This window comes from Actinomadura roseirufa, assembly GCF_900659635.1.
Lineage (GTDB): Bacteria > Actinomycetota > Actinomycetes > Streptosporangiales > Streptosporangiaceae > Spirillospora > Spirillospora roseirufa.
The window spans coordinates 1-55118 of the sequence record NZ_CAACVB010000022.1 but is presented as its reverse complement, the minus strand read 5'-3'; the positions used below and the strand labels follow the sequence as shown (position 1 = coordinate 55118).

General features: G+C 72.5%; 61 protein-coding genes. 11 read left to right on the top strand and 50 right to left on the bottom strand.

Going from position 1 to position 55118, the window contains the following annotated elements:
• Positions 1–37: 37 nt before the first annotated feature.
• The 5 genes from E1291_RS07605 to fabG all read right to left on the bottom strand — a co-directional run bounded on the left by E1291_RS07605 (position 38) and on the right by fabG (position 5262).
• Complete coding sequence (locus tag E1291_RS07605) at positions 38–1495, bottom strand: right-handed parallel beta-helix repeat-containing protein (protein WP_131737020.1); 1458 nt, start codon at positions 1493–1495, stop codon at positions 38–40.
• A gap of 289 nt (positions 1496–1784) precedes the next feature.
• A complete protein-coding gene (locus E1291_RS07600; protein WP_207400607.1) occupies positions 1785–2462 on the bottom strand; it encodes a TenA family protein in 678 nt (225 codons plus the stop codon).
• A gap of 11 nt (positions 2463–2473) precedes the next feature.
• Complete coding sequence (locus E1291_RS07595) at positions 2474–4102, bottom strand: FAD-dependent monooxygenase (RefSeq protein WP_242614004.1); 1629 nt, start codon at positions 4100–4102, stop codon at positions 2474–2476.
• Between the two features lies 1 nt (position 4103).
• A complete protein-coding gene (locus E1291_RS07590; protein ID WP_131737017.1) occupies positions 4104–4430 on the bottom strand; it encodes a TcmI family type II polyketide cyclase in 327 nt (108 codons plus the stop codon).
• 88 nt (positions 4431–4518) lie between these two features.
• On the bottom strand, positions 4519–5262 hold the full coding sequence (gene fabG / locus E1291_RS07585) for a 3-oxoacyl-ACP reductase FabG (RefSeq protein ID WP_131737016.1): 744 nt from the start codon (positions 5260–5262) through the stop codon (positions 4519–4521).
• Between the two features lie 186 nt (positions 5263–5448).
• Here fabG and E1291_RS07580 point away from each other — a divergent pair, with 186 nt between their 5' ends.
• A complete protein-coding gene (locus E1291_RS07580; protein ID WP_131737015.1) occupies positions 5449–6186 on the top strand; it encodes an SDR family NAD(P)-dependent oxidoreductase in 738 nt (245 codons plus the stop codon).
• Positions 6186–7043 carry an LLM class flavin-dependent oxidoreductase gene (locus E1291_RS07575; RefSeq protein WP_131737014.1) on the top strand — a complete coding sequence of 286 codons (858 nt, stop codon included), beginning with the start codon at positions 6186–6188 and terminating at the stop codon, positions 7041–7043. The genes E1291_RS07580 and E1291_RS07575 overlap by 1 nt, the downstream gene beginning before the upstream one ends.
• Before the next feature lie 88 nt (positions 7044–7131).
• Here E1291_RS07575 and E1291_RS07570 read toward each other — a convergent pair whose 3' ends face one another.
• Both E1291_RS07570 and E1291_RS07565 read right to left on the bottom strand, forming a co-directional pair.
• Positions 7132–7896: an SDR family NAD(P)-dependent oxidoreductase gene (locus tag E1291_RS07570; RefSeq protein WP_131737013.1), complete on the bottom strand. Its 765-nt coding sequence runs from the start codon at positions 7894–7896 to the stop codon at positions 7132–7134.
• A gap of 28 nt (positions 7897–7924) precedes the next feature.
• Complete coding sequence (locus E1291_RS07565; RefSeq protein ID WP_131737012.1) at positions 7925–8626, bottom strand: SDR family NAD(P)-dependent oxidoreductase; 702 nt, start codon at positions 8624–8626, stop codon at positions 7925–7927.
• A 225-nt stretch (positions 8627–8851) separates the two neighbouring features.
• Between E1291_RS07565 and E1291_RS07560 the strand changes: the two genes are divergently transcribed.
• Positions 8852–10174 carry a cation:proton antiporter gene (locus tag E1291_RS07560; protein ID WP_131737011.1) on the top strand — a complete coding sequence of 441 codons (1323 nt, stop codon included), beginning with the start codon at positions 8852–8854 and terminating at the stop codon, positions 10172–10174.
• An 88-nt stretch (positions 10175–10262) separates the two neighbouring features.
• Here the strand turns inward: E1291_RS07560 and E1291_RS07555 are convergent, their stop codons facing one another.
• The 7 genes from E1291_RS07555 to E1291_RS07525 all read right to left on the bottom strand — a co-directional run bounded on the left by E1291_RS07555 (position 10263) and on the right by E1291_RS07525 (position 16405).
• Positions 10263–11045: an ABC transporter permease gene (locus E1291_RS07555; protein ID WP_131737010.1), complete on the bottom strand. Its 783-nt coding sequence runs from the start codon at positions 11043–11045 to the stop codon at positions 10263–10265.
• The gene (locus tag E1291_RS07550) at positions 11042–12016 is read right to left on the bottom strand and encodes an ABC transporter ATP-binding protein (protein WP_131737009.1); all 975 of its coding nucleotides are present in this window, start codon (positions 12014–12016) and stop codon (positions 11042–11044) included. The genes E1291_RS07555 and E1291_RS07550 overlap by 4 nt, the downstream gene beginning before the upstream one ends.
• A 167-nt stretch (positions 12017–12183) precedes the next feature.
• Positions 12184–12822 (bottom strand): PadR family transcriptional regulator, encoded by a 639-nt coding sequence (locus E1291_RS07545; protein ID WP_131737008.1) that lies wholly within the window; start codon positions 12820–12822, stop codon positions 12184–12186.
• Between the two features lie 197 nt (positions 12823–13019).
• On the bottom strand, positions 13020–13478 hold the full coding sequence (locus tag E1291_RS07540) for an anthrone oxygenase family protein (protein ID WP_131737007.1): 459 nt from the start codon (positions 13476–13478) through the stop codon (positions 13020–13022).
• A 25-nt stretch (positions 13479–13503) separates the two neighbouring features.
• A complete protein-coding gene (locus E1291_RS07535) occupies positions 13504–14715 on the bottom strand; it encodes a ketosynthase chain-length factor (RefSeq protein WP_131737006.1) in 1212 nt (403 codons plus the stop codon).
• On the bottom strand, positions 14712–15983 hold the full coding sequence (locus tag E1291_RS07530) for a beta-ketoacyl-[acyl-carrier-protein] synthase family protein (protein WP_131737005.1): 1272 nt from the start codon (positions 15981–15983) through the stop codon (positions 14712–14714). The genes E1291_RS07535 and E1291_RS07530 overlap by 4 nt, the downstream gene beginning before the upstream one ends.
• A 2-nt stretch (positions 15984–15985) precedes the next feature.
• Positions 15986–16405, bottom strand: a complete 420-nt coding sequence (locus E1291_RS07525; protein WP_131737004.1) for a cupin domain-containing protein — start codon at positions 16403–16405, stop codon at positions 15986–15988.
• Between the two features lie 206 nt (positions 16406–16611).
• On the opposite strand from E1291_RS07525, the gene E1291_RS07520 reads away from it, so the two are divergent.
• On the top strand, positions 16612–17154 hold the full coding sequence (locus tag E1291_RS07520; protein WP_165494998.1) for a flavin reductase family protein: 543 nt from the start codon (positions 16612–16614) through the stop codon (positions 17152–17154).
• A 59-nt stretch (positions 17155–17213) separates the two neighbouring features.
• Entirely contained in the window at positions 17214–18281 is a 1068-nt protein-coding gene (locus E1291_RS07515) for a methyltransferase (RefSeq protein ID WP_131737002.1), read from the top strand.
• A gap of 64 nt (positions 18282–18345) precedes the next feature.
• Here E1291_RS07515 and E1291_RS07510 read toward each other — a convergent pair whose 3' ends face one another.
• From E1291_RS07510 to E1291_RS07490, 5 genes are read right to left on the bottom strand one after another with little or no spacing between them, the layout of a single operon-like run.
• Positions 18346–18756: an ester cyclase gene (locus E1291_RS07510; protein ID WP_131737001.1), complete on the bottom strand. Its 411-nt coding sequence runs from the start codon at positions 18754–18756 to the stop codon at positions 18346–18348.
• Complete coding sequence (locus tag E1291_RS07505; RefSeq protein WP_131737000.1) at positions 18753–19247, bottom strand: cupin domain-containing protein; 495 nt, start codon at positions 19245–19247, stop codon at positions 18753–18755. The genes E1291_RS07510 and E1291_RS07505 overlap by 4 nt, the downstream gene beginning before the upstream one ends.
• A gap of 30 nt (positions 19248–19277) precedes the next feature.
• Complete coding sequence (locus tag E1291_RS07500; RefSeq protein ID WP_131736999.1) at positions 19278–20933, bottom strand: NAD(P)/FAD-dependent oxidoreductase; 1656 nt, start codon at positions 20931–20933, stop codon at positions 19278–19280.
• Between the two features lie 59 nt (positions 20934–20992).
• The gene (locus E1291_RS07495; protein WP_131736998.1) at positions 20993–21784 is read right to left on the bottom strand and encodes an SDR family NAD(P)-dependent oxidoreductase; all 792 of its coding nucleotides are present in this window, start codon (positions 21782–21784) and stop codon (positions 20993–20995) included.
• A gap of 2 nt (positions 21785–21786) precedes the next feature.
• The gene (locus E1291_RS07490) at positions 21787–22737 is read right to left on the bottom strand and encodes an oxidoreductase (protein WP_131736997.1); all 951 of its coding nucleotides are present in this window, start codon (positions 22735–22737) and stop codon (positions 21787–21789) included.
• 180 nt (positions 22738–22917) lie between these two features.
• Here E1291_RS07490 and E1291_RS07485 point away from each other — a divergent pair, with 180 nt between their 5' ends.
• Positions 22918–23394, top strand: coding sequence for an ester cyclase (locus tag E1291_RS07485; RefSeq protein WP_131736996.1), 477 nt, complete (start codon positions 22918–22920; stop codon positions 23392–23394).
• Positions 23395–23403: 9 nt separating this feature from the next.
• Here E1291_RS07485 and E1291_RS07480 read toward each other — a convergent pair whose 3' ends face one another.
• The 20 genes from E1291_RS07480 to E1291_RS07385 form a co-directional block, all read right to left on the bottom strand.
• Positions 23404–24045 carry a hemerythrin domain-containing protein gene (locus E1291_RS07480; protein WP_131736995.1) on the bottom strand — a complete coding sequence of 214 codons (642 nt, stop codon included), beginning with the start codon at positions 24043–24045 and terminating at the stop codon, positions 23404–23406.
• A gap of 15 nt (positions 24046–24060) precedes the next feature.
• Positions 24061–25023, bottom strand: a complete 963-nt coding sequence (locus E1291_RS07475; RefSeq protein ID WP_131736994.1) for a questin oxidase family protein — start codon at positions 25021–25023, stop codon at positions 24061–24063.
• A complete protein-coding gene (locus tag E1291_RS07470; protein ID WP_131736993.1) occupies positions 25020–25838 on the bottom strand; it encodes a methyltransferase domain-containing protein in 819 nt (272 codons plus the stop codon). Before E1291_RS07470 ends, E1291_RS07475 begins: the two co-directional genes overlap by 4 nt.
• 7 nt (positions 25839–25845) lie before the next feature.
• Complete coding sequence (locus E1291_RS07465; RefSeq protein WP_131736992.1) at positions 25846–27939, bottom strand: MMPL family transporter; 2094 nt, start codon at positions 27937–27939, stop codon at positions 25846–25848.
• A 139-nt stretch (positions 27940–28078) separates the two neighbouring features.
• Positions 28079–28540: an anthrone oxygenase family protein gene (locus E1291_RS07460; protein ID WP_131736991.1), complete on the bottom strand. Its 462-nt coding sequence runs from the start codon at positions 28538–28540 to the stop codon at positions 28079–28081.
• The gene (locus tag E1291_RS07455) at positions 28540–29724 is read right to left on the bottom strand and encodes an FAD-dependent monooxygenase (protein WP_131736990.1); all 1185 of its coding nucleotides are present in this window, start codon (positions 29722–29724) and stop codon (positions 28540–28542) included. The genes E1291_RS07460 and E1291_RS07455 overlap by 1 nt, the downstream gene beginning before the upstream one ends.
• A 128-nt stretch (positions 29725–29852) precedes the next feature.
• Positions 29853–30152 carry an antibiotic biosynthesis monooxygenase family protein gene (locus E1291_RS07450; protein ID WP_131736989.1) on the bottom strand — a complete coding sequence of 100 codons (300 nt, stop codon included), beginning with the start codon at positions 30150–30152 and terminating at the stop codon, positions 29853–29855.
• 35 nt (positions 30153–30187) lie between these two features.
• Positions 30188–30472 carry an antibiotic biosynthesis monooxygenase gene (locus E1291_RS07445; RefSeq protein ID WP_131736988.1) on the bottom strand — a complete coding sequence of 95 codons (285 nt, stop codon included), beginning with the start codon at positions 30470–30472 and terminating at the stop codon, positions 30188–30190.
• Positions 30473–30490: 18 nt separating this feature from the next.
• Positions 30491–31231, bottom strand: coding sequence for an SDR family NAD(P)-dependent oxidoreductase (locus E1291_RS07440; protein ID WP_131736987.1), 741 nt, complete (start codon positions 31229–31231; stop codon positions 30491–30493).
• Between the two features lie 124 nt (positions 31232–31355).
• The gene (locus tag E1291_RS07435; RefSeq protein ID WP_207400606.1) at positions 31356–32234 is read right to left on the bottom strand and encodes an AfsR/SARP family transcriptional regulator; all 879 of its coding nucleotides are present in this window, start codon (positions 32232–32234) and stop codon (positions 31356–31358) included.
• Positions 32235–32265: 31 nt separating this feature from the next.
• On the bottom strand, positions 32266–32646 hold the full coding sequence (locus E1291_RS07430) for a SchA/CurD-like domain-containing protein (RefSeq protein WP_131736986.1): 381 nt from the start codon (positions 32644–32646) through the stop codon (positions 32266–32268).
• Positions 32647–32779: 133 nt separating this feature from the next.
• Entirely contained in the window at positions 32780–33712 is a 933-nt protein-coding gene (locus E1291_RS07425) for an NAD(P)-dependent oxidoreductase (protein ID WP_131736985.1), read from the bottom strand.
• Positions 33713–33738: 26 nt separating this feature from the next.
• Complete coding sequence (locus E1291_RS07420; protein ID WP_131736984.1) at positions 33739–34194, bottom strand: anthrone oxygenase family protein; 456 nt, start codon at positions 34192–34194, stop codon at positions 33739–33741.
• 225 nt (positions 34195–34419) lie between these two features.
• On the bottom strand, positions 34420–34923 hold the full coding sequence (locus E1291_RS07415) for a hypothetical protein (RefSeq protein ID WP_131736983.1): 504 nt from the start codon (positions 34921–34923) through the stop codon (positions 34420–34422).
• Positions 34924–35073: 150 nt separating this feature from the next.
• The gene (locus E1291_RS07410) at positions 35074–35427 is read right to left on the bottom strand and encodes an antibiotic biosynthesis monooxygenase family protein (RefSeq protein ID WP_131736982.1); all 354 of its coding nucleotides are present in this window, start codon (positions 35425–35427) and stop codon (positions 35074–35076) included.
• Position 35428: 1 nt separating this feature from the next.
• Positions 35429–36622: an SDR family oxidoreductase gene (locus E1291_RS44900; protein ID WP_306434452.1), complete on the bottom strand. Its 1194-nt coding sequence runs from the start codon at positions 36620–36622 to the stop codon at positions 35429–35431.
• Between the two features lie 152 nt (positions 36623–36774).
• On the bottom strand, positions 36775–38169 hold the full coding sequence (locus E1291_RS07400) for a multicopper oxidase family protein (protein WP_242614002.1): 1395 nt from the start codon (positions 38167–38169) through the stop codon (positions 36775–36777).
• Between the two features lie 239 nt (positions 38170–38408).
• Positions 38409–38699, bottom strand: coding sequence for an antibiotic biosynthesis monooxygenase family protein (locus tag E1291_RS07395; RefSeq protein WP_242614001.1), 291 nt, complete (start codon positions 38697–38699; stop codon positions 38409–38411).
• A gap of 37 nt (positions 38700–38736) precedes the next feature.
• A complete protein-coding gene (locus E1291_RS07390; protein WP_131736979.1) occupies positions 38737–38991 on the bottom strand; it encodes an acyl carrier protein in 255 nt (84 codons plus the stop codon).
• Between the two features lie 129 nt (positions 38992–39120).
• Positions 39121–41151 (bottom strand): AfsR/SARP family transcriptional regulator, encoded by a 2031-nt coding sequence (locus E1291_RS07385; protein WP_278045238.1) that lies wholly within the window; start codon positions 41149–41151, stop codon positions 39121–39123.
• A gap of 862 nt (positions 41152–42013) precedes the next feature.
• On the opposite strand from E1291_RS07385, the gene E1291_RS07380 reads away from it, so the two are divergent.
• Positions 42014–42298 carry a hypothetical protein gene (locus tag E1291_RS07380; RefSeq protein ID WP_131736977.1) on the top strand — a complete coding sequence of 95 codons (285 nt, stop codon included), beginning with the start codon at positions 42014–42016 and terminating at the stop codon, positions 42296–42298.
• A gap of 103 nt (positions 42299–42401) precedes the next feature.
• On the top strand, positions 42402–42854 hold the full coding sequence (locus E1291_RS07375) for a MarR family winged helix-turn-helix transcriptional regulator (RefSeq protein WP_131736976.1): 453 nt from the start codon (positions 42402–42404) through the stop codon (positions 42852–42854).
• A gap of 89 nt (positions 42855–42943) precedes the next feature.
• Here E1291_RS07375 and E1291_RS07370 read toward each other — a convergent pair whose 3' ends face one another.
• The 5 genes from E1291_RS07370 to E1291_RS07350 form a co-directional block, all read right to left on the bottom strand.
• A complete protein-coding gene (locus E1291_RS07370) occupies positions 42944–43576 on the bottom strand; it encodes a DUF1707 SHOCT-like domain-containing protein (RefSeq protein ID WP_131736975.1) in 633 nt (210 codons plus the stop codon).
• Between the two features lie 134 nt (positions 43577–43710).
• Complete coding sequence (gene accB, locus E1291_RS07365; RefSeq protein ID WP_165494996.1) at positions 43711–44199, bottom strand: acetyl-CoA carboxylase biotin carboxyl carrier protein; 489 nt, start codon at positions 44197–44199, stop codon at positions 43711–43713.
• Between the two features lie 98 nt (positions 44200–44297).
• Positions 44298–44792: a MarR family winged helix-turn-helix transcriptional regulator gene (locus E1291_RS07360; protein WP_131736973.1), complete on the bottom strand. Its 495-nt coding sequence runs from the start codon at positions 44790–44792 to the stop codon at positions 44298–44300.
• 205 nt (positions 44793–44997) lie between these two features.
• Entirely contained in the window at positions 44998–45807 is an 810-nt protein-coding gene (locus tag E1291_RS07355; protein WP_131736972.1) for an LOG family protein, read from the bottom strand.
• A 99-nt stretch (positions 45808–45906) separates the two neighbouring features.
• Positions 45907–46596 (bottom strand): 4'-phosphopantetheinyl transferase family protein, encoded by a 690-nt coding sequence (locus E1291_RS07350; protein ID WP_242613999.1) that lies wholly within the window; start codon positions 46594–46596, stop codon positions 45907–45909.
• Between the two features lie 52 nt (positions 46597–46648).
• Here E1291_RS07350 and dapE point away from each other — a divergent pair, with 52 nt between their 5' ends.
• Positions 46649–47707, top strand: a complete 1059-nt coding sequence (dapE, locus tag E1291_RS07345; RefSeq protein ID WP_131736970.1) for a succinyl-diaminopimelate desuccinylase — start codon at positions 46649–46651, stop codon at positions 47705–47707.
• Positions 47708–47749: 42 nt separating this feature from the next.
• On the opposite strand, the gene E1291_RS07340 is transcribed toward dapE, so the two are convergent.
• Positions 47750–48586, bottom strand: a complete 837-nt coding sequence (locus E1291_RS07340; RefSeq protein ID WP_131736969.1) for a 2,3,4,5-tetrahydropyridine-2,6-dicarboxylate N-succinyltransferase — start codon at positions 48584–48586, stop codon at positions 47750–47752.
• 44 nt (positions 48587–48630) lie between these two features.
• Between E1291_RS07340 and E1291_RS07335 the strand changes: the two genes are divergently transcribed.
• Positions 48631–49530 (top strand): hypothetical protein, encoded by a 900-nt coding sequence (locus tag E1291_RS07335; protein WP_242613998.1) that lies wholly within the window; start codon positions 48631–48633, stop codon positions 49528–49530.
• A gap of 24 nt (positions 49531–49554) precedes the next feature.
• Here E1291_RS07335 and E1291_RS07330 read toward each other — a convergent pair whose 3' ends face one another.
• A complete protein-coding gene (locus E1291_RS07330) occupies positions 49555–51030 on the bottom strand; it encodes an MFS transporter (protein WP_131736968.1) in 1476 nt (491 codons plus the stop codon).
• A gap of 36 nt (positions 51031–51066) precedes the next feature.
• Positions 51067–51705, bottom strand: a complete 639-nt coding sequence (locus tag E1291_RS07325) for a hemerythrin domain-containing protein (protein WP_131736967.1) — start codon at positions 51703–51705, stop codon at positions 51067–51069.
• 180 nt (positions 51706–51885) lie between these two features.
• On the opposite strand from E1291_RS07325, the gene sigJ reads away from it, so the two are divergent.
• Positions 51886–52809 carry an RNA polymerase sigma factor SigJ gene (gene sigJ, locus E1291_RS07320; protein WP_242613997.1) on the top strand — a complete coding sequence of 308 codons (924 nt, stop codon included), beginning with the start codon at positions 51886–51888 and terminating at the stop codon, positions 52807–52809.
• A 36-nt stretch (positions 52810–52845) separates the two neighbouring features.
• On the opposite strand, the gene E1291_RS07315 is transcribed toward sigJ, so the two are convergent.
• The 3 genes from E1291_RS07315 to E1291_RS07305 form a co-directional block, all read right to left on the bottom strand.
• Positions 52846–53673 carry an SAM-dependent methyltransferase gene (locus E1291_RS07315; protein ID WP_242613996.1) on the bottom strand — a complete coding sequence of 276 codons (828 nt, stop codon included), beginning with the start codon at positions 53671–53673 and terminating at the stop codon, positions 52846–52848.
• 42 nt (positions 53674–53715) lie between these two features.
• Positions 53716–54729: an ABC transporter permease gene (locus E1291_RS07310; RefSeq protein ID WP_242613995.1), complete on the bottom strand. Its 1014-nt coding sequence runs from the start codon at positions 54727–54729 to the stop codon at positions 53716–53718.
• The coding region (locus E1291_RS07305) for an ATP-binding cassette domain-containing protein (protein WP_131736965.1) at positions 54730–55118 on the bottom strand (389 nt) is incomplete at its 5' end.

Genomic DNA, 55118 nt, shown 5'->3' with positions numbered 1-55118 from the left:
GGTCCGGCGCCGCGCGCGGCGCCGGACCGAGGGGGGGTCAGCGGACGCAGGCGCCCTGGAAGACTCCGATGTTCGGCGGGTTCGGCACGCGGTTGCCGAACAGGTCCCGGCCGGTGAAGCCCGGGATCGCGGCGCCCGTCCCGATGGCAGGGGAGCCGCACTGGAGCCGGTAGCCCAGCGGGCCGGTGCCCGGACGGGTGAACCGCGGGTCGGCGTTGACCGCGCCGTGGTCCCCGGACGGCAGGGTGGAGACGTTCTCGTAGAGGTTGTGGTCGAAGGTGCTGACCGAGTCGACGATCGTGGACCCGGCTCCCGGACGGCCGGAGAAGATGTTGTTGCTGAACGCGATCGGCGTGTGCGGCAGGCTCCGGACGAGGCGCTCGGCGACCGTGCTGCGGATCACGTTGTTGTAGAACTTCACGTTCTTGATCGGGTCGTCGCAGCCGTTGGCCACCACGGGGATGTCGAAGTTCCCGATCAGCAGGTCCTTGTCGTCCTGGCTGACGTTGTAGCGGATCGTCGCGCCGTCGCCGTAGGTGCCCGCGAACGCGCAGAACAGCATGAACGGGCCGGCGTTGTCGTGGCTGTAGTTGTACTGGTAGGTGAGGTCGCGGTTGCCCGCGTCGACGCTGAAGGCGAACGACGGCGGGCTGCTGACGCCGCCCGTCACCTCGTTGTACTCGACGACGGCGCGGTCGGAGTTGAACGCGAGGATGGCGGCGTGCGCCATGTACGCGCGGCGCCCGAACCCGTTGACCAGGTTGTGGTCGATGCGCGGTTCGGTGGCGTTGGAGACCATGATCCCGTCGCCGCCGGTGTCGCCGACCCGGTTCCCGGCGACGCGCACGTTCGTGATCGGCACGTAGGAGTTCGTCCCGGCCGGGTAGAGGTCGTCGCGGCGCGACCAGGTCGACAGCACGCCGACCCCGAGGTTGTCGATGGCGCTGATCTGGTTGCGGGTCACGCGGATCCCGCTGAAGGTGGTCGGCTTGGCCGACCCGGCGGCCTTGAAGATGACGCCGCCCGCGTTCTCCTTCTCGGCCTGGAGGCAGTCGCAGCCCGGGACGTCGTGCACCTTCACCCGGTCGACGACGTAGTGGCTGCCGGTGCCGTAGTCGGTGAGCAGCACGTAGATGCCGGCGCGGGCCGTGCCGTCGGCCTGAGCGCGGTTGGAGACGTCGAGGTCACGGATCTCGTAACCCTGCACGTTCTCCAGCAGCACCGTCGCGCGGGCGCCGCCGCCGTCGACGGCCGGGAGCGCGCCCCTTCCGTAGGCGCCGATCCGGATCGGCGCGGACGCCGTGCCGGAGCCCTGCGGCTTCAGGACGCCGGAGCAGGCGGTGCCGCGGCGCAGGACGAGCGAGTCGCCGGGCCGGAACGTGACGCTGCTCGCCTTGGCCAGCGTCCGCCACGCGGTCGTGGGGGACGTCCCGGCCTTGGCGTCGTCGCCCGACCGGCAGTCGAGGTGGTACCGCGTGCCGGTCCGCGTGGTCACGGCCCCCGCCTGAGCGTTTGCAATTCCGGTAATGCCGGAAATACCCAGGATCGTCCCGGCAAGGACGGTGGCGGCACGGCCGGACAGAAGGCGGAACGGGCCGCCTGACCTGTTTCTGGGGGGTGGTGGAACGTTGCCCATCGTCTTTTCTCCGCGCATGTGAGAAATCCGGCGCCGGTCTCCTTGCGAGGGGGGCCGCGGGACCGCGCCGGACTTGGGATCGTTGACCGCACGAGTGTGGGGCCGCCGGCTCGAGGTTCGCTCGAAACCGGAGATATGGGTGACCGTCCTAAACCGGCCATTCCCGGCGGCGCCAGGCGGAGTCGGCGAATTCCCACTCCAGCCGGGCACCGGCCCGGAACCGGCCGGCCAGCAGCGCCCGATCGCGGTCGCTGCCGCCGGCCGCCACCTCGTCGATCATGTCGAGGTAGCCGTCGACGTATTCCTGCAGGTAGTCGCCTTCGGGCAGGTACTGCGCGATCCAGTCCGCGTACCGCGAGGACGGGTCGTGGCGCTCCCGGAGGTCGGCCGAGACCAGGAGGTGGAACCAGGTCATCGGCAGCAGCCCGCCGATCGCCGCCGGGAACGGGCTCGCGGGCGCCGCGAGCATGAAGGACGTGTAGGCGTGGATGCCGGGGCCGGGCGGGGCGGCGGCGCCCGGATCGCGTCCGAGCGCCGCCGCGAGCTTGCCCAGCTCGCCGTCCAGCCGGGGCAGCGAGCCGAAGGTCGCGCTGGCCGCCGAGGCGAGCAGCGCGCCGTGCCGATCTCCGTGCCGGTCGCCGCCGGCGATCGCCGCGCACCCCGCCAGCGCCCGCGCGTAGGCGGGCACGACGTGGTGCGCGTCCTGCTCCGCGAAGTACCACAGCGCCGCCGGAGGCAGCGTCCCGCGGCGCAGGCCGGCCCAGAAGGGGTGCTCGGTGATCCGGGACACCACCGGGCCGGCGATCGCCGACAGCTCCGCACGCATCATCGGCTCCCTCAGCGCGCCGCGGCCGCCACGCCGGCGCCGGCCGTCCGGCCGAGCACGTCGGCGAGGACCAGTTCCGGTTCGGGCAGGGCGTCGGTGCTCCGCCAGGCGACGAACGCGTCCGGCCGGACGAGCACCGCCCCGCGCGGCGACACCCCGTAGGCGGCGGCCCAGTCGGCCTCCACCGCGGTGTAGTCGCCGCCCGCGCCGATGCGCACCGCCTTCAGCGGCACCTTGGTGCGCCCGGCCAGCCGGGACGCCGCCTCGTGCCACGCGCCGCCGTCCGGGCCGGTGAGCAGCACGAACGAGTCCCAGAACAGGTCGACCGTGGAGATCCGGTTCCCGTCGCGCTCCAGCCACAGGTGCGGCGCCCGGGTGCCCGGCGAGCCGTCCAGCGTCAGCGGCGCGGTGAGCACCGGCGCCGGCTCCGGCCGCGCCACCGCCTGGGAGGTGTAGCGGTACCCGAGCGTGATGACGATGTCGTCCACCATCTGGCGGCGGACCTCGTCGTCGGCGTAGCCGTGCCGGATGCGGTTGCGGACCATCGCCTGCTCGGCCATCGCGCTGCCGACCGCGTGCCGCTCGTCGTGGTAGGTGTCCAGCAGGTCCTCGCCGCCCCAGCCCGCGAGCCGGGCCGCGAGCTTCCACGCCAGGTTGTGCGCGTCGTGGATGCCGGTGTTGGCGCCGAACCCGCCGGCCGGCGGGTGCACGTGCGCGGCGTCGCCGGCCAGGAACACCCGGTCGACGCGGAACCGCTCGGCGACGAGCTGCGCGCCCTCCCACGGCACCTTGTTCATGATCTCGACGTCCATGCCGGGGATCCCGGACGCGGTCCGGACGATCTCGACGCAGCGCTCGTCGGTGAAGTCGTCGGGGGACTCCCCCTTCTCCGGGTGGTACACGGGCGCGGCCAGCCAGGGGTCGCAGCCGTGCAGCCGGGACAGGCCGGTCATCTCCCCGCCCGCCGTGGCGTAGCAGAGGATGAAGGGCCGGTCGGCCAGCACCGCCTCCAGCTCGGGCGCCCGGAAGTAGATGCTGAGCGCGTTGAACACCGTGCCGCGGCCGGACCGCTCGACGCCGAGCGCCTTGCGGACCGTGCTGCTCGCGCCGTCCGCGCCGATCAGGTAGCCCGCGCGGACCGTGCGGACCTCGCCGGTCTCCCGGTTCTCGATGCGGGCGGTGACGCCGTCCGCGTCCTGCTCGACCGACAGCAGCTTGGTGCCGAACCGCAGCTCGGCGCCGAACTCGCGGGCCTTGTCGGCGAGGACGACCTCGTAGCGGTCCTGGCCGCAGCCCATCACCCGCTCGGGGCTGATGTCCGGGCCGTCCAGCGACGGGGCCTCCACGACCTCGGCGTCGGCGATCTCGGCGTAGGTGTTGACCCGCAGGATGCCGCCCTCGAAGAACGGGTGCGAGTCGCCGATCTCCAGCGCGCGCACCTCCTTGCCCATCCCCGCGGCCCGGAAGATCTCCATGGTGCGGGCCTGCAGGCCCGGGGCGCGCGGCAGCACGGAGGTGTCGGCCCGCTTCTCCACGAGCAGCACCCGCACGCCGTAGCGGCCGAGGAAGGAGGCGGCGGACAGTCCCACCGGCCCGGCGCCGACGATCAGCACCGGGACTTCGTCGTCGAATTCGCTCACGTCACTCACCCTTGGCGTCCCAGACATAGAAGGGGTCGGCCATCGCGTCCTTGGGTTCCTTCCAGTTCGGGTCGTACGGCCGGATGTGGTGCGACAGCCGTTCGTTGATCTCGCCGTAGAGCGGGTGGCTGCGCGCTTTGTACAGGTTCGGCGTGATGTCCTCGTCCGCCTCCACCAGATGGAAGTACAGGTCGTGGAAACGGAACAGCGTGCGGCGTGACACGCCGATCATCCGGGGCAGGTCGCTGGCGTCAGAATCGGCGAAGATCTGCGCCACGTTGTCCGCCTCGGCCGGCTTCATGCGAGCGACGATCAGTGTCCGGTGCACCCCGGCCTCCTCTCAAGTGACGCCGTCACTCTCCGGGCCGCGCCTCCGGTCCTGGTCGAAACCGGGTCGAGCCGCGCCGCCGGGCCGTTCACAGCGCGATGCCGCCGTGGATCTCCAGCACGCTTCCGGTGATGTATCCGGCCCGGTCGGAGGCCAGGAACGCCACCAGCTCGGCCACCTCGCCGGGCCGGCCGAGCCGGCCCAGCGCCGTCGAGTCCTGGAGCCGCCGCCGCGCGTCCGCGTCGAGCTCGGCCGCCATGTCGGTGTCGATGAGGCCCGGCGCGACCACGTTGGCGCGCACGCCGCGTCCGCCGACCTCCTTGGCCAGCGCGCGGGTGAAGCCGATGATCCCCGCCTTGGACGCCGAGTACCCCGTCTGCGCGGCGTTGCCGTAGATGCCCGACACCGACGACAGGGTGACGACGCAGCCCGAGCGGCGCTTCATCATGCCGAACACCGCGGCCCGGCACAGGTGGAAGACGCCGCCGAGGTTGGTGTGCAGCACGTCGTTCCAGTCGGCCTCGTCGGTGAGCACCAGCGGCCCGTCCCGGGTGATCCCGGCCGAGGTCACCACCACCTCGATGGGCCCGAGCACCTCCTCGGCGCGGCCGACCCAGGCGCGCATCTCCTCGCCCTTGGACACGTCCGCGCGCACCGGCAGGGCCCGGCCGCCGAACGCCCGCGCCTCCTCGGCCACCCGCGCCGCGGCCGGCTCGTCGCTGTGGTAGCAGAACCCGACGTCGAACCCGTCCTCGGCCAGCTTCAGCACGACCGCGCGGCCGATGCCGCGCGAGCCGCCGCTCACCAACGCGACCTTGCGGGATTTCGTCATGGCGGAGCCTCCCAGCTCTGTGTCCTGCGCCGCCGCGTCCTGCGCGCCGCGGGGCCGCAGGCGACCAGGCTCGCAGCGGGGCGGCGGGGACGGCTCGCGACCGGATCGAGCGCGCCGAGCGAGGCTCCAGCCCGCCGCGAGCGGGCGGCGGAATCGTCGGCGGCGACGTCGTCGAGGGAGGAAACCGTGGATCTTGGACTGGCCGGCAAACGCGTCCTGGTCACCGGCGGCACCCGCGGGATCGGCCGGGAGACCGTGCTCTCGTTCGCCCGGTCCGGGGCCCGCGTCGTGGCCTGCCACCGGACGCCGGGCGAGGACGCGGCGAGCCTGGCCCGCGAGCTGAAGGCGCTCGGCGAGGACCACCGCGTGGTCCAGGCCGACGTGACCGACGGCGAGCAGGTCGCGGCGCTCGCCGCGGCGTGCCGCGAGGCGCTCGGCGGTCTCGACGTGGTGGTGAACAACGTGGGCGTCGACGCCCGCTCGCCGCTGCCCGAGCTGACCGCGCAGGAGTTCACCCGTGTCCTCGAAGTCAACCTGACCAGCAGCTTCTCGGTGATCCAGGCCGCGCTGCCGCTGCTGTCGGACCGAGGCTCCATCATCAGCATCGGCGCGGTCGCCGGATACCGGGGCCGACCGGAGAGCGCGCACTACGGGGCGTCCAAGACGGCGCTGACCGGGCTGACCCGCTCGCTGGCCAAGGAGGTCGGCAAGCGCGGCATCCGGGTCAACATCGTCGCGCCCGGCGTGATCGTGACCGAGCCGGGCGGCGGCCCGCCGCCGCCGGTCGCCGACATCATCCGCGGCATGACCGCGCTCGGCGCCCTCGGCGCGAACGAGGACGTGGCCGCCGCGGTGCTGTTCCTCGCCAGCGACGCCGCCAAGTACATCACCGGCGCCACCATCAACGTCGACGGCGGCATCTGATGGATTTCGGCATCGGGCTCCCGACCTGGATCCCCGGCACGCCGGGCGGCGAGCTGCTCGCCTGGGCGCGGCGCGCCGAGGACCTCGGGTTCTCCTCGCTGGGCACCCTGGACCGGCTGGTGTACGACGGCTACGAGCCGCTGACCGCGCTCGCCGCCGCCGCCGGCGCGACGAGCCGGATCCGGCTGGCCACCACCATCCTCATCGCCGCCTACCGGGGCGACCGGGCGCTGCTGGTCAAGCAGCTCGGCAGCCTCGACCGGCTGTCGGGCGGGCGGCTGACGATCGGGGTCGCCGCCGGCGGGCGGGCCGACGACTTCGAGGCCAACGGCGTCCCCTACGCGGGACGGGGCCGCCGGCTCGACGCCCTGCTCGGCGAGTTGCGCGGGTTCTTCGACGGGACGGCGGAGGGGCCGGTGCCCGGCCCGCGTCCCATCGGCGGCCGCCCGCCGCTGCTGGTCGGCGGGCACACCGACGCGGCGATGGAGCGGGCCGCCGCCCATGGCGACGGCTGGATCGCCGGCGGCAGCTCGGCCGCCGCGTACGGCGACCTGGCCGCCCGCGCCCGCAAGGCGTGGACCGCGGCGGGCCGCTCCGGCGAGCCGCGGCTGGTCGCCATCGCCTACGTGGCGCTCGGGCCGGGGGCCGCCGAGCGCGCCGCGGGATACCTGGCCGACTACTACGCCTTCATCGGCTGGAAGGCCGAGATGGCGGTGAAGGCCGTCATCACCGACGAGGGCCGGCTCCGCGAGTTCGTCGACGGCTACCGCGAGGTGGGCTGCGACGAGCTGATCCTCTTCCCCTGCGTCCAGGAGCCCTCCCAGGCGGACCTGATCGCCCGCACCGTCGGGCTGTGACCCGGCGTCCCTGACGCACGGCACCTCGGAACGCCGAGAACGCCCCCGGCCCTTTCGGGCCGGGGGCGTTCTCCGTCTCCGCGCCCCGTCAGACGACCTTGAGGAGCCCGGCGTCGATGGACAGGTCCGCGCCGGTCACGCTCGGGATCCGGCCGGACGCCAGCAGCACCACCAGCGCCGCGATCTCCGTGGGCTCCACCATCGCGCCGGTGGCCAGCCCGACCTTGGCGGGCACCGAGTCGACGAACTCCTCCGGCGTCATCCCGGCCTGCTTCGCCAGCGCCGGCCTCGTCCAGATCCGGGTGCGCACCGGCCCCGGCGAGATCGTGTTGATCCGCACGCCCTTCGGCGCGAACTCCGCCGACAGCGCCTTGCCGAGGTTGGTCAGCGCCGCCTTGGCCGCCGAGTAGTGCGCGAGCTGCGGGTCGGCCAGCCGCCCGTTCGCCGACCCGATGTTGACGATGGCGCCCCGGCGCGCGACGAGGCTCGGCAGCGCCGCCCGGCACGCCCGCACCGTCGTGAACAGGTTGAGCTCGAAGGAGCGCCGCCACACGTCGTCGTCGATGTCGAGGAAGCTCGCCGCCCAGCTGACGCCGCCGCCGACGTTGTTGACCAGGAGGTCGATCTCGCCGAACTCCGCGAGCGCGGCGGCGACCAGCCGGGCCGGCCCGTCCGGCGTGGCGAGGTCGATCTCCAGCGTGTGCTTGGCGGCGGCGCGCAGCTCCGGGCCGACGGTGCGGGCACCGCCGAACACCTGCGCCCCCGCCGCGGTGAGCGCCTCGGCCACGGCCAGCCCGATCCCCGCGCCCGCGCCGGTGACCACGGCCTTCTTGCCGGACAGTTCCAGTTCCATGCGGTCTCCTGTTCCCGCGCCGCCGGGGTCAGCCCCGGCCGCGCTGCTCGGTGAGGAATCCTCCGGTCGGTGCGTCGTCGGGGAGCGTCGCGGCGTCGGCGACGAACGGGGCCACCTCGTCCGGCGTGCGCTGCTGCGTCGGCATCATCCGGGTCCGGATCCGTCCCGGGTTCACCGCGTTCACCAGCACCCCCGTCCCGGCGGTCTGCGCGGCCAGCATCGAGGTGAGGCCGTTGAGCGCGCTCTTGGAGATGGAGTAGCCCGGGGTCTTGGGGAACAGCCGGCCGCCGAACTCCGCGGTGGTGCCGCTGGAGACGATCACGACCCGGCCCCAGCCGCGCTCGGTCATGCCCGGCACGAACGCCTGCGCGACCCGCCACGTCCCGAGCAGGTTCACCTGGAGCGTCTGGTCCACCAGGTCCATCGGGACGGTCAGCGGGTCGGTGCCCGCGTCCAGCAGCACCCCGGCGTTGCACACCAGCACGTCGACCGGGCCGGCCTCCGCCGCGACCTGCTTCGGCCCGGACGGGTCGGTGACGTCTAGCGCGTACCCCTCGGCGCCGGGGCCGATCGCCGCGGCCGTCTCCCGCGCGAGGTGGGAGTCCCGCGCCGTCACCAGCACCCGCAGCCCGCGCCGGTACAGTTCGGCGGCGACCGCCCGGCCGATGCCCCGGTTGGCCCCGGTGATCAGGGCGGTGCGCGGCCGCGCGGCCGCGTTCTGGTCGTTCATCCGGACGCCCCTTTCCGTCACCGCGCGCGGCGCGCACGGTGCCCGCATCCTCGCCAGGACGCCTCGACCGCCGCTGGAACATCGGTTGGGGGCGCCCGTAACGGCGGCCCGTCCCGGACCGCGAACCGGCCACGAGCGGACCTCGACCAGCCGCTTCGAACCTCGGGCCCACGACCGGACGGAGCGCGGACGTACCGCGTCCCCGGCTCACCCCACGGAGGCCCGATGCACGATCACATCCTGGCCACGGCAACAACGGACAAGAACCTGGCGCTGACCCTGAAAGTCCTGCCGGCGATCGTCGTCATCCTGATCGTCTCGGGCCTGTGCGGGCGCCTGGCCCTCCGGCTCTGGCAGCCGCGCGTGCTCGGCGAGATGGTCGCGGGCGTCCTGCTCGGCCCGACCCTGTTCGGATGGCTGTTCCCGGACGCGCAGGCGAAGGTCTTCCCGCCCGAGGTGAAGCCGATCCTCTACGTCCTGAGCACCCTCGGCCTCACGCTGTACATGTTCCTCGTCGGCGCCGGCATGGACCACGGCGGCTCGGGGCCCAAGCAGCCGCCGAGCCGGCCGGCACTGCTGTCGATCTCGGGCATCCTGCCCGCGCTGCTGCTCGGCGGCGCCACCGGCTACCTGTTCTACGGCACCCTGTCGGGCGACGGCGTCGACCGGTGGTTCTTCGCCACCTACCTGGGCGGCGCCCTGTCGATCACCGCGTTCCCGATGCTGGCGCGCATCCTCTACGAGCGCGGGCTGGAGAACTCGCCGATCGGCAGGCTGACGCTCCTGGCGGGCGGGATCGACGACGCGGTGGCCTGGTGCCTGCTGGCCGTCCTGACCGCGATCCACAACGACGCCGGCCCCGGCGACGCCGTCCGCACGATCGCGCTGGCGGTCCTGTTCGTCGTCGCGATGCTGACCGTCGTGTCCCGGGGCCTGCGGATCTTCGGCCGGCACGTGCTGCGGGCCGGGGAGGTCACGCCCGGCGCGATGTACGTGATCGTGCTGGTGCCGGTGGTCGCGGGCTGGCTCACCGACTGGATCGGGATCTACTCGGTCTTCGGCGGCTTCATCGCGGGCCTGTCCATGCCGCGGGACCCCGAGTTCCGCAGGCTGGTGCACGGCCGGATGATGGACGTGGTGTCCACCCTCCTGTTGCCGATCTTCTTCACCTTCTCCGGGCTCAACACCAAGCTGGACGGCCTCGGCGGCGGCATGACGCTGCTGGCGTTCGCGGCGATCCTCACCGCCGGGTTCATCGGCAAGTTCGCCGGATGCTCGCTCGCCATGCGCTCGATCGGCTTCGGCTGGCGGGAGTCCAACGCGGTGGGCGCGTTAATGAACGCCCGCGGGCTGATGATCCTCATCTTCATCAACATCGGGCTGGCCCAGGGCATGATCGACCAGCGCGTGTTCTCGATGCTGGTGCTGGTCGCCGTCATCACCACGGCGGCGGCGCTGCCGCTCTACCTGTGGGCGCTGCCGCAGCGCCTGGAGGCGGACCAGCGTCAGAAGACGGCCGACGAGGAGGAGGCGCTCGCGCCGGCCTGACCCGCACGCCCCGCGCCGCACGCGGAAGGGCCCCGGGAACCGCTCGGCGGGCGGTCCCGGGGCCTGGCGGGTCAGGGGCGGGGGACGGTCACACCTGCCGCTGGTAGACGCGCAGCGCCAGCGTGGACAGCCAGAAGGAGGCGAGGGCGATGGCCAGCAGCCCGCAGCCGCGGCCGAGGACGTCGTCCCACTCGACGTCCTCGCTGATCGACTGCCGGCCGATCTCGACGAGCCAGTTCACCGGGTTGACCGTGGCGACGGCGCTCATCCAGGCCGGCATCTCCTCGCGCGGGACGAAGATCTCCGACAGGAACGCCAGCGGCAGCACCATGAACTGGGCGATGGCGACCACCGTCTGGTGGCTGCGGGTGATCAGGCCGAGCGCGTTCGACAGTGACGCGAACGCGATCGTGCACAGCGTCATGGCGGCGAGGAACGCCAGCAGGATGAGGATCCCGCCGTGGAAGCGCGCTCCGCACGACACCCCGATCAGCAGCACGAACACCGCCTGCGCGAGGACGACGATGGCCTGCTGCGCGAGCCGTCCCGCGATCAGCGCCCAACGCCGGACGGGGGTGACCAGGAACCGGTTGAGCAGGCCCTGCTCCATCTCGGTCACGAGGACCACCCCGCTCCAGCCACTGGCGAACACCGCGGTCAGGGCGACGACGCCGGGGGTCAGGAAGACGGTGTAGGAGCCGGTGGCGGCGGTTCCCGGGGTGGTCTCCATCAGGGGGGTGAACAACTGGCCGAACAGCAGGAGCCAGAGCATCGGCTGGACCAGGGCGGCCACGACGTAGGTCGGCTGGCGGAGGGTGCTGCGCAGGTCACGGACCGTCATGTGGTACAGCTGGGCGGCGCCTTCCCTCATCGGCTCGGAGCCTCCTGCACGCTGCGCAGCGTCCGTCCGGCGTGCTGCCGGTAGACGTCCCCGATCGTCGGGGCCGACAGCGTCAGCGACACCACGTGGACCCCCGCCGACTCCAGCGCGGCGACCAGGTACGGCGCGCTGACCGCGCCGCGCTGCACCCGCGCGCTGAGGCCGCAGCCGGCGACCATGATGTCGCCCACGCCCTCCACGCACGCCAGGGCCTTGCGGACCTTCGACTCGCCGGGCGGCTCGACCAGCTCCACGCGCAGCGCGTCCCCGCCGGCCTCGCTCTTGAGCTGGCTGGGCGTGCCCATCGCGACGATCCTTCCCCGGTCCAGGATGGCCAGGGTGTCGGCGAGTTCCTCCACCTCCTCCAGATAGTGGGTGGACAGCACGACGGTGATGCCGACGGCCGCCATCCCGAAGATCTCGGCCCACAGCTCGGTCCGCGTCTCGGGGTCCAGCCCGGTCGTCGGCTCGTCCAGGAACAGCACGTGCGGCTCGTGCACCAGGCCGAGGGCGACGTCCAGCCGGCGGCGCATCCCGCCGGAGAAGGTCCGGATCGGCCGGTCGGCGCACTCCCCCAGCCCGAACCGCTCCAGCAGGAGGTCGACCTGGGTGCGCAGCCGCCGCCCGCCCAGCCCGTACAGGCGGCCCTGGAGGGTCAGGCTCTCCCGGCTCGTCGCGGACGGGTCGCCGCCGCCCTGCTGGGCGACGCAGCCGATCACGCGCCGGGCCAGCACCGGCTCCTTGACGACGTCGACGCCGGCCACCCGGACGGTCCCGGAGCCGGGCCGGGTGAGCGTCGTGAGGATCTTGATGATGGTGGACTTGCCCGCGCCGTTCGGCCCGAGGAGGCCGAAGACGGTACCGCTCCGCACCGTGAAGGAGACCCCCTCCACGGCGCGGACGCCATTGGAATAGGTCTTGGTCACGTCCTCGACCTCGATGGCGAGGCTCTCAGTGGTCATCAGCGCACTCCCACGGATGTCATGTGTCCTTGGATCGTGCTCATGAGAGGCGATCGGGCATACGCTGGAAAAAGGGAGCACCACCGTTCTCCGATCGCCGCCGTCCGGCATCGATCAAGGGATCGGGGCCCCGGCGGGTGCACCACCACCCGCCGGGCCCCGCCTATTCAGAGCATGCTCTCCTCTTCTTCGGCGAACCCGCGCTCGGCGATCACACTGGCGTGCCATCGCCGCCATGCTTCGAGGTCCTCGTAGGAACCCCCCTCGAACTCCGCGATGAGCCCGCGCACCCAGCAGTGCTCGGCGCGCAGCAGCGCCTCGTGGTACTCGGTCTCGATGATGAACAGCCGCCGCAGGCCGGTCTCGCGCATCTGCTCCATGAACGCCCGCACCTCGGCGATCCGGACGTCCAGCGCCTTCACCCGCTCCTCCAGCAGCCCGACGACCTCCTCGGGGAGCAGCACCGGCATCAGGGACAGACCCGACTCGAACTCCGGGTACTCCTTGGCCGGCGTGCGCAGGATCTCGCTGAGCCACTCCTTGAGCTCCGCGCGCCCGGACACGGTCAGCGCGTACACGGTGCGCTCGGGGCGGCGGCCTTCGCGGAAGGTGTCGACGGGCTCGATGAACCCGGCGCGAGAAAGGGCGTCCACGACCGTGTAGAGCGATCCATAGTTCATCCGGACGCTTTGTTCCTTACCGCGCGCCTTGAGCATCGCGGCCAGTTCGTACGGGTGCATCGACCGCTCGAAGAGCGCGGCGAGCACCGCCAACGCGAGCGGATTGGAGACTTTTCGCTTGGCCATTGAACTCCCCGCCAACGGATACTCTTCCACGAGTATACGAACCCGGTGATTCAATTACCAGATGACCATCCGTCAAAGACGTGTCGAGACCGGCCGGACAGCGAAAACGTCCAGCACCGCCATCGATGATGGTGATGCTGGACGTTAATTTATGTAATATCGGGCGGGCCGAATCAAGGGGAGCCGGCCCGCCCGGGTCAGACGACCAGGACCATCGCGGCGGCCAGGTTGACCGCCAGCGCCGAGCACGCCAGCGCCGAGCGGATCGCGTTCCACCGGCGCCACCTGCTGCGCCGCTCCGGCCAGTCCGCCGGCAGCGACGCCGGGTCCTGCGCCGCCACCCAGTGGTTGATCGGCACGTTCTTGGTGATCGACACCGTGATCACCGACACCATGGCGAGCCCGGCGGCGCCGCCCAGCACCCGGATCCCGGCGCCGGGGCCGGCCGCCACCAGCGCCAGGTCCGACAGGGCGGTCACCAGGATGGTGATCGGCATGAACGGGTCGTACCGGGTCGCCAGGAACCCGTGGGCGTGCACGTACTGCTCACCGGGCAGCGCGAGCAGCAGGGGGACGCCGCCGAGGACGGTCGCGCAGAACACTCCCACCGCGACCGCGTTGCCCATCAGGGCGACCAGCATCAGGACCTCGGACATCGCTCTCCTCCGGTTTTCCGCTTCCTCAGGCGATCGCGCGGACCACCAATGCCGAGTTGAACCCCCCGTAGCCGCGGGCGACGACCAGCGCGCACCGCACCGGCGCCTCGCGCGGGGCGTCCAGGACGAGGTCGAGCCCGTCCGGCGCGGTCCGCACGGCCACCGTCGGAGGGATCACCGAGTCCCTGACCGCCAGCAGCGCCGTCACGGTGTCCAGCGACGCCCCGCCCGCGTACAGCCGACCGGTCATGGTCTTCGGCGCGGTCACCGGCACGCCGCGCGGCCCGAACACCGCCGTGAGCGCCTCCACCTCGACCCGGTCGAGCTCCGGCACGCCCATCGCGTCGGCGAACACGACGTCCACGTCACCCGGCGCGACACCGGCGTCGGCGAGCGCGTTCTCGATCGCCCGGCGCAGCGCCGGCGGACGGTCCGAGCCGGGCGGCGGGTCGAAGGTGACCCCGTACCCGGCGATCTCGCCGTAGATCCGCGGGGCGCCGCGGCGCGCGGCGTGCCCGGCGTCCTCGACGATCAGCAGCGCGCCGCCCTCCCCCGGCACGTAACCGGCGGCCTCCGGGTCGAACGGGACGTAGGCCCGCTCGGGGTCGGGGCTGACGCTGAGCCGGCCCGAGCTGAGCTGGGCGACCAGCCCGTACGGGCAGAGCGAGGCGTCGGCGCCGCCGCTCACCGCGACCCGCGTGCCGTCGCGCAGCAGCCGCCGGGCGTGCGCCAGCGCGTCCAGCCCGCCCGCCTGCTCGGTCGCGATGACGCCGCAGGGGCCGCGCATGCCGTGCCGGATGGAGATCTGCCCGGTGGTCGCCGCGTAGAACCAGGCGATCGACTGGTAGGCGCCGACGAAGCCCGGCCCGCGGCCCCACAGGTTCACCATCTCCCGCTGGCCGAACTCGGTGCCGCCCGACGAGGCGGCGGTGACCACCGCCATCTCGTACTCGTTCAGCTCCGCCGGGTCCACCTCGGCGTCCGACAGCGCGAGCTGCGCCGCCGCGAGGCCCATGTGGGTCCAGTGGTCGGTCTGCGGGATGACGCGGCTCGGCACGTGCTCGGCCGCCGTGAAGCCGCGGACCTCGCCCGCCAGCCGCACCGGGTAGGACGAGGAGTCGAACCGGGTGATCGGCCCGAGCCCGCGCCGGCCCGCCAGCGTCGCCCGCCAGTGCTCCTCGGCGCCGAGACCGAGCGGCGTGACGGCGCCGAGGCCGGTGACGACGGGCCCGCTCACGCGGCCTCCCCGGGCCGGGCCAGCAGCATGGCGGTCTGGAACCCGCCGAAGCCGCTGCCGACGCTGAGCACGACGTCGGTGCGGTGGTCGCGCGCCGTGATCGGCACGTAGTCCAGGTCGCACTCGGGGTCGGGGGTGCGCAGGTTCGCCGTCGGCGGCACCACGTTGTGCTCGATCGCGAGCGCGCTCGCGGCCACCTCGATGGAGCCGATCGCGCCCAGCGAATGCCCGATCATCGACTTGATCGAGCTGACCGGCACCTCGTAGGCGCGCCGCCCGAGGCTGCGCTTGAACGCCGCCGTCTCGTGCCGGTCGTTCTGCTTGGTGCCCGACCCGTGGGCGTTGATGTAGTCGATGTCCTCGGGGTTCAGCCCGGCCCGTTCCATCGCGACCCTGATGGCCTCGGCCATCTCACGGCCGTCCGGCTTGAGGCCGGTCATGTGGAAGGCGTTGCTCCGGCTGGCGAACCCGGCGACCTCGGCGTAGACGTGCGCGCCGCGGGCCCGCGCCGCCGACAGCTCCTCCAGCACGAACACCGCCGAGCCCTCGCCGAGGACGAACCCGTCCCGGTCGCGGTCGAACGGCCGCGAGGCGTGCTCGGCGTCGGCGTTGTTCGGCGTCGTCGCCTTGATCGCGTCGAAGCAGCCGGAGGTGATCGGCGAGATCGGCGCGTCGGTGGCACCGGCGATCATGATGTCGGCGCTGCCCTCGCGGATGAGCTGCGCGCCGTGCGCGACGGCGTCCAGCCCGGAGGTGCAGCCGGTGGAGATCAGCGACACCGGCCCCTCGGCGGCGGCCCGCCAGGCCACCTCCACGGCCAGCGTGCTCGGCACCATGTAGCCGTACAGCTGGGGGACGCCGTACTCGTGGTCGACCTCCCACATCCGGCCGCCGTCGCTGAGGACGATGTACTCCTGCTCCAGGCCCATCGTGCAGCCGACCGCGCTGCCGAGGCTGACCCCGATCCGGTCCGGCCGCAGCGCGCCGCGCTCCAGCCCGCTGTCGGCGATCGCCTCGTCGGCGGCCACCGAGCCGAGCTGCGCGGCGCGGTCCATCCGGCGGATCTCCTGGGGCGTGAGCCCGTGCGCCGCGGGGTCGAAGTCGCACTCGGCGGCCACCCGCGACCGGAACCCGGTCGGGTCGAACAGGGAGATGGTGCGCGTCGCCGTCCGGCCGGCGGTGAGCATGCCCCAGAAGTTCTTGGTGCCGATGCCGCCGGGGGCCACGACACCGATCCCGGTGATGACGACCCTGCGTTCCTCGCTCATGGTCAGCCGACCTTCGGTGCGATCTCGTCGGGGTGCGGCAGCGGCTCGGTGTCGACGTGGCCGAGGTCGGGCCGCGGCGCCAGCGGGCTCAGGTGGAAGATGACGAACGCCCGCTCGGCGCCGTCGTTCTCCAGCCGGTGCCGGTCGTTGATGGGCACCATGAGCGAGTCGCCCGGCCCGAGCCGGACGGTCTCCTCCTCGACCCTCATGAGCAGCGAGCCCCGCACGACGTAGAGGAACTCCTCCGAGTACGGGTGCCGGTGCTCGGAGACGAACTCACCGGGCTCGAGCGTCAGCTCTCCCATGAAGCCGGAGGTGGACTTGACGGTCTTGGGGCTCAGCAGTACGCGGATGTCCCCACCGCGGCGGCGGTTAGGGGTGACATCCGCGGCAGTGACCTTCTGAGCTCGCGCTGTGGACACGAAACGGCTCCTTAACCAGACAGACCCGTGGCGGGATCACCGGACCCACGGTGCGGCCGCCCGCTTGACCGGCGATGCAGAAGCGCTGGACTCGGCCGCTCGAAGGCGCCCGCGGCGGCGCGGCGCGGCCCAAGCCGTCCTCGAGCCGGGCGCCGGACACTGACGCGGACGCACCCGGATATCGACGAACCGGGAACGGGAGGACCATGCGAACCCCTGACCCGCGGACGGTGGACGGCCTGGAACCACGCCGGCTCCGCGCGGCGTTCGGCAGATTCGCCACCGGCGTGGCCGTCGTGACGGCGGCGGGTCCCGGCGGGATCCCCGTCGGGATGACGGTCAACTCCTTCACATCGGTGTCGCTGGACCCGCCCCTGGTGCTGTTCTGCGTCGCCCGGTCGTCCTCCCTGCACCCGGTGTTCACCAAGGCCGGCGCGTTCGCCGTGAACATCCTGCGGGAGGGGCAGCTCGCGCTGTGCTGGCGGTTCGCCGGCCGCGGCCTCGACCGCTTCGACACGCTGGAGCCGCGGCACGGCCGCACCGGCGTGCCGATGCTGCCGAGCGCGCTCGCCGTGTTCGAGTGCGTCGAGCCGCGCGCGGTCCCGGCGGGCGACCACGACGTCGTCATCGGCCGCGTCGCGGCACTGGAGACGGCCCCCGACGACCACGCCGAGCCCCTGGTGTTCTTCGCCGGCGGCTACCGCTCTCTCAACACCGAACTGCAGTGGTGGTCCGCCTGGCACGAGTAGCCGGCCGCGACCCGTCCCGGACGGGCCCGGCCGGGTCCGAGCAGACGAGGAGACCCACGATGACGACCCCCACCCAGGCACCGCCCTTCCCGCCCGCGAAGGTCTACGCGTTAAGCACAGCCTTCTGGCAGACCAAGCTGATCATGACCGCGAGCCAGCTGGGCGTGTTCGAGAAGCTCTCGACCGGCCCGGCGTCGCTGGAGCAGCTCGCCGAGGCGCTGACGCTCCAGCCGACCGCGCTCCACGACTTCCTCGACGCCCTCGTCGCGCTGGAACTGCTCGAACGGGACGGCGGCCGCTACTCCAACAGCGCCGAGGCCGACTTCTACCTGGTGCCGGGCAAGCGCTACTACATGGGCCACTACCTCACGTTCGTCGACAACTTCATGCGCCCCACCTGGGACGGGCTGGACGAGGTCCTGCGCACCGGACGGCCGCAGGCCCCCCAGCCCCCCGAGCGCCCGCAGCCGGAGGCCGCGCCGGGCAAGGAGGGCACGGAGTTCTTCGAGCACACCTACGCCAGCGCCGACCTGCAGCGCATGTTCATGGAGGCGCAGGACTCGCTGAGCAGCGAGATCGCCTGGGAGATCTCGCGGCGGATCGACTGGAGCCGCTGGACGCGGCTGGTCGACCTCGGCGGCGCCCGCGGCAACACCGCCGGGATCCTGCTGCAGGCCCACCCGCACCTCACCGCGACCGTCTTCGACATGCCGCCGATCGAGCCGCTGTTCCACGAGCACATGGAGCGCCTCGGCGTCCACGACCGGGCGGCCTACCAGGGCGGCGACTGGTTCCAGGACCCGCTGCCGGAGGGCGACGCGCTGCTGTGCGGGCACGCGCTGCACAACTGGACGGCCGAGCAGCGCAAGACCGTCATCGGCAAGGCCTACGACGCGGTGCGGCCCGGCGGCGTCTTCATGGTCCACGACCTGATGATCGACGAGGACCGGAACCGGCTGAACCCGTTGATGCTGAGCCTGGCCATGACGCTCAGCGTCGGCGGCTCGGGCTACAAGGCGTCCGAGTGCATCGGCTGGATGCGCGAAGCGGGCTTCACCGACGTCGAAGCGGTCCTCCTCCAGGACTACGACGGTCATACGGTCGTCCTTGGCCATAAGCGGGCTTAAGAGCCTACGAAAAGGATCCGGTTCCGCCACTGTGGCGGAACCGGATCCTTTTCGTTCGGGGCGGTCAGGCGCGCAGTTGTTCGACCATTCCCCATTCGTCGAAGACGTTGACGTCGGCTATGGCGCGGCCGTTGTGGACCGTCCAGATCTGGATGCCGGAGGCGGTCACGGTGCGGCCCGTGGGCGCGATGCCCCGGTACTCGCCCACGTGCCGGCCGGTGGCGGTGAAGTGCGTGACGACCAGGTCGCCCTCGGCGACCTGGAGGTCCACGGTGATGGCGAGACCCGCGAACGCCGCGCGGACGCCGCTCACGCTGCGCCGCGGCCCGTCGGGGCCGACGCGCCGCCCGCGCAGCGTGAACCCGGGCGCGAACACCTCCCCGGCCAGGTCGAGGTCGCCGCCGCCCCAGCCCTCCTGCAGCCACCGCCGGGCCAGCGCCTTGTTCGCCTCGGTGCCCGCCCCCGGGCCGGTCACGGCCGCGTGCCCGGCCGCACGCCCGGCGGCGGGCCCACCTGCTCCAGTCCCTCGACGTGGTAGCGCGCCGCCAGCTCGATCATGTCGGGCGGCGAGGGCGGCACGCCCTTGGCCATGAGGTCGCTCAGCCCCTCGAAGAAGCCCTCCACACCGCCCGGCGTGGCGACCACCAGCAGCTTGCTCGGGCCGTCCGAGACGTTGCGGAACTTGTGCGGCACGCCGCGCGGCCCGTACACCAGCCGGCCCGCGGGCGCGTCGTGTTCCTCGTCGCCGAGGACGATCGAGTAGCGGCCCTCGATGACGTAGAACGCCTCGTCCTCGGCCTCGTGGATGTGCAGCGGCGGCCCGCCGCCGGGGGACGTGGTCACCTCGAAGAAGCTGTAGAGGCCGCCGGTGTCCTCGCCGCGCAGCAGGAACCGTCCCTCCTCGCCCATCCAGCGGACCGGCTCGACGTCGTCACGCGTGACGACCTTGCCTGGGGTGTGCGTCATGTCCTCGCCCTCTCGGAGGTCCGCGCCCGGTCAGCCGATCTTCTTGCGGCGCAGCGCGGCGCGCCCCATGGCCTCGACCGTGCCGGCCGCGAGCTCCCGCGCCGCCGGCGGGCCGTCCTTGATCGCCCAGGTCATGAACCGGGCGAGGTCCATCGTGGTCGGGTGCAGGTTGTGGTTCGAGGGGTCCTTGTAGCCGAACGCGGCGGGCGGCAGGTCGGAGTCCAGGACCATGCGCAGGATCCGCTCGGCGGCGTCGTCCGCCGACACCTCGCCCACCTCGAACTTCTCGACCGTCTCCACCATCGCGTCCCACATGGCCTTGGTCTCCGGCTCGTCCGGCCACCAGAACCCGGTGTTGGGGGCCTTCTCCAGGTCACGGTAGACCTGGTCGTCGCCGTTGAGGTTGTAGTGGAGCTGCGCCCGGCTGAGCCGCATCGCCCCGTAGTTGGAGCTGAAGCCCCAGACCCTGAAGATCGCGTCCCACAGCTTGAAGTGCGGGAACGCCAGGAGCGAGGTGTTGCACAGGTCGTCGTTGTAGGACAGCAGACCCTGCTGCAGCCGCTCGACGTACTCGTAGCGCTCCTCGGAGAAGTCGTCGTCCTTCAGGGACTCCAGGATCCGCCACGCGACCGCGTCGATGACCTCGACCGTGTTGGACATGCCGCGGGAGAACAGCGGGTCGATGAAGCCCGCCGCGTGCGACATCAGGCACCAGCGGCGGCCCACCGTCTTCTTCGACGAGTACTGCACCCGTCCGGTCGACACCCACTCCCGGACGCGGCGCGCCCCGCGGAAGTGCCGCTTGACGGCGGGGAACTTGTCGACGAAGGAGAAGAACTCCTCCTCGGGCGTCATGTCGGCCGGCTTCGGATGCACGCGCGTGTCGAGGACGAGGCCCACGCTGCACAGCGGGTTCGTCGACTTCTTGCGGTTGTCGAACGGGATGATCCAGAAGAAGCCGCGGTCGAAGGTGTGGTGCAGCGTCCCGTCGTGCCAGCGCAGCGGCGGGCGCTGCTCCTTCGGCCAGTCCACCATGTGGTCGAAGGGCGGGACGTCGACCATGTGCGTGAACAGCGACCGGGTGCTGGTCTTGAACCGGCAGGGGTCGTCGCGCAGGTCCAGCTTGTCGGCGATCGGCGAGCGGAAGCCGCTGCCGTCCACCACGTACCGGGCCTCGATGACCTCGCCGTTCTGGCCCGTCACCGTCACGCCGTCATCGCGGAGGTCGATGTCGGCCACCCGCCAGTTCTGCCGCGGGACGCAGCCGTACTTGATCGCGACGTGGAACATGTAGGAGTCGCTGTCCTGGCGGAAGATGTGCGTCGCCTTGTACAGCGCCTTCGGCACGCCCGCCAGGATCGTCTCGCGCGGGTCGGGCTCCTCGCCCTCGCGGTGCGACACGAACGCGAAGTGCCGCTTGATCCCGAACGTGGTGCCGATCTCCTTGTCCACCCGGTCGATGCTCTCCAGCGTAGTGATCTCCGGCACCTTGTACCGGGCGGCGAGCATCTGCAGCCGGACGAGGAAGTGCGGGATCGTCGACTCTCCCACGGCGAAGCGCGGGTGCGTCACGCCGTCGACCAGGACGACCTTCGCACCGCCCCTGGCCAGGATCGCGCCGAGCATCGAGCCCGCCATCCCCGATCCGATGATCAGCACATCGCAGTTGGTTGCCTTGTCTAACATCAGCCCTCTTCTCCCGTCGCGGTTGAAGGACGAACGAGGCGGCCCGGCGCGCGGGCCCCTCACACCAGCGCGGTCCCGCCGTCGACCATGAGATAGGCGCCGGTCATGTACTCGGAGGAGTCCGCCGCGAGGAAGGCGATGACCTCGGCGACGTCCTCGGGGACGCCGTTGCGGCGGATCGCGGCGCGCTGGGCGTTGGCGCGCAGCGCGGGCTCGGGCAGCCCGTCGGCGACCCGGGTGAGGATCAGGCCGGGGGCCACCCCGTTGACGCGGACGCCGTGCTGGCCGACCTCCTGGGCGAGGGTCTTGACCGCCGCCTCCACCCCCGCCTTGGCCATCGAGAGCGGCAGGAACCCCGCCGCCGGGGTGCGCGACAGCGCCGCGCCGACCGCTACGATCGACCCGCGGCCCCGCTCCAGCATCTCGGGCAGCACGGCGTCGACCGGGGCGAGCAGCGCGTGCAGCTGCCGCTGGACGGTCCGCTCGACCACCTCGATCGGGGTGGCCGCGAACGGGGCGAACCTGACGTCCTCGGCGTACAGCCCGGTCGCGTTGAGCACCAGCACGTCGATGGGCCCGAGCTCGGCCCGGGTCCGCTCGACCATCGCCCGCACCTGCTCGGCGTCGGTCACGTCGGCCTGGACGGCCAGCGCGCGGCCGCCCGCCGCCTTGATCGACTCGACCATCTCCTTGGCGGCCGCCTCGCCGCGGTGGTAGTTCACCGCGATCGCGGCGCCGCGGGCCGCCAGCGTCCAGGCGGTCGCCGCGCCGATCCCGCTGCTCGCGCCCGTCACGAGGGCGACCCGGCCGTGGAAGGTCTGCACCTGGGGCAGCACCGGCACCAGTTCCATGGTCAGGATCCCTTCGTCTCGGACAGGGCGGTCTCGGCGTAGGACACCCCGGTGAGCCGCTCCGAGACGTCCCACAGCCGCAGGGCCAGCTCGGGGTCGTGGATCTTCACGGGGGTGGAGACCTTCCCGGTGCGCCCGCGGATCTGGGCCGGGCCGGTCGGCCCGTAGCAGGCCCCCGGGATCACGTCCGGGGCGGTCGCCGCGTACAGCGTCGGCAGCGCCCCGGTCGCCGTCGGCTTGGCGAACAGCAGCGTGGGGATCTTGAAGAACAGCTCCTGGAACCGGCTGCCCTCCATCCGCGGGCCGGTGTACTGCAGGTCGCTGACCGCGAAGCCGGGGTGCGCCGACACCCCCGACAGCCCGCGCCCCGAATAGCGGCGCGACAGTTCCCGGGAGAACACGAGATTGGCCAGTTTCGCCTGGTTGTAGGCGTTGAACTTGTCGTAGGCCCGCTCGCCCTGCAGATTGTCGAAGTCGATGGTGCCCATCCTGTTGACGATCCAGGTGCTCAGGCTGACGACCCGGGCACCGGGACGGTTGAGCAGCAGCGGCAGCAACCGGCCGGTCAGTGCGAAATGGCCGAGGTAGTTGACGCCGAACTGGGTCTCGAAACCATCGGCGGTGAGCACCCTCGGGATGCCGAGGATGCCGGCGTTGTTGACCAGGATGTCCAGGCCGGGACGGGCCGCTCCGTACTCGCCGGCGAATCGCTCGACCGAGGCGAGGTCGGCCAGGTCCAGCACGGCGAGGGAGACCTCGGCGTCCGGCGCCGCGCGCCGTATCCCCTCCAGCGCGGCGTTGCCGCGTTCCCGGTTACGGCAGGCCAGGGTGACGTCCGCGCCGTGGCGGGCGAGCTCCAGGGCCGTGTGGAAGCCCAGGTTCTTGTTCGCACCGGTGACGATCGCCGTCTTTCCCGACAGATCAGGTATGTCGGCCGCGGTCCACGTGGCCATCTTCGGCTCCCTCCGACGCTCCGGGGGCCCTCCGGGGCGCCCCAGTCAGTGTCGCGTGGCCGGATAAAACGGAGACTAAGCACCGGAAAGTTGGTCCGAAAATCGACCTTGACAGCAATATGCGCGCTGGCTAGCCTCAAATTGACTGACAAATTCCCCGGAGCGGTGGAAGGATTCCGCATGGCCGAGAAAAGCAAAGAAGAACGCAACAAGGAAATCCTTGTAAAATCCCTGGACATTCTCCGGGGAAAGGTCGATCCCGAGGTCGCGCAGTCGCTGTACACCGCCGACTATGACGACCACAGCGGCGCCCCGCAGCGCGGGCCGGCCCGGGTGCTGGCGGTGCGCGAGCAGGCTCGCGCCGCCTTTCCCGACCTCGACTACGACATCGAGGAGGTCATCGCCGAGGGGGACATCGTCGCCTTCCGGATGGTGATGAAGGGGACCCACAAGGGCCCGCTGCCCGGGTCGGGGCTGCCGGGCACCGGCAAGCAGGTCCAGGTGCGGCAGCTGCACATGGTCCGGTTCGAGGGAGAGCGGATCGCCGAGCACTGGGCGGTCCGCGACGACCTCGGGATGATGCAGCAGCTCGGCGTCATCCCCGGGCCGGGCGGCCCCGGCGGCCGCCCGCCGGGACCGCCCGCCGCCGGTCGGTGACGGCGGCGGTCAGCGACCGCCGTGCCAGCGTGGCTGCCTCGCGTAGCGGGGCAGCCACACCTTGGCGTACAGCAGCCGCAGCGGCGGCGGGACGCGGGTCAGCACCGCGGCCCGGTCCGCCGGATCCGCCTCGCCGATCAGCCAGGGGAAGAACTCCGGCGCCGACTTCAGCGCCGCCAGCCCGTTGCCGCGCATGTCGACCATGACCTTGTCCCAGGCCGCCGCGGACATCGCGACCCGCACCAGCGGCAGCGCCTCCCGTTCCTCGTGCCGGAGATGGGCGGCGACCTCGTCGCCGAACGCGACCGCCGCCGCGGCCATCGCCCCGGCGTCGCCCTTGGCGAGAGCCGTGTCCACGGCGGCGATCAGCGGGTCGATCCGGCCGTGCTCGGCCTCCATCGCCGCGAGGACCGCGAGACCGTCCGGGTCGCCGCCCAGCCCGGCCCGCATCCGCGGCCACATGTGCTTGTCCTCGCCCTCGTGGTGGCTGGTCAGCATGGCCTTGAGCGTGGTCCAGCCGAGCCCCACCGCGGCCCGGCCGCGGGCGTCGCCCGGGTCCAGCCGTTCGGCGGCGTCCCCCAGATGGCGCAGGTCGCGGCGGAGCGCGTTGTGCGTGACCTGCATGATCGTCATGTCGTAGTCGGCGGCCATGGCGGTCGTCCCCCCTCAGACGGTGAAATTCGCGATCAGCGTGTGCGCGGCGGCGCGGTAGCGGTCGTCGGGCCGCAACGCGTCCTCGCGCAGGCACGCCTCGGTGAGCTTGATGGCGTGCTCCTCCCCCAGCTCCACCGACCGCGCGACGAGCAGCTCGCCGGCCGGCGGGAGGTACCCCTCCGCCGCCGCCGGGCCGGTGCCCGGCGTCACGGGGAACGCCTTCCAGACGGCCTCGGCGACCGTGACGACGGCGGCGTAGGAGCTCAGCTGGAGCTCGGCCGGCAGGACCGGCAGCACCAGCCGCAGCGCGGCGGGCGCGGTGACGGTGTGCACCAGCGGGATCGGTGGGTAGGGCGCCGTCTCGGCGTACCGTCCGGCGTGCAGCGCGGTCAGCTCGCTGAGCGCGGCGGGGATGTCCGCCGCCGACTCCACCCGCGGTCCCTCGGCGCGCAGCCGCCGCGGCAGGACGGTGTAGCGCCCCGCCCAGTACGCCAGCCCGCGGGCCAGCTCGTTGAGCTGGAGCGCGCTGGGCTCCGGGACGGTGCGCAGCGCGCGGACGGCGTGCGCGGTCCGGATCAGGCCGTGGGTGAACGCCGACAGCGCGCCCTCCATGAGGACGGGCCACCACTCCACCAGCACCTCGCGCCAGGGCCGCTCGGCGAGCCGCCGTTCGAAGTACCCGACCCAGTCGGCGACCCGGCGGTAGTCGCCGAGCGCCGCCAGGCGTGCCCGCGCCGGGTCGTCGGGCAGCGGCTCGCCCGCGGCGGGCGGCACGTGGTGGCCGCGCTGCTTCCGGTTGACCTCGATCCACCGGGGGACGTCGTCGTGCAGGCCGAGGGTCGCCATCGTCTCGGCGACCATCGGCGCGTGCACCGCGAAGTCGGGACCGAACTCGAACCCGACCTCCCAGAGGCGGTCCAGCGCGTCGTCGACGCAGTCGGCGTATCGGCCCGCCTCGCGGGCGGCGGCCGTCATTCGGACCGCCGCCCCTCGGCCAGCACCATCGCGCCGTACATCTGGAACCCGCCCTGCGTGTCGCGCAGGGCGGCCTCCTCGCGCATGGCGCGGGCGCGGTCCGCCGGGATCACGCCGAGCTCGCCGGCGCGGCGCAGCGCGCCGACCAGCCCGGTGAGCCCGTCCGCCGCCGCGACTCCCCGCAGGACCACCGGCATGACGGTGACCTCGACGTCGCACAGCCCGGCGGCGCCGAGCAGCCCGTGCAGCCGGCGCCCGATCCACGGGTTGCGGATGTGGTCGAACCACCAGGTCAGGACGGTGCGCGCGGCCTCGATGTCGGTCAGGTCCGGCGCCCACATGCCGTGGTCGGGATCGGCGACCAGCACGCGTCCGCCGGGCCGGGTGACCCGCAGCATCTCCCGGACGGCCCCGGCGGGGTCCGCCAGGTGCTGCACCATCCGCTCGGACCGGCACACGTCGAACGAGGCGTCCGGGAAGGGCAGCGCGTGCGCGGAGGCCACCTGGAACGAGGCGGCCGCGCCCGCCGCCAGGCTCCGCGCGATGGCGCCCGCGACCGCCTCCTCGTTCACGTCGACGCCGACCGCCGCCCCGGTGGGGCCGACGTGCCGGGCGATCTCCAGCACGTCGGTGCCGTTCCCGCAGCCCACGTCCAGCACGCGCCGCCCGGGGGCGGGCGCGAGCCTGCGCAGGATCTCGGCCTTCACCGCGGCCAGCGAGCCGGCCGCCCGGTCGAGGTACCGCTCGGCGGACTGGCCGAGCAAGGTGGAGGTGTCGCCCGGTTCGCCGTGGAAGGCGGCGGTCGCATCGGTCATGGTCGTCTCACGCCCTTTTCTCCGGCTGCAGCGTCCTCCGGCCCGCCGGTGTCCTCTGGATGCCTCGGGCCAGTCCGCTCGGCCACCAGACCCGGTCACCGAAGTCGTAGGTGAGCGCCGGGACCAGCAGCGAGCGGACGATGAAGGTGTCGATCAGCACGCCCGCCGCGATCACGAGGCCCTGTTCGGCGAAGCCGACGACGGGCAGCGTCACCAGCACGCTGAACGTGGCGGCCAGCACCACGCCGGCCGAGGTGATCACGCCGCCGGTGCTGACCAGCGCGGTGAGCGTGCCCTCGTGCGTGCCGTGCCTGGCGCTCTCCTCGCGGACACGGCTCATGAGGAAGATGTTGTAGTCGACCCCGAGCGCCACGAGGAAGACGAAGGCGAGCAGCGGGAGCTGCGGATCCTGGCCCGCCCAGTCGAACCCGTACTCGAACGCGAGCGTGGAGATGCCGAGCGTGGCACCGAACGACAGGGCCACCGTCGCGATGAGCATGAGCGACAGGGTCACCGCGCGCAGGAGCCAGAACAGCACCAGCAGGATGACGACCAGGACCAGCGGGATCACCAGCCAGGAGTCCCGTACGTTGGTGTCGCGCTGGTCGAGCCCGATCGCCGCCGGGCCGCCGACCTTGGCGTCGGCGCCGGGCACGGCGTGCACGCCGGCGCGCAGTTTCTCGACCACCCCGCGCTCGGCGGCCGAGCGCGGCTCGGCCTTCAGCGTGGCGGTGTACTGGACCTTGCCGCCGACGCGGCCGACCTCCTGGACCTGGCCCGCGCCGGACGCGAGCGCCGCGGCCCGGACCGGCTCGGCCTGGGCCGCGTTCGCGATCACCGTGGCCGGGTTGCTGTCCCCGGCCGGGAAGTGCGCCGAGATCAGCGTCTGGCCCCGCTCGGAGTCGGGCGTCTTGGTGAAGTAGGTCTGCTGCGGGACGTTGAAGGCGGTGAGGCCGAGCAGGCCGAGCGCAAGCACACCGGTGGTGACCGTCCAGATCAGGCGCGGGCGGGTCGAGACCAGACCGGCCACACGGTGCCAGATCGCCAGGTGCCTGGTCTCGTCGCCGAGGTGCGGGACCTTCGGCCAGAACACCCAGCGGCCGAAGATGACCAGCAGCGCGGGCAGCAGGGTCAGCATGGCGAACACGGCGGACACGACCGCCAGGATGCCGACGGGGGCGAGCGCCCGGGTGGCGTTCAGGTCGGCGACGCCGAGGCACAGCAGCCCGAGGCCGACCGTCGCGCCGGACGCGATGATCGTCCCGCTGGAGCGGCGCAGCGCCTCCTTCATCGCCTCGTGCCGATCCTCGTGCCGGCCGAGTTCCTCCCGGTATCTGGCGATCAGCAGGAGCGCGTAGTCCGTCCCCGCGCCGTAGATCAGGATGCTCAGCACACCCGCCGACATCGAGTTGATGACGAGATCGGTGTTCTTGATCAGGCCGTAGATGAACGCGCTGCCGAGCTGGTTGGCCACCGCGACCGACAGCAGCGGCAGCAGGAACAGCACCGGGCTGCGGTAGATCAGCAGCAGCAGGACCGCGACGACGACGACCGGGACCAGCAGCAGCGTGGTCTCCATGTCCCGGAAGATCAGGAACTGGTCGGCGTCGCGGCCGGCCGGTCCGGTGACCTTGAGGTCGAGCCCGCCGCCCGGCGTGCCGAGGATGTCGCGGATCTGGTCGACCGAGTCCAGGATGTAGGCGCCCTCCTGCTTGTTGCTGGGGGCGACGAGCGGGACGCTGTAGATCAGCGCCTGGCCGTCCTGGGAGACGACCGGCTGCTCGGGCCGGGCGTTCGGGGTGTACTTGGCGAGCAGCTTGCGCTGGTCGGCCGCCGCGAGCCGCTTGTCGGCCGCGGTCAGCCCGCCCTCGCGCCGGTAGACCATGATCGCGGGATTGACCCGCCCCGCCGGGAACTTCTCCTGGGCCTCGAGGACGGCCGTGGACTCCGCCTTTCCGGGCAGGTAGCCGAGCCGGTCGTTGTCGACGGCGTCGTACACCTTGCCCGCGAAGGGCGCCGCGGCCATGAGGATGACCACCCAGGCCACCAGCACGACCCATTTGGCCCTTCGACCTGCTGGAAACGCCAGGTATCTGGACATCCCTACCTCCCGGTGCGGCAATCTCTGCTCATTGTCTACATGATTACTATCATCATGGCTACCATCCGTACGGAAAGTTCAGGAGAAGAGCACCTAGCCTCCGCCGGCCGGGGCCCGGCCCGCGACCTCGGCCCGGACCTCAGCCCCAGGCCAGGGCGGCTCCGGCGATGGCCGCCGCGAACCCGGCGACCGCGAGCAGCGTGCGCACCCGGTTCGCCGCCGCCCACCGGGCCCGCAGCCCCTGCCAGTCGTCCGGCGGAGCCTGCGGGTCCCAGCGGTCGACGACCCGGTTGAGCTTGACGTTCCAGCCCTCCGACACCACCGCCACCCCGACGACGCACAGTCCGGCGACGGCGAGGGCGACTCGCGGCCACACGCCGCCCGCGAAGATCACCAGGAGAGCGCAGAGCGCCAGCGACACCTTGTTCACCCGAGGCATGAGCGGGTCGAAACGGCGGTCCAGCAGCCGGTGGATCTGGACGTACCGCTCACCGGGCAGCACGGCGACCGCGGGCACGATCGCCATCTCGACCGTGAACAGGACCCCCGCGAGAATGCCAGACAGAAGCAGGAACACCGCGAGCATGACGTCGACGGCCATCAGAAGCGCACGTCCATCATCTGCCGGTAGCTCTGCTTGCGCCCCACCGAGTCGAAGAACGCGCGCATGAACAGGTCGCGCCCGGCGCACAGCGGCCCGCTGCGCCAGCGCCCCATCGCGCCGATCGTCCAGGCGGTCTTCACCATGCCCGCCACCCGCTCCAGCCGCAGGTCCTCCAGGGCGGCCACCGCGGCGGGCACGGAGTCGTGCGACGACAGCAGCCGGACGAGCGCGACCGCGTCCTCGATCGCCTGGCCCGCGCCCTGGCTCAGGTTCAGTGTCATGGGGTGCGCGGCGTCGCCGATGAGCACCACCCGGCCGCGCCCCCAGCCGCCGGCGCGGTCCGGCGGCCGGTCGAAGATGTCGATCGGCAGGATCGCCTCCTCCGCCGTGGACTCCACGATGCGGGGGACGGGATCCGGCCAGTCCCGGTACGCCTCCGCCATCACCTCGCGCCGCGACTTCGCGAGCATGTCGAACGAGGCCCCGACGCTGTCGGCGGTGATGGCGTCCCAGTAGACCTCGTCCTCGTTCAGCCGCATGTAGAGGAAACGGAGCCCGCCCCTCCCCCACAGGTTGAAGAAGGTCCCCGTGGGCACGACGTCCTCGCCCCGCAGCCGCGTGATCGCCTGCCAGGCGGTGTACCCGGCGTACCGCAGCGGCAGGTCGTGCCCCTTGCGCAGCCCCTCGCGGACGGTGGAGCGGATCCCGTCGGCGCCGATGAGGACGTCCGCGCGCAGCTCCGTGCCGTCGTCGAGCAACACGGTGACGCCGTCCGCGTCCTGGGTGAACCCGGCGCAGCGGGCCCCGAGCCGGACCTGGTCGCCCGCCGCGTCCATCAGCAGCGCGTTGAGCTCCGACCGCCGCAGCCCGAGGGCCGGCGCGCCGTGCCGGGCGGCCTCCGGCGCGACGTCCCAGCGGGCGAGCCGCCGGTTCCGATCGGACCGGAACTCGTGGTAAACGATCTCGACGCCGGCCCCGGCGACCGGTTCGTCCAGCTTGAGCTCGCGCAGGGCGAGCACCGCGTTGTGCCAGAGCATGAACCCCCCGCCGGTCAGCAGCCGGTCGGGGGTCGAGCGGCGTTCGAGCACGATGGTCTCGACGCCCGCCCGGCGCAGCCCGACGGCGGCCGTCAGGCCGCCGATCCCGGCGCCGGCGACGATCGCGTTTCGCACGGCAGGCATGCCGATCCCTCCTGTCTCGGACGCCCGGGTCCGCGCGGACCCGGGCCACCCGGGCCGGGACGCCCCGGCCCGGGTTCCGGGCCCGGCCGACGCGGTGCCGGCCGAACGGTGTCGATCACAGGTGTCGATCACACGGTGTCGAGCCGTGCCCTCACCTCGTAGATGCGGCGCTCCACGCCGTTCTCGCCCCAGTACGGGAGCATCGGCGCCGCCATCCGCAGGTGCTCGGGCGCGTCCTCCCAGGCCCGGAACACCTCCTCGCTCTCCCACTCGGCGAGCAGGACGTAGTCGTCGCCGTCGCGGAGCAGTTCGTCGTTGAGATGTCCGGGAGTGCCGCGCACCGTCCGGGTCACTTCGCGGTAGGCCGCCTCGAACTTCTCCCGGTCCTCCTTACGCGGGGTGGCACGGACAAGAACGCGTACCGTCATCGCTGCCGCCTTCCTCCGTTGACGCCCGGCGGCCCTCAGGCCCGGGCGATGAGTTCCAGAACCTGCTTGCTCGCCGACTCGCGGAGCGGCTCGAAGGCGGCGGACATGGCCTGCCGCCCGGCGCTTCCCTCGAACGCCTCTAACGCGTCCCGGCTCTCCCAGTCACCCGTGATGACATAGAGCCGGCGCTGCTTCTCGTCGCACATCATGGCCTGGCCGAGACTGCCCCGCGGAGGCGCCTTCATGGCCTTCCTCCAGATCTCCTCGAAGCTGCTCTCGCATCCCTCTCGGACCAGCATCGTGAGCACCGCGCGGACCATCGCTTCTCCTCCCCCGGGTCAGATTCCGCCGTCGACGTCGAGCACGGCGCCGGTCACGTACCGGGCCGCGTCGCTGGCCAGGAAGAGCACCGCGTCGGCGACCTCGGCGGGCTCGCCGAGCCGTCCCAGCGAGGTCATCTCGGCGTAGCGGCGCTTCCCGGCCTCGCCCTGCGGGCTCTTCTGCCCGGTGTTGTCGACGATGCCGCAGGTGATGGCGTTGACGCGGACGCCGTCGCGGCCGAGTTCCTTGCACAGCGCGCGGGTCAGCCCGATGACGCCCGCCTTCGAGGAGACGTAGTGCGCGGCGTTCGGCATCCCGTGCCGGGCGACCGCGGAGGTGACGTTGACGATGGAGGCCGGCCGGGCCAGCCGGTCCAGGGACGCCCGGATCACCTGGTAGGTGCCGGTGAGGTTGGTGCCGACCACCCGGGACCACTCCTCCTCCGGCATCTCCGCCAGCGGCAGGTGACTGATCACCCCGGCGTTGTTGACGAGGACGTCCACCGGCCCGTGGGCCTCGTGCGCGGTGTCGAGCAGCCGCCGGGCGCCGGCCGCGTCCGCGACGTCCGCCCGGACGATCCGCACGGCGGCCGACGCCGCCGCCATCTCCTCCCGCAGGCTCTCCGCCTCGGGCGTCTCGGTGCGGTGACAGGTCGTCACCGTGGCCCCCTGCTCGACCAGGGCCAGGACGATCGCGCGGCCGATCCCGCGGGTGCCCCCCGTCACCACCGCATGCCTGCCTTTAAGGCCGAAATCCATGCCGTCCTCCTTGCCGTCCGGCTGCTCGCCCCCCGCGGGGCTCTCTGAAATGGCCTTGGAGGATCAGCCTTTCAGGGACGGATAAAATCGGGAACAATCGGCGGAAAATTGCGACCGAGCGCGATCACCTGTCCCATGCCCCCCAGGGCGGAAGAGCACGCTCATCGGCTGCGAGAATGGCCTGGTGCAGGAGTTGGAGATCGCGCCCCGGTTCCACGCCGAGTTCTGCGGCGAAGTTGCCGCGCAGTTCCCGGAAGACCTGGAGTGCGTCACCGCGCCGACCGGCCTCGCTCAGCGCCACCATCAACTGGTAATGGACGCGCTCGCGCAGCGGATGATCGGCGGCGAGGGCACGGAGCTCGGAAATGACATCGGCGTTTCCGCCGATCCGGATCTCCAGTTCCAGGCGCCGTTCCAGCGCGGAGACCCGGGACTCCTCCAGCCGCAGGGCGACGCCCTCCAGCAGCGGGGAGGAGCGCACGTCGGCCAGCGCCGGGCCGCGCCACAGCGCGGTGGCGCCCCGGCAGTACAGCAGGGCCTCGCGCAGGTCGCCGGTCTCCCGGGCGATCCGGCCGAGCTCGCACAGCCGCCGGAACTGCGGCAGGTCGAACGCCGAGTCGTCGATCTCCAGCCGGTAGCCGGGCGCACGGGTGACGATGGCCGGTCCCCCACCGGGTGGGCGGAGACCGGCCAGGACCTGGCGCAGCTGCGTGATGTACACGCGCAGCGCCTTCAGCGCGGTCCGCGGGGGGCGGTCCCCCCAGAGCTCGGAGATCAGCGTGTCCGTGGAGACCACGGTGTTGCAGCGCACCAGGAGGATCGCCAATAACACCCTCGGCTTGTGCGCACGCGGCGTCCGGACGCCCAGTCCGTCGTAGATCTCCAGCGGGCCGAGCACCACGAACTGCGGGACCGCCGCGGCCCGCGGGGCCGCCGCCGGCGCGGGCGGGCCGGCGGCGGACACGGCGGGCGGTCCTGTGATCGTTGCTGAGGGTTCCCTCATGTTGGCTCCTGTTCGCTGGAGCCGGCCGGTCTCAGTTCCCGGTCGGATGCGTCTCGACGGAGAGCTGTGAGACGCAGCGCATCAGCGCGTTACGGAAGTTCTCCTGGAATTCCTCGGGCGAGCTCGCGGGCTTGCGGTGGGTGAGGAAGGGCGCCAGCTTCTCCTCAAGGTTGTGGACGCCCGACTGGCGCGCCATGTGCCGGGCGATGGCCACGAAGTCGCCCTCGTAGTGGATCACTCGGACCATGAATTCGTCCTTGACGAACACCGCGGTCCCGAGCAGCCGTCCGACGCTCTCCCCCGACTCGTTCTCCAGGGCCGGGGTGTCGACCCGCTGGAAACTCTCGAACAGTTCCGCCAGGGCGTCGTCGCTGCCCGGCTTGATTCGGTACGTGATCGCGGCGTAAGGCATGGAAACCTCCAAATCCCGAGGCGGTCAATTCGCCTTCATCGCACACGCGGCCGCTTGAGGCTCGCTGGACGAGCGGTGAGCCCGCACCGCGCCGCGCGCGGCGGCGCCGCCCCGGCACGGCCGGTCCGGCGGCTCAGCCGCGCCCGGCGTGCTCGGCCAGCACCGCCAGGTCCCGGTCCCCGTCGCCGCCCTCGACCGCCCGCTCGACGATCTCCAGGACCCGCTCGGCCAGCGGCAGCCCGGCCGCCGCGCCGCCCGCCAGGTCGATCGCGTACCGCAGGTCCTTGGCCATCAGGCTGGTGCGGAACGCGGCGGGCTCGTAGCGGCGCTCCCTCATGATGGCCGCGCGGAACGTCATCACCATGGAGCTGACGCCGCTGCCGCCCACGCACTCCAGCACGTCGGCGCGGTCCAGGCCGCCGCTCTCGCCCAGCGCCACCGCCTCGGCCAGCGCGGCGATCTCGGCGCCGATCAGCACGTTCAGGACCAGCTTCATGGTGGCGGCCGCGCCCGCGCCGCCGAAGTACCGCAGCTCCTGGCCGAGGTCCTCCAGCACGTCCCGGACCGACTCCACGTCCGCCCGCTCCCCGGCGGCCATCACCCGCATCTCGCCGGCCCTGGCCTGCAGCGGGTTGCCGAGCACGCACGCCTCGACGCGGCGGGCGCCGGCCTCGGCGAGCCGGAGGGCGGCCCGCCGGGCGAAGGCGGGCGTGACGGTGGAGGTGTCGATGACGGGCGTGCCGGGCGCCAGGCCCTTCAGCGCGTCCCCGAACAGCACCCGCTCGACCGCGGCCTCGTCGGCGAGGCTGACGACCACCGCGTCCGCGCCCCGGACCGCCTCGGCGGCGGTGGCCGCGGCGACCGCGCCCGCCGCGACGAGCGGCGCCGCCTTGGCCGCCGTCCGGTTGTAGACGCGGACGGTGCGGCCCGTCTCCACCAGCCGCCCCGCCATCCCGGCCCCCATCACGCCGAGGCCGACGAACCCGATGACGCGGTTGCGCACCGTGCCCTTCTCCGCGCCCTGCTCGGTGCCCTTCTCGGGGGCCTTCTCCGTCGTACCGCTCATCAGCTCGCTCCCTCGGTCGTTTCCGGTCAGGCCACGGTGGCCAGGGCGTTCACCAGCAGGGCCGCGATCGCGAGCCCGGTGCGCAGCAGGTGCCAGCGGCGCCAGACCGCCCGCGGGTCGCGCCATTCCGCCGGCAGCGGCGCGTCCGGGTCCAGCCCCTTGACCTGCCGGTTCAGCGGCACGTTCAGCAGGTGCGAGACACCGGAGACGCCGACCAGCAGCGCGGCCCCCAGGCCGAACAGCGACCGGGCGGCGGTGCCGTCGGCGACCACCGCGAGCGTCGCGGTGGTGAGCGCGGAGGCCAGCACGATCACCGGCATGGTCGGGTCCCAGTTGCGGCCGAGCAACTGGTGGAAGCGCACGTAGAGCTGCGGTGACACCGCCGCCATCGCGGGCACCACGCTGATGGCCACCGCCAGCAGCACGCCCGCGGTGAGCCCGCTTCCCGCAAGGCCCAGAACGGTCAGCGTGTTCTCGAGCACGGCTTCCTCCGATCGGCTCGCCAAGGGCGGACCCGGCCGGGCTCCGCACACTCGGCACCCTGCGCCGGTGGGCTCGACGTGTGATCGAGGGCCGCTCGGCGGCGCGGCGCGCGGACGCCTGCCGGGGCACCCGTCTCCGGGCAGCCGTAAGGCCGGACGCGCGTCGCGCGCCCGGCCCCCGTCCTGATGACCCTCCCGGAGGACTCCGCCGCCGGGTCCGCTCCGTCAGCCGCCCAGCTCCCACGGGCCGAAGCCGAACCGGGTCCCGGTGGCGGTGGCCTCGTGGGTGAGCACCACCGTGCCGCCCGGATCGACGAACTTCGCCGTCCCGGTCTCGGTGAACGCCGTCGACGACGTCACGGTCCCGGTCATCTCGACCACCACGATCCCGCCGATCTCGTCGTTGGAGACGACGTAGTGCCGGTAGACGATGGCGAAGGTCCGCGCCCCGGTGGCCTTCCACGTGCCGAAGCCCGTGACCCGTGAGGCGTCGGTGCCGGAGACCAGGCCGTCCCGCCCGAAGGAGAACATCCCCTTCTCCGGCGGCCGCCCCGAGCCCGCGACCGTGACCTCCGTCATCCACGTCCCGGTGAGCGGGTGCGTCCCGGTGGTGCCCGCCTCCGCGCGGTCCGGGGTCAGCGCGGGCGCGAGCAAAGCGGTCGCGCCCGCGGCGGGCAGCCACCGGCCGCCTCGGCGCAGCATCTCGCGACGTCCCGGGTCATCTCTCATGGTCCCCTCCTCGTGATGACTCGCCGTCCCCGCGGGCCCGGCCGGATCGCCGGCTCGAGGATCGCTCGCACCCGCCGGCCGGGGCGTCGAGCGGCGCCGCGCCGGGGCGTGTCCCCCTGGAACCCGCGTCCCGCGGCGCGGCGCCCGGTGTCAGCCCGCGGTGACGGACGGCCGCGGCTCCGCCGTGGCCTTGCCGGTCATCTCGAAGACCACCTGCATCGTCGCCATCGTGGCCGACGACCGGTACGGGTGGAGCTTGGTGCGGTGCTCCAGGTGCTTGTCACTGCGCTCGAACAGGCGGAACCCGGGCTCGTCCACCCAGTCGCTGACGACGTGGTAGACGCCCTCCTCGCCGTCCTCGCGGGACAGCCACTGGCGGATGTTGGCCGGGTCCTCGGTGATCGCGTGGCCGACGCTGTGCCAGGTCTCCTCGAACTCCCGCTCCATCCCGGGCTTGATGTTCATCCGCAGCATGACCCGGAAGATGCGCGTCTCGTCCGCCATGTCAGATCCCTCCGTCGACGTTGATCGTCTCTCCGGTGATGAACGCGGCCATGTCGCTGGCCAGGAAGAGCACCGGCCCCGCGATGTCGGCCGTCACGCCGAGCCGCCCGACGGCCGTGAGCTTCTCGTACCGGGCGCGGACCTCGGGCGACACCTCCTCCTCGGTCTCGATCGGGCCGGGCGCGACCAGGTTGACGCGGTACCCCTTCGGGCCGAGCTCCTTGCAGAGCGAGCGGGTCAGCCCGAGCAGGCCCGCCTTGGACGCGGTGTAGTGCGAGCGCAGCGGGATGCCGACGGTCGCGACCTTCGACCCGATGTTGATGATCGAGGCGCCCGGGGACAGGATCGGCAGCGACTTCTGCACGACCAGGAACGTGCCGGTCAGGTTGACGTCCAGCACCCGCCGCCACTCGTCGGCGGGCAGCTTGTCGAACGGGACGTGGCTGATGCTGCCGGCGTTGTTGACGATGACGTCGATCGTGCCGAGGTGCTCGCGGCACGCCTCGACCAGCCGCTCGATCTCGGCCTCGACGCCCACGTCGGCCTTGATGACCTTGTGGTCGCCCGGCGTCTCGCTCAGCGCCTTGACGAGGCTGTCCACCGCGGGACCCTCGTTGCGGTAGCAGGTGACGACGGAGGCGCCGGCCCGCGCGAACGCCAGCACGATGCCCCGGCCGATGCCGCGGGTCCCGCCGGTGACCAGCACCCGCCGGCCGGTGTGGTCGAAGCGCACGCCGCCCGCGGCGCGCTCGGCCGCCTCCTCCACGATGCGCTTGATGCGCTCCATCTGCACGGCGGTGTTGCGGTTGAGGCGCGCCGTCATCCCCTCGTCGTCGAGCGGCGCGCCGGGCTTCATCGTGAAGTCCTGCTTCCACCGCATCTTCACGCCGCCGTCGACCTGCTCGTACTCCCAGAACAGGTTCATGTACTCGAACACGCCGGTCTCGACCCGCCGCGAGCGGACGGTGCGCGTCTCCGCGTCGGGGGTCCGCTCCGACACCCAGCTCCAGACCGTGCCGTTCTCGTCGGGGTGCATCGAGAGCCGGAACCGGATCGTGTCGCCGTCGCGCTCCACGATCTCGGCGGCGGCGTACTCGCTGAACAGGGTGGGCCAGGACTCGATGTCGTTGGTCATGTCCCAGACCAGGTCCATCGGCGCGTTGATGACGATCTCGTTGTCGGTGTGTCCCGCCATGCTGGTTTCCCTCTCCATGGACGTGGCCGGTTCGCTCGAACGGTGCCGCGCCGGGCTAGAACCCCCCTCGCGGGCCGGTGGTGCCCCGGCGCGGCGGCGGTCGAGCCGCGGGTCGGGCGGCGGGTCGCCGGTCGCGGCGGCCCGCCGGCGGATCAGGCGACGATCTCGGCCTGCGCCATCATTCCCATGGACGAGTGGTCGATCAGGTGGCAGTGGTAGAGGTACCGGCCGAGGTAGGTGTCCCAGCGGACCTTGATCCGCACGGTGCTGCCGGACGCGACGAACACGGTGTCCTTCGGGCCGGTCTCGTGCGGCGCCACCGGCTGCCCGTCGCGGTCGAGCACCTCGAAGTGCGTGCCGTGCAGGTGCATGTTGTGGGGCACCGGCGGGCTGACGCCGAGGTTCTGTATCTGCCAGATCTCGGTGTCCCCGCGCTTGATCTTGGCGTCGACCCGGTTCATGTCGAAGGTCTTGCCGTCCAGGAGCCACTCCTGGTTCTGCGGGTTGAAGCCGAACGACACGGTCCGGGTCTGGTCGGGCTCGCCCAGGTTCATCCGGCGGCGCAGGGTCGCCGGCACCCGGCTGCGGTCGCGGACCGGCTCGCCCACGTCGAAGCGCAGGATGCTGCGGGACGCCTCGTCCGTCCCGAACGCGTTGGTGAGGACGACCTGTGTGCCGGGCGCGTAGCCGCTGAAGTCGACCACGACGTCCGCCCGCTCGGCCGGGGACAGCGCGATGCTCTTGACCGGCTGCGGCGCCGGCAGCAGGCCGCCGTCGGAGGCCACGACCGTCAGGTCGGCGCCGGTGCTCAGGCTCAGGTTGAAGAACCGCATGTTGGCGGCGTTGACCAGCCGCAGCCGGTACTTGCGCGCCGCCACCTTGAAGTAGGGCTGCGGGCTGCCGTTGACCAGCACCGTGTTGCGGTACTTGAAGTCGCCCATCTCGTAGACGATCTGGCCCGCGTCGTCGAACCGGATGTCCCGCAGGATGATCGGCACGTCGTACGCGCCGTTCGGCAGCCCCAGCCTCAGCTCCGCCGGGTCGGAGATGAGGTACGTCCCCGACAGCCCGCGGAAGACGTTCTCCGACTCCATGTGGTGGACGTGGTCGTGGTACCAGAGCGTCGCGGCGGGCTGGTCGTTCGGGTACTCGTAGTCCCGGTAGCCGCCCGGCACGATCCCGTTCGCCGGGTGACCGTCGTTGGCCGGCGAGACGTGCCCGCCGTGCAGGTGCACCACGGCCTCACCGGTCAGCTTGTTCGTCTGCCGGACGACGACCCGGCGCCCCTTGACGGCCCTGATCGTCGGGCCGGGGAACTGGCCGTCGTAGCTGAGGACCTTCGTCCGCACCCCCGGCAGGATCTCGGCCTGCGCCTCTTGAATGGTCAGGTGGTAGTAGTCGGTCGTCAGCGTGCGCATGACGGGCCTGGCCGCCCGCGGAATCTGCAGCGGCACGGTGAACGCCGCCGGAACCACTCCCGGGCGCTCCTTGCGCCGCAGCGAGTTGAGGCCCAGACCACCGGGAACGACGAGTCCGGTGACCCCCACCGCCCCCAGTTTGAGAGCGTCACGCCTTTTGATCGTCCGGTCCATGAAGAGGCCCTCCCGAGTTTTCTTGATCGGAACGGGCACACCGTGCCGAATGGCGCTCGAGAACGGCTCGCGTGCTCCTCGCCGACCGGACCGCTCGCAATGCGCGGTCGCTCGGAATAGGGGGGCCGCGCGGAACGCGCGGCGGCCGCGGTCCCGGGCCGGGCCCGGGACCGCGGCCGCCGCGGACCCGCGTGTCAGTAGGCCGCGACCACCTCGTAGATCCCGAACGGCGCGCCGGGTCCCGCCCCGTTCTGGAGCGGGCGGAGGGGGGCCGTCGTGTCGCGGTGCGCGGCGCCCTCCTCCCAGGTGCGGAACGCCTCGGCGTCGCGCCACTCGCTCATCACCACGAAGGCGGACGGGTCGCGCACGGAGCGGAGCAGGACGTTGCCGAGCAGGCCGGGGGTGCCGTCCAGTGCGCGGCTGATGACGTGGTAGGCGTCCTCGACGGCCGTCGCGTCGGCGTCGGGAGCGCTCGCGTAGACCATCACGTGGACCCGGCCGAGCCTCTCCCCGGCCCGGCGCTCACGCGGCGGCGATGCGGGGGTTGACATATTCGACGATGGCGTCGGGGGTCGGCAGTTCGGCGACCGTCTCGTCCGGAATGGCGACCAGGAACTCCTGCTGGATCCGCGCCGCCATTTCCAGGACCGCCAGCGAGTCGTATCCCATGTCCTCGAAGCTGACGGTGCTGATGTCATCGTCCAAGCTGATGGTGTCCGGCTCGCCCGCGCAGGCCCGCAGAATGCGCCGGACATCGTCCACCGTGAATCTCGACATCTTCTTCTCCCCTTCAGTGCCGGTGGAAGCACTGTCACGGGGAGGACTTGAACTCCGCTGGATCCGGAATGGAGAACCAACCGGATCCAGCCGGAGCCCGAGAGCGGGGGTGAGCGGGGTTCGGCGGCGTCAGCCCTGTCCGGCCCCCTGCCCCGCCATCCCGTTGACCCGGTGCTGCTGCGGGTCCCGGCGGTCGGCCTCGTCCGGCCGTCGCAGCCTGCGGCGCAGCTGGTCGGGGCCCTCGTCGCGGGCGGGCTCGCCCGCCTCGAGTTCACGGCGACGCGGGTCGACCGGGCGCAGCGCGTCCAGGCGCGAGTCGGCCGGCGGCCTGCCGAACGGGATTCCGTCGGCCTGCGCCTGCGCGCGCATCGGCTCCAGGAAGTCCTGGTCGAGGCACTCGCGGGCGTAGAGACGGATCAGCTCGTGCATCCGGTACCGGATCTCGCCGGCACTGGCGTCGGCGACCGACAGCAGATTGCAGCTGGCCAGCCGGACCAGCTTGGCCTCCACCAGGTCGGTCCCGGAGCCCACGAGCCGGGCGGCGGTCTCGGCGGTGAACCCGGCCGCGGGAAGCAGGCTGACCAGCCGGAAGATGCTGCGGTCCTGCTGGTCGAGGCGGCGGTAGCTGGCGGCGTACCGGGACCGGACGTCCAGGTCGGCGAAGGCCAGCAGGTCGAGCCGGCCGGCGCCGGACTCCAGCCGCTGCACCAGCGTGTCGATCGGCCAGTTGCGGGTGGCGGCCAGCCGGGAGCCGAGGCTGCGCATCGCGACCGGCAGCCGCCCGCACAGCTCGGCGGCCCGCTCGGCGAACCGCCGCTCGGCCCCGAGATAGGCCCGCCCGCTCGCCGACTCGATCAGCTCGACGGCGTCGTCCTGGCCCATCTCCTCCAGCAGGACGTGCCGGACCCCCGGCAGGCTGTACAACCCCCACCGGGTGGTGATGAGGACCGAGCTGCCGGGGGAGGCGGGCAGCAGCGGCGCCACCTGGGGCACCGACGACGCGTCGTCGAGCACCACCAGGATCCGCCGCCCCATCGTCCAGGTGCGGAACAGGTTGGAGCGCTCCTGCAGGCTCTCGGGCATCTCGTGCGCCGGCACCCCGATCGCCCGCAGGAACCCCTCCAGGATCTGGCCGGGGTCGGCGGGGTGCTCGGACGTTCCGCGCAGGTCGGCGAAGAGCTGGCCGTCGGGGAACTCCGCGCGGCTGGCGTGGCCCGCGCGCAGCGCCAGCGTGGTCTTGCCCACGCCGGGCATCCCCGCGACGCACACAGCGCGCCCGGCGGTGCCCTCCCGGCCCGAGTCGAGCAACCCCACCCGAATCCGGTCCAGCAGGTCCGCCTTGCCGATGAAGTCGGGGATGTCGGGCGGCAGCTGCGCCGGCGGCACCAGCCGGCCGGACGGCCCGCCCGCGACGACCGGCGCGGACGCCGCCTTCTCCTCCACGGCCTCGGAGTTGAGCAGGGTCAGGTGCAGCCGCTGGATCGAGGCGGACGGCTCCATGCCGAGCTCGTCGACCAGCATGCGACGCAGACCCTGGTAGACCTCGAGCGCCTCGTAGCGGCGTCCCGAGCGGTTCAGGGCCACCATGAGGTGGCCGTAGAAGCGCTCGTTGAGCGGTTGCTCGGACACCAGCATCTTGAGCTCGCTCACGAGCTGCTGGTGCCGGCCCAGTTCCAGGTCCGCCGTGATCCGCTGCTCGAGGACGCGCAGCCGCTCCTCCTCCAGCCGCGTCACGTGCGCCGACAGGATGTCGCCGACGGCGACGTCGGCCAGCGCCGGGCCGCGCCACACGGTCAGCGCCTCCGACAGCAGCGTCGAGGCGCGCGCCGCGTCGCCCTCCTCCAGGGCGGTGCGGCCGTCCTGGGCGAGTCGCTCGAACCGGAGCAGATCGCCCAGCTCCGCGGGGACGTCGAGCAGGTATCCGGAGATCCTCGTGTGAAGCTCCGCCGAACCGCAGTGCTCCAGCACGTCCTTCCGGAGCTTGTATATGTACGTCTGGAGGGTCGTCATCGCGCTGTTGGGCGGCTCCTCGCCCCACAGCTCGTCGATCAGCTCCCCCACTTGTACGAGCTTTCCACATCGAACCAGCAGAAACGCGAGGACCTGCCGAACCTTTGGCGCGGTAGGGGTTATCTCCACGTCTCCATTGGCGACCCACATTGGGCCCAGAATCCGAAAATGCATGCTCCGTTCGTCTCCTGATCTCGTCCAGCTGGTGGACGCCGCTGTTCCCCGAGAACGATCAACACGCAAGGATTGTCAACTCGATTTCCGGACTAGGCAACAACTCCCCCGCTAGACGTCTGGACATACATATCTCACTCGAGAAAGAACGGAGACCCCTTGATTTCAGGACGATCACTCCCTAGGCTCACTAGCCCCCGCCGCAGCTCGGTGATCGAGTGGTGATGCCGGGCCGCACCGGGCGAACGCCCTGCCCCTGGGCACCGCTCCGCACGACCGCCACACCATGCACAGCGGCGCCTCGGAGGGCGCTCGAAGACCACTCGCGCCCGGATTCGGCCGCCGCCACCATCTGCCACCTCATTAGCTGACGCCAGGTATCACCGAAAGCCATCAACCATAAAGGCGGTCGGGCATTACGCTAGTGATCATTGACAAGGACCGTCCCCACACGAGTCGATGATCATCCGATCATACTTGAGAATCAGTACTGGTCAGCGTGGCCGGAACCGGCCTGCGAGCTGCCCTAAAACACCGGGGCGGACGGCAAACAATGCCAAACCGAAGTTGCCGCCGAACCGGCCTTGCTCGTGTCGCACTGTTCACGCAAACCCGATATCCGTTCACCGGAGCGTCGCCGCCCGCGACCGGCCGCGCAATGGCGGGGCCCGCTCGCGGCCCGGTGGACCCCGGCACCGTGGCCGCCGGGCGCACCGGCCGCGGACCGTCCCGGATACGGGTGAGACGGGCCACTCGGGCCGTGGTCCAGCGACCCTCGACCGGCCGGAGAGGGGATCCGGCGACCCTCGCATGCAGGATCCAGGACCGGAGGGCTCGCATGCGTAGGAAGAACCGGAAGATCGCGGCACTGCGACGGTTGATGAGCCACCTCCGCGTCGGCCTGATGTACTGCGGTGCCTATGCCTGGCCGACGACCGAGCTGATCGCCGCGGTGCGCGCGGCGTCGGCCGAGTCGGCGGCCCGGGCGGCACGGCGCGCGCGGCGCGGGGCCCACGACGGGAGGCACCCGGAACGGGTCACTCCGTACGCGGACCTCCCGGGCGACGAGCGCCGGCTCCTCGAAGAACTCGAGCAGCAGCTCAAGCGGGAGAACGAGAAGTAGGCGCCGCACGCCCTGCTGCGACGAACCGCCACACCCTGGACAATAGTCTCTATATCAGAGTTACTCACATTTAGCGTCCCTCTTCAAGAGAGGTAACAGGCTGATGTCCAGACCGTCGGAGCACGAGTTGCTGGTGGAGATCGCCCGTCGCACGCTGCGCAGCGTCATGCTGTACCAGGCCATGGCCGACCGGCTCGGCCTGGGGCTGAAGGACGTGCTGTGCGTCACCTCGCTGGCGCTGGACGGCGCCCAGACGCCCGGGGAGCTGGCGCGGCTGCTGAGCGTCACCTCCGGCGGCGCGATCACCGCGGTGGTCAACCGGCTGGAGACGGCGGGGCTGGTGCGCCGGACCCGCGACCCGCTGGACGGGCGGCGCATCCTCGTGGAGGCGGTCCCGGAGAACCTGACCGCGCTGTCGGCCTTCCTCCAGCAGGTCAGCGGTGTGCTGTCCGGGCGGGTGGCCGACCTGCCCCTGGCCGAGCTCGAACTGATCACCGGCTGGCTCGGGGCCGAGAACTCGGCGGCGGCGCACAACGTGCGGGAGCTCAGCGCCTGACCGCGCCGGGGCTCGGGCCCACGGGCGCAGATCTTAGGGGTCCAGGGGTTAGGGGTCCCGGCCCAGGATTCAGGGGCTCAGGGGACGGCTCAGTCCCGCGTGGTGAGCGCGGAGGAGGCGGGGCGGCGCAGCAGCCATTCGAGGAAGGTACGGCGGGGGCCGCGGACGACGAGGTTGCCGTGCCGCACGCTGCCGTTCACGGTGACCCGCAGCCGGACCGGGGTGCCCGGCGGGCGGCGGACGCGGTGCCGTTTCACGTTGCCGTGCCGTACCGAGACCGAGCCCACGTCCACCTCGACGTCGGCCGGCACGATGAGGCGGACGTTGGCGGCGCTGACGGAGACCGCGACGTCCAGCAGCGGATGCGAGATGACGGCCTCGGTCAGGTCGATGACGACGTTCGCGCTGTGCGCCTCGGCCTCCAGGCGGCGCGGTACGACCCACGCGCCCGTCCGCTCCACGTTGCCCTGGCGGGCCTCCAGCCGCAGGAGCTCCTGGGCGACCGGGGGCGGGACCACCGCCGGGGCGGCGACCGGCAGGTCGCGCAGCAGCACGGCCAGCTCGCCGTGGGTGCGCGCCGTCAGCGCGAGCCCGAGCCGCTCGTCGAGGTCCTCGGGGGTGAGCCGGCCGTCGCCCGCCGCGACCCTGAGCTGATCCACGACGTGCTCGCGTTCCTCGTGCGACGCGCGCAGGTCGGAGCGCTCGGGTTCCAGTCCGCTCATGTCTCCGCACCCTAACAGGCGAATTCTCGGAATACGAGATTCTTCGTGCCGGACGGCGGCCCCGCCCGCACGCCCTCCGGATCACGCGCGCCGGGGGCGCTCCCGGGTCACGCGGGCCCCGTCCGGTCCCGCGGTCAGGCGGGCGCCTCGCCGGTCTCCTCGGGGGCCAGGAGGAACAGCGGCTGGCCGTACTCGACCGGCTTGCCGTCCTCGACGAGCACCCTGGCGACGCGGCCCGACCGCTCGGCGGTCACCGCGTTCATGAGCTTCATCGCCTCGACGATCGCCACCTGGCGGCCCGCCTCCACCATGTCGCCGACCTCGACGAACGGCGGCGCGTCCGGGGACGGCGCGCGGTAGAAGGTGCCGACCAGCGGCGCGGTCACCTCGACGCCGGCGGGCTCCTCCTCCTCGGCCACGGGCACGGCCGCGGCGGAGATCGCCACCGCCGCGGCGCCCTGCGCCGGGACGGCTCCGGCGGCGGGCGGCGCCTCGGGCCACTCGACCTCGACGCTCATCTCGCCGGCGCGCACGCGCACGCTCTTCAGCGGCCCGCGCGTCGCGGCGATGAGCTCGCCGGCCCGCCGGCACAGGTCGTCGAGAATGCTCTGGTCTTCGTTCATGGACACCACGGCCTTCCGCTCATCACTCCGGCGAGCGTGACCGAGGGGGCTCAACCGCCACTGGAGTACGGCTGAAGGTGCGGCGCCGGGCGGCGGAGTCAGTCGGGGACGCGCGCGAGCGTCCCGGGGGCGGCGCGCAGGACGTCGGCGTGCTCCAGCAGGGCCTGGAGGGCGCGCCGCAGTTCGAGGTTGCCGTCGCTGTCGGTCCCGCCGAGGGGTTCGAGGTAGCGCTCCTCCAGCTCGCGGACCACGGCGAGGGCGGACACGATCGTCTCGGCGCCGCGGGACGTGAGCGACATCTCGACCGCGCGGGGGTCGGCCGGGTTGTCCCGCCGGACGAGCAGGCCGTTGTTCTCCAGCACGCGGGCGAGCCTGGACACGTACATCGGCTCCAGGCCGCTGTAGTCGGCCAGCTGGCGCTGGCTGGGTCGCAGGCCGCTCTGTTCCATGCTGTACAGCGAGGCCACCACGGCGTACTGGGCGTGCGTCAGCCCCAGCGGCGCGAGGGCCCGGTCCATGGCCACCCGCCAGCGCAGCGACACGTGCCACAGGAGATAGCCGCTGCTCGGAGGGAGGTCGGAGTGATTCGCCATACGAACAGCATACATGTTTATTAGCTGGAGCCAGATAATGGCGCGGGAGCTCCAGCGACCCTCGACCAGGGCACGGCCGGACAGGGCACTCAGGGATGTACCGGACATACCGCCGGAGAGGCCGCCGGACAGGGCGGACCCGGTGCGAGACCTCGCGTCCCGCACCGGGCCCCGAAGCGAACGCCCGGGACGGCGTCCGGGCGCCTCAGGTGCCGTCGCCGGCCGCCGCGGCGGTGGCCTCGACCGCGGCCTGCTCCTGGAGCCGCTTCTCGGCCTTGAGGTGCGCGTCCTCCACGATCCGCACGACCTCCTCGGGGTCGTCGGTGAGGTGGATGAGGTCCATGTCCTCCGGGGAGATCTTCGCCGACGGCAGCATCGTCGCGCGGACCCAGTCGAGCAGCCCGCCCCAGAACTCGGTGCCGACCAGCACGATCGGGAAGCGGGTGATCTTCTTGGTCTGGACGAGCGTGATCGCCTCGAACAGCTCGTCCAGCGTGCCGAAGCCGCCCGGCAGGACGACGAACGCCTGGCTGTACTTCACGAACATGGTCTTGCGGACGAAGAAGTAGCGGAACTCCAGCCCGATGTCGACATGGTCGTTCAGCTTCTGCTCGAACGGCAGCTCGATGCCGAGCCCGACCGACAGCCCGCCGCTCTCGTCGCAGCCCTTGTTGGCCGCCTCCATGATCCCCGGGCCGCCGCCGGTGATCACCGCGTAGCCGGCCTCGTGCAGCCGCCCGCCGATGTCGACGGCCAGCTCGTACTCGGGGGTGCCCGGCTTGGTGCGGGCGCTGCCGAAGACGCTGACGGCCTTCGGCAGCTCGGCCAGCAGGCCGAAGCCCTCGACGAACTCCGCCTGGATCCGCAGCACGCGCCAGGGGTCGGCGTGCACCCAGTCGGCCGGCCCGCGCTCGTCGAGCAGCCGCTGGTCGGTGGTCGTCGGCGGAACGGCCCGCCCGCGCAGGGTGGCGGGTCCCTGCTGCCGCCGGGTCCGGGGATTCACTTCGGAAGTCATGCGCTCAAAGGTAGCCGGGCGAAGGGGCCGCCACCTGGACATTCCCGATCAGCCCGGCATCGGGGGGCCGTCGGCCGGGAGCGTCCCGGAGCCGGGCGTTCAGGCCGGTGCCGGTCCCTCGCTGACGGCGAGCGGGCGGCCGGTCAGCACCGCGAGCGCCGCCGCGTACCCCGGGCCGGGCCGCAGGTCCGCCAGCCGGACGGGCGCGACGGCCGCCTCGCCCTCCCAGGCGAGCACCTCCGCGGGCTCGTCCGGGCCGGAGACGCGGATGCCGGTCATCGGCGCGGCCAGGCCGTGCCCGGTGGCCTTGAGCAACGCCTCCTTGCGGCTCCAGTAGGTGACGAAGCCGCGCCGCAGCCCGTCCGGCGGCAGGGCGGCCAGTGTCTCCCGCTCGGGCTCGGTGAGCACCATCTCGGCGAGCCGCCGCACGTCGCGGTCGCTCTCGCGCTCCACGTCCACGCCGACCTCGACGCCCTCGGCGAGGGCGACCACGACGCGGTCGCCGGAGTGCGACAGGGAGAAGTCCACGCCGTGGCCGTGCAGCCGCGGCTTGCCGTGCGGGCCGCCGCAGTGCGGGCAGCCGGTGATGAACCGGATCGCCTCCGGCGCCAGGCCGGTGGCCTCGGCGAGCGCCGTGCGCGCCAGGAACCGCCCGGTGACGAACCTGGCCTTGTCCTCGGGACGCCGGAACCGCGCGTAGCGCTCCCGCTCGGGCCCGTCCAGCAGGTCCCGCATCTCCGGCTCGTCGGCCGGGACCGCCCAGCGGACCGTGCACTCGATCTCGTCCACGCCCGCGATGATAGGTCCGCCGATGACGGGACGGCGATGATAGGACTTGGTCATGCGGCTTGATCTGTTCTCGGACGTGGCGGACCTGACGGCGGCGATCGTCGACATCGAGTCGGTGAGCGGCGCGGAGGAGGCACTGGCCGACGCGGTCGAGGAGGCCCTGCGCGCGCTTCCGCACCTGGCGGTGGAGCGGGAGGGGAACAACGTCGTCGCCCGCACCGGTCTCGGCCGGGCCGAGCGGGTCGTCCTCGCGGGCCATCTCGACACCGTCCCGCTGAACGGCAACCTGCCGTCCCGTGTCGAGGGCGACCGCCTCTACGGGTGCGGCACGACCGACATGAAGAGCGGCGTGGCGGTCGCGCTGCGGCTGGCGGCGACCGTCCCCGCGCCGACCCGCGACGTCACCTACGTCTTCTACGAGTGCGAGGAGATCGAGGCCGAGCGCAACGGGCTGCGGCGGCTCGCCGCGGCGCGCCCCGACCTGCTCGCCGGCGACTTCGCCGTGCTGATGGAGCCGACGGGCGGGCAGATCGAGGGCGGCTGCCAGGGCACGATGCGCGTGGAGGTCACCGCGACGGGCGAGCGCGCGCACAGCGCCCGCGCCTGGATGGGCTCCAACGCGATCCACACGGCGGGGCGGATCCTCGACGTCCTGCGCGCCTACGAGCCCGCCCGCCCGGTGGTGGACGGCCTGGAGTACCACGAGGGCCTCAACGCGGTGTTCGTCCGGGGCGGCGTCGCGGGCAACGTCATCCCCGACGAGTGCGTCGTCACCGTCAACTACCGGTTCGCGCCCGACAAGTCGCCCGCCGAGGCCGAGGCGTACCTGCGCGAGCTGTTCGCCGGGTTCGCGGTCGAGGTGACCGACGCCGCGGCGGCGGCGCGGCCCGGCCTGACGCACCCGGCCGCGGCCGCCTTCGCCGCCGCCAGCGGCGCCGAGGTCCGCGCCAAGCTCGGCTGGACGGACGTCGCCCGCTTCGCCGAGCTGGGCGTCCCCGCGGTCAACTACGGGCCGGGCGAGCCCACCCTCGCGCACACCCGCGACGAGTACGTGGAACTCCCGCTGATCGTCGACTGCGAGACCCGGATGCGGGCCTGGCTGACCGCCTGACGGGCGGCGCGGCGGTCGATGCGGCGGGCGGCGCGGTCCCGCTCAGGTGTTGATGCCGTGGTCGCGGAGGATGTCGTTCAGCGACGCCTTGTCGTGCCGCTGCCCCTCTTCCAGGCGCTTGAGGATGAGCACGGCGGGCAGGCCGAACGTGCCGCCCTTGAACTCCTTGGTGCGGGTGCCGCCGACGGCCACGCACCAGTCGGGGATGCGGCCGCGGCCGATCTCCTCGCCCGTCTCGACGTCGATGACGGGCATGGACGCCGACAGGTTGGTGCCGGAGCCGACCACGGCCCCCTTGCCGACCCGCGCGCCCTCGACGATCATCGAGCGGCTGCCGATCATCGCCTCGTCCTCGATGATCACCGGCTTGGCGTTCGGGGGCTCCAGCACGCCGCCGATGCCGACGCCGCCGGACAGGTGGACGTTCTTGCCGATCTGGGCGCAGGAGCCCACGGTCGCCCAGGTGTCGACCATCGTGCCGGAGTCGACGTAGGCGCCGATGTTGGTGAAGGACGGCATCAGCACGACGCCGGGCGCCAGGTGGGCGCCCCAGCGGGCGATGGCGCCGGGGACGACGCGGACGCCGTCCAGGCGGCTCTTCAGCGGGATGCGGTCGTGGTAGTGGAAGTCGCCGACCTGGGAACGCACCATGCCGAGGACCTTGAAGCTCAGCAGGATCGCCCGCTTGGCGCGCTCGTCGACGACCACCTCGTCGGTCGCGGGGTCGATGCGGGCGACACGGGCCTCGCCGGCGTCGAGCTGGTCGACGGCGGCCACGATGGCGGCGCGCGCGCCGGAGTCGTCCGGGGTCAGGTCGGCGCGCCGCTCCCACAGCTCGTCGATGACGCCGGATATCGGGCTGGTGAACGTTTCGGTCATGGCCCTTGAGCTTACTGGTGGCCATCTCCCGGTACCGTCTTCGCGTGGCTGTTTGGGCGAGGTTGAAGGCCCGCGCCGGGGAGGGGCCCGGCGGCGGGGGCGGGCGGCGGTGGCGCTGGGCCGCCGGCACGTCGGCCGTGCTGGTCGCGCTCGGCGTGGGCGGCTGGGTGCTGTTCGAGCGCGCACGTCCCTACCTGCACGGTTCCGGATGCGAGGTGCGCACGGCCTCGGGGAAGATGCCGCTGGACCTCGACCAGGGCGCGAACGCCTCCACCATCGCCGCGGTGGCGTTCCGCAAGCAGCTCCCCGAGCGGGCGGTGGTGATCGCCTACGCGACCGCGCTGCAGGAGTCGCACATCCGGAACCTGCCGGGCGGCGACCGCGACTCGGTCGGCATGTTCCAGCAGCGCCCGTCGCAGGGCTGGGGCAGCCCGGACAAGCTCCGCGACCCCGTCCAGTCGACCAGCAAGTTCTTCGACGCGCTGGTCAAGGTGAAGGACTACCTCGACCGCGACCTGCACGACGCGGCGCAGCGGGTGCAGCGCAGCGCCGACGGCCGCGCCTACGCCCAGCACGAGTCCGACGGCAAGCTGCTGGCACGGGCGTTCACCGGCCGCGAGCCCGCCACGGCGCGGTGCTGGTACCCGCCGGACGACAAGATCGCGCGGCACCGCCCGGAGGCGATCCGCGAGATGCGGCGCGCGTTCGGCGGGCGGCTCCAGGTGGACGCCCCCGCCGCGGCCGGCGCGGCCCCGGCATGGGACGCGGTCCGCGTCGTCAACGCGCGCGCGGGCTGGGCGGTGGCGTCCTGGCTGGTCACGCACGCCCGGACGTACGGTCTCGCCGAGATCCGCTACAACGGCCGCCACTGGCGGGCCGACGACGGCCACGACGGCTGGACGAAGGACGCGGACGCCCCGACCGACCACGTCATCGTCCGCTGACCGGCCGGGGCGCCCGCGTGCGCCTCAGCGGGTGGGGGCGGGCTCGGGCCGCGCCGCCTCCGCCGGGGCGTCCAGGGCCTCGCCGCGGGTGTTCGCCGCGCGGAGGGCGAGCACGGCCGCCGCGACCAGGAACAGGCTGCTGGCCAGGAGGGCGCGGGAGAAGCCCGAGGTGAGGGCCTCCGGGACGGGACGGCGGTCGGCGAGCAGGTCCTCGGTGCGGGCCGTCGCCACCGCCGAGAAGATCGCCAGGCCGAGCGCGCCGCCGAGCTGCTGCGAGGCGTTGAGCAGCGCCGCCGCGAGCCCGGCGCGGCCCGGGTCCACGTTGGCGTTGGCCGCGGTGGTGACGGCGACGAACGCGAGGCCGAGCCCGGCCGAGGTGATGAGCAGGCCGGGCAGCAGGTCGGTGAGGTAGTGGCCGTCCACCGGGATGCGCGACAGCCAGTAGATCCCGGCGGCGGAGGCCAGCAGCCCGGCGACCAGCGGGGGCCGCGTCCCGACCCGGGGGATCAGCTGGGAGGTCACGCCCGCGGCGATGCCGACGCCGAAGCACAGCGGCAGGTAGGCCGAGCCGGTCCTCAGCGGCGAGTAGCCGAGGACGTTCTCCATGTACAGGCTGAGGAAGAAGAACATCGTCATCAGGCCCGCCACCGCGACCAGCTGGGTGACGTCGGCGGCGCCGAGCCCCCGGATCCGGAAGATCGACAGTGGCAGCAGCGGGTCGCGGCCGCGCCGCTCGGCGAGCACGAAGGCGAGCAGCACGACCGCGGCGCCCGCGAGGCCGCCGATCGTGCGGGCCGCGCCCCAGCCGACGTCCGGCGCCTTCACCAGCGTGAAGACCAGCAGCATCGTCCCGCCGGTCACCAGGACCGCGCCGAGGAGGTCGAAGTCCGCCCACCGCGCGGCCCGCCGGTCGCCCTCGACCAGCGGGAACAGCCCGGCGATCACCAGGACGCAGACGGGCACGTTGACCAGCATGACCCAGCGCCAGCCGGGCCCGTCGGTGAGCAGCCCGCCGAGCAGCACGCCGGCCGCGGACGCGGCGCCGCCGACGCCGCCCCAGACGCCGAGCGCCTTGCCGCGGTCGCCGCCCTCCCGGAACAGCGTGGTCAGGATCGAGAGCGCGCCGGGCAGCATCAGCGCGGCGCCCACGCCCTGGGCGAGCCGTGCCCCGACGAGCAGGGCCGCGCTCTGCGCCAGTCCCCCGGCGACCGAGGACAGCGCGAACAGCACGGTCCCCGTCACCACGACGCGGCGGCGGCCGAGCAGGTCGGCGAGACGGCCGCCGAGCAGCATGAACCCGCCGTAGGTGAGCAGGTAGGCGCTCGGCACCCACTGGAGGCTCTGGACGGAGAAGTCCAGGTCCGCGCGGATGGCGGGCAGGGCCACGTTGACGATCGAGGCGTCGACGAAGTCGAGGAAGGCGATGGCGCAGAGCAGGGTCAGGGTGAGTTTGCCGCGGCCCGTCGCGAGGAAGGACGGACCGGCTCCCGGTTCGGTCATGGGTGAGCCTCCGGAGGGTTTCGGGTCGTCGTCGGTTCAGGCGGCCGGGGCCTGCCAGCGCGGCGCGCGCAGGTAACGGGGCCGCCACACGGCGCGGTAGATCAGCCGGACGGGCGGCGGGACGTGGCCGAGGACCTTGCGCCGGACGGAGTCGTCCGCGCCGTCCAGCAGCCAGGGGAAGAAGGTGGCCGCGCCGCTCGGCCCGAGCCGCCGGCGCTGCTCGCCGCCGAACGCGTCCCACTCCCGCACGGTGAGCAGGGCGCCGGCCAGCGGCAGGGCGAACTCCTCCTCGTGCTCGCAGTGCGCCGCGAGGGCGTCGGTCAGCCGTTCGGCGTGCCGGAGGAGATGGTCCGCGGACGCGCCGGACGAGACCGCCGTGTCCACGGCATCGAGCAGCGCGGTCAGCTCCGCGTGCTCGGCCTCCATCCGATCCAGGACGTCCGTGTCCGCCGCCTTGTCCCGCAAGACGGGCCACAGATGGGTGTCCTCGGCGGTGTGGTGGATGTGCAGGAACTTCTGGAACCGGGCCCATCCCACCTGGAGTGCCTCGCCCGAGGCGGCGCCGGACCGGGCCATGGCCGTGAGCCGTTCGAGATCGCGTTGGAAGGCGTCGTGGACGGCGTACATCATCGTGGTGTCGACCCGGCTCCGCTCGCCGGGTGTGGTGGTGCTCATGCGGGCCCCCTCGCGGTTCTGGCGTTGTCGAGAAACAAGAGGGGTCGCGGGAGGGCGAGTGTGACAGCGCGGCGCGGAGATGAGGCTCACATCACATTCCGGCCGGGGATGTCACACTTCGGGCATCCGGCCCCTCTAGGAAGCGAGCGACAGGACGTCCACCGCGGGAGGGGCAAGGCCGTGCCGGAAGCGACAGAGGTGTTCGCCGATCATCGGGAGCTGTTGTTCTCGGTCGTCTACAACCTGCTCGGCAGCGTCGCCGACACCGAGGACGTCCTCCAGGACACCTGGCTGGCCTGGGCGGGACGGGCGGAGGCGGAGGACGCGGCGGAGATCCAGAACCCGCGGGCCTACCTCGTCCGGATCGCGGTGAACGCCGCCCTCGCCCGGCAGGCGGTGATCAGCAAGCGCCGTGAGACCTATGTCGGGCCGTGGCTGCCCGAGCCGCTCGTCGCCGACGAGCCCTCCGGCACCGAGGAGGCGGCCGAGCGCACCGAGGCGGTGTCGATGGCCCTGCTGGTGGTCCTGGAGACGCTGACCCCGCTGGAACGGGCGGTGTTCGTCCTGCACGAGGTGTTCGGCTACGCCCACACCGAGATCGCGGGGATCCTGGACCGTTCCCCCTCGGCGGTCCGCCAGCTCGCGCACCGCGCCCGCGAGCACGTGCACGCCCGCCGTCCGCGCTATCAGGCCGACCCGCGCGTCCAGCGGGAGGTGACCGAGCGGTTCCTGACGGCGGCGCTGGGCGGCGACCTGGAGGGGCTGCTCGCGCTGCTGGCACCGGACGTCCAGCTATGGACCGACGGGGGCGGCAAGGCCCGGGGGACGGCGGCGCTGCGCCCGGTGCACGGGCGGGACGACGTCGCGCGGGTGATCGCGAACACCGCGGGGCGCCACGGCGGGATCACCCGGCTGGACATCCGCTACCGGACGGTCAACGGCGACCCGTCGGCACTGCTGTTCGACGAGGACGCCCCGTTCGCCGTCATGGTCCTCGACCTCGCCCCGGAGGGCGACCGCATCGCCGGCATTTACACCGTTTCCAACCCGGACAAGCTCGTACATATCAACGACCAGCCGGGAGAGCGCGGACACCGCGACTGAGCGGCGGCCGCGCCGCCGAACCCGCGCGAAAAGGCGTCAGGGTTTGCGGCCGACGCCGACGTACCACCATTCGCTGCCCGGCGACTCCCGTTCCCACACGCCCTCGGGACGCCATTCCGCGACGGTGGTGACGCCCGGTTCGATGAGCTCGAATCCGTCGAACATCCGAGAGACGGCCGCGTGACCGCGGTGCACGAGCGGCGCGGACACCGCGTCGTAGACCTCGCGCGCGGCGACGCCCACCTCCGGGTGGGCGTCGTCGGTGAGGTGGGAGATGACCAGGTGGCTGCCGGAGGCGGCGCGCTCGGTGAACTCCCGCACGACGCCCCACGGGTCCTCGTCGTCGGTGAGGCAGTGCAGGACGCCGACGAACACCACGCACACCGGCTCGCTGAAGTCGATCAGCCGCTCTACGCCGGGGTCGGCGAGGACCGCCGCCGGTTTCCGCACGTCCTCCTCGACGATCGCCGTGATCGGGTCGGCGGGCAGCATCGCGCGGGCGTGCACGGTGACGACCGGGTCATAGTCCACGTACACGACCCTGGCGTCCGGGATCACCCGCCGGGCCGCCTCGTGCACGTTGTCCATGTTCGGCAGGCCGGTGCCGAGGTCGAGGAACTGCCGGATGCCCTGCCCGGCCGCGTACCGGACGGCGCGGCCGAGGAAGCGCCGGTTGGCGACGCAGATGTCCCGGCTCGGGCCGAGCGCCATGATCTTCTCGGCGGCGTCGCGGTCGGCCTGGAAATTGTCCTTGCCGCCCAGGTAATAGTCGTACATGCGCGCCGCGTTCGGAATGGTCACATCAATGCCGGGTGGCGGCACGCGCGTTTCGTCGGTCATCGCCGTCCCGTCGATGTGTGGCACGGACGGGACCTCCGGGCCCCTGCAAAAAAGTTAGCACGGGTTTCACCGCAAGTCTGGACTTCCGTCTCTTTCGCGGCGCCGGAGGGCGCGGTCCAGGCTCACCGCGCCGAGGATGAGCGCCCCCTCGACCACCTGCCGGTAGGTCGTGTCCCAGCCCAGCAGGTTGAACCCGTTGCCGATCAGCGTCAGCACCAGCACGCCGACCATGCCCCGCCAGACCGCGCCCTCCCCGCCGAGCACGCTCGTCCCGCCGATCACCGCGGCGGCCAGCGCGGTCAGCTCCAGCAGCGTGCCCATGTCCGCCTGCGCCGACCCGCCCCGCGCGGCCAGCACCAGCCCGGCGAGCGCCGCGCAGACCCCGCTGACCGTGAAGACCGCGACCCGGACCGCGCCGACCCGGATCCCCGACATCCACGCGGCGCGCGGGTTGCCGCCCACCGCGTACACGCAGCGCCCGAACGTGGTCAGCGCCAGCAGGACCCAGGTGACGGCGGCGACCGCGAGCAGCAGCCACGACGCGGCGGTGATCCCGCCCACGGCCGTGGCCTCGCCGAGCGCCTGGAAGCCGTCCAGCTGCCGCTCGCGCGGGTAGACGATCGACCCGCCGGTGATGACGAGCGCGAGCCCCCGGTAGACGATGCTCAGCGCCAGCGTCGCGATGAAGGAGTGCACCCGCGACACCGCGACGAGCACGCCGGTGACCGCGCCGAGCGCCGCGCCCGTCCCGACGGCCGCGGCGATCCCCGCCGGCGTCCCCGCCGCGCGGGTGACCTCGACCGCGACGATCGCGCTCACCGCCAGCACCGCGCTCGCCGACAGGTCGAACACGCCGGCCACGACGCACAGCGTGATGCCGCAGGTCAGCAGGCCCACCACCACGGCCTGATCCAGCAGGTTGACGAGGTTGCCCTGGGTCAGGAAGGTGCCGGTCGACAGCGAGAGCGCCACCACCAGCGCGACGAGCGCGAGCACGATCCCGTAGTCCCGCAGCGCCGCCGCCCGCACCCGCGGGACCGCCCGCCCCTCCGCCCGCCGGCCCGTCTCCACGTTCTCCACTCAGCCCTCCTCCGGCCCGGCGAACGCGACCGCGAGGACCTGCTCGCGGGACACGGCGCCGCGCTCGAACGTCCCCGCGATCCGGCCGCCGCGCAGCACGTGGACGCGGTGGCTCAGGCCGAGCACCTCGTCCGTCTCCGCCGAGACCAGCACCACCGCCATCCCACCGGCGGCCAGCTCGACCAGCAGCCGGTGGATCTCCGCCTTGGCGGCCACGTCGACGCCGCGCGTCGGCTCGTCCACCAGCAGGACCCGCGGCTCGCGCAGCAGCCACTTGCCGAACAGCGCCTTCTGCTGGTTGCCGCCCGACAGGTGCGAGGCCGGGCCGCGCGGGTCGGCGCCGCGCACGTCCAGCCGCTCCGCGACGCCGCCCGCCGCCCGCGCCTCCG

Bases quoted from the DNA above. Each gene is read 5' to 3' on its own strand.
- E1291_RS07600 (WP_207400607.1), bottom strand. From the start codon at position 2,462: ATGCGTGCGGAGCTGTCGGCGATCGCCGGCCCGGTGGTGTCCCGGATC.
- fabG (WP_131737016.1), bottom strand. From the start codon at position 5,262: ATGACGAAATCCCGCAAGGTCGCGTTGGTGAGCGGCGGCTCGCGCGGC.
- E1291_RS07575 (WP_131737014.1), top strand. From the start codon at position 6,186: ATGGATTTCGGCATCGGGCTCCCGACCTGGATCCCCGGCACGCCGGGC.
- E1291_RS07570 (WP_131737013.1), bottom strand. From the start codon at position 7,896: ATGGAACTGGAACTGTCCGGCAAGAAGGCCGTGGTCACCGGCGCGGGC.
- E1291_RS07565 (WP_131737012.1), bottom strand. From the start codon at position 8,626: ATGAACGACCAGAACGCGGCCGCGCGGCCGCGCACCGCCCTGATCACC.
- E1291_RS07560 (WP_131737011.1), top strand. From the start codon at position 8,852: ATGCACGATCACATCCTGGCCACGGCAACAACGGACAAGAACCTGGCG.
- E1291_RS07555 (WP_131737010.1), bottom strand. From the start codon at position 11,045: ATGAGGGAAGGCGCCGCCCAGCTGTACCACATGACGGTCCGTGACCTG.
- E1291_RS07550 (WP_131737009.1), bottom strand. From the start codon at position 12,016: ATGACCACTGAGAGCCTCGCCATCGAGGTCGAGGACGTGACCAAGACC.
- E1291_RS07545 (WP_131737008.1), bottom strand. From the start codon at position 12,822: ATGGCCAAGCGAAAAGTCTCCAATCCGCTCGCGTTGGCGGTGCTCGCC.
- E1291_RS07540 (WP_131737007.1), bottom strand. From the start codon at position 13,478: ATGTCCGAGGTCCTGATGCTGGTCGCCCTGATGGGCAACGCGGTCGCG.
- E1291_RS07530 (WP_131737005.1), bottom strand. From the start codon at position 15,983: ATGAGCGAGGAACGCAGGGTCGTCATCACCGGGATCGGTGTCGTGGCC.
- E1291_RS07520 (WP_165494998.1), top strand. From the start codon at position 16,612: ATGCGAACCCCTGACCCGCGGACGGTGGACGGCCTGGAACCACGCCGG.
- E1291_RS07515 (WP_131737002.1), top strand. From the start codon at position 17,214: ATGACGACCCCCACCCAGGCACCGCCCTTCCCGCCCGCGAAGGTCTAC.
- E1291_RS07505 (WP_131737000.1), bottom strand. From the start codon at position 19,247: ATGACGCACACCCCAGGCAAGGTCGTCACGCGTGACGACGTCGAGCCG.
- E1291_RS07500 (WP_131736999.1), bottom strand. From the start codon at position 20,933: ATGTTAGACAAGGCAACCAACTGCGATGTGCTGATCATCGGATCGGGG.
- E1291_RS07495 (WP_131736998.1), bottom strand. From the start codon at position 21,784: ATGGAACTGGTGCCGGTGCTGCCCCAGGTGCAGACCTTCCACGGCCGG.
- E1291_RS07490 (WP_131736997.1), bottom strand. From the start codon at position 22,737: ATGGCCACGTGGACCGCGGCCGACATACCTGATCTGTCGGGAAAGACG.
- E1291_RS07485 (WP_131736996.1), top strand. From the start codon at position 22,918: ATGGCCGAGAAAAGCAAAGAAGAACGCAACAAGGAAATCCTTGTAAAA.
- E1291_RS07480 (WP_131736995.1), bottom strand. From the start codon at position 24,045: ATGGCCGCCGACTACGACATGACGATCATGCAGGTCACGCACAACGCG.
- E1291_RS07475 (WP_131736994.1), bottom strand. From the start codon at position 25,023: ATGACGGCCGCCGCCCGCGAGGCGGGCCGATACGCCGACTGCGTCGAC.
- E1291_RS07470 (WP_131736993.1), bottom strand. From the start codon at position 25,838: ATGACCGATGCGACCGCCGCCTTCCACGGCGAACCGGGCGACACCTCC.
- E1291_RS07465 (WP_131736992.1), bottom strand. From the start codon at position 27,939: ATGTCCAGATACCTGGCGTTTCCAGCAGGTCGAAGGGCCAAATGGGTC.
- E1291_RS07460 (WP_131736991.1), bottom strand. From the start codon at position 28,540: ATGGCCGTCGACGTCATGCTCGCGGTGTTCCTGCTTCTGTCTGGCATT.
- E1291_RS07455 (WP_131736990.1), bottom strand. From the start codon at position 29,724: ATGCCTGCCGTGCGAAACGCGATCGTCGCCGGCGCCGGGATCGGCGGC.
- E1291_RS07450 (WP_131736989.1), bottom strand. From the start codon at position 30,152: ATGACGGTACGCGTTCTTGTCCGTGCCACCCCGCGTAAGGAGGACCGG.
- E1291_RS07445 (WP_131736988.1), bottom strand. From the start codon at position 30,472: ATGGTCCGCGCGGTGCTCACGATGCTGGTCCGAGAGGGATGCGAGAGC.
- E1291_RS07440 (WP_131736987.1), bottom strand. From the start codon at position 31,231: ATGGATTTCGGCCTTAAAGGCAGGCATGCGGTGGTGACGGGGGGCACC.
- E1291_RS07435 (WP_207400606.1), bottom strand. From the start codon at position 32,234: ATGAGGGAACCCTCAGCAACGATCACAGGACCGCCCGCCGTGTCCGCC.
- E1291_RS07430 (WP_131736986.1), bottom strand. From the start codon at position 32,646: ATGCCTTACGCCGCGATCACGTACCGAATCAAGCCGGGCAGCGACGAC.
- E1291_RS07425 (WP_131736985.1), bottom strand. From the start codon at position 33,712: ATGAGCGGTACGACGGAGAAGGCCCCCGAGAAGGGCACCGAGCAGGGC.
- E1291_RS07415 (WP_131736983.1), bottom strand. From the start codon at position 34,923: ATGAGAGATGACCCGGGACGTCGCGAGATGCTGCGCCGAGGCGGCCGG.
- E1291_RS07410 (WP_131736982.1), bottom strand. From the start codon at position 35,427: ATGGCGGACGAGACGCGCATCTTCCGGGTCATGCTGCGGATGAACATC.
- E1291_RS44900 (WP_306434452.1), bottom strand. From the start codon at position 36,622: ATGGCGGGACACACCGACAACGAGATCGTCATCAACGCGCCGATGGAC.
- E1291_RS07395 (WP_242614001.1), bottom strand. From the start codon at position 38,699: ATGGTCTACGCGAGCGCTCCCGACGCCGACGCGACGGCCGTCGAGGAC.
- E1291_RS07390 (WP_131736979.1), bottom strand. From the start codon at position 38,991: ATGTCGAGATTCACGGTGGACGATGTCCGGCGCATTCTGCGGGCCTGC.
- E1291_RS07385 (WP_278045238.1), bottom strand. From the start codon at position 41,151: ATGTGGGTCGCCAATGGAGACGTGGAGATAACCCCTACCGCGCCAAAG.
- E1291_RS07380 (WP_131736977.1), top strand. From the start codon at position 42,014: ATGCGTAGGAAGAACCGGAAGATCGCGGCACTGCGACGGTTGATGAGC.
- E1291_RS07375 (WP_131736976.1), top strand. From the start codon at position 42,402: ATGTCCAGACCGTCGGAGCACGAGTTGCTGGTGGAGATCGCCCGTCGC.
- E1291_RS07370 (WP_131736975.1), bottom strand. From the start codon at position 43,576: ATGAGCGGACTGGAACCCGAGCGCTCCGACCTGCGCGCGTCGCACGAG.
- accB (WP_165494996.1), bottom strand. From the start codon at position 44,199: ATGAACGAAGACCAGAGCATTCTCGACGACCTGTGCCGGCGGGCCGGC.
- E1291_RS07360 (WP_131736973.1), bottom strand. From the start codon at position 44,792: ATGGCGAATCACTCCGACCTCCCTCCGAGCAGCGGCTATCTCCTGTGG.
- E1291_RS07355 (WP_131736972.1), bottom strand. From the start codon at position 45,807: ATGACTTCCGAAGTGAATCCCCGGACCCGGCGGCAGCAGGGACCCGCC.
- dapE (WP_131736970.1), top strand. From the start codon at position 46,649: ATGCGGCTTGATCTGTTCTCGGACGTGGCGGACCTGACGGCGGCGATC.
- E1291_RS07340 (WP_131736969.1), bottom strand. From the start codon at position 48,586: ATGACCGAAACGTTCACCAGCCCGATATCCGGCGTCATCGACGAGCTG.
- E1291_RS07330 (WP_131736968.1), bottom strand. From the start codon at position 51,030: ATGACCGAACCGGGAGCCGGTCCGTCCTTCCTCGCGACGGGCCGCGGC.
- E1291_RS07325 (WP_131736967.1), bottom strand. From the start codon at position 51,705: ATGAGCACCACCACACCCGGCGAGCGGAGCCGGGTCGACACCACGATG.